The sequence below is a fragment of the Neobacillus paridis genome, from assembly GCF_016765675.1.
GTDB classification, from domain to species: Bacteria; Bacillota; Bacilli; order Bacillales; family Cytobacillaceae; genus Neobacillus; species Neobacillus paridis.
On the sequence record NZ_JAESWB010000005.1, the window covers coordinates 1 to 56,696 of the forward strand.

Annotated in this window: 63 protein-coding genes, 1 tRNA gene and 1 riboswitch (1 of these 65 running past the window's edge); of the genes, 42 read left to right on the forward strand and 22 right to left on the reverse strand. The window is 42.1% G+C overall.

Features of this window, described 5'->3' with window-relative positions; all coding sequences use genetic code 11:
- Positions 1-135: 135 nt before the first annotated feature.
- The 7 genes from JK635_RS00020 to JK635_RS00050 form a co-directional block, all read right to left on the reverse strand.
- Positions 136-209: transfer RNA gene (locus JK635_RS00020), tRNA-Pro, on the reverse strand.
- Between the two features lie 219 nt (positions 210-428).
- A complete protein-coding gene (locus JK635_RS00025; protein ID WP_202651169.1) occupies positions 429-1,514 on the reverse strand; it encodes a potassium channel family protein in 1,086 nt (361 codons plus the stop codon).
- 299 nt (positions 1,515-1,813) lie between these two features.
- On the reverse strand, positions 1,814-2,431 hold the full coding sequence (locus JK635_RS00030) for an RraA family protein (RefSeq protein WP_202651171.1): 618 nt from the start codon (positions 2,429-2,431) through the stop codon (positions 1,814-1,816).
- A 108-nt stretch (positions 2,432-2,539) separates the two neighbouring features.
- Complete coding sequence (locus JK635_RS00035) at positions 2,540-2,776, reverse strand: hypothetical protein (RefSeq protein WP_202651173.1); 237 nt, start codon at positions 2,774-2,776, stop codon at positions 2,540-2,542.
- Between the two features lie 21 nt (positions 2,777-2,797).
- On the reverse strand, positions 2,798-3,016 hold the full coding sequence (locus JK635_RS00040; protein WP_202651676.1) for a hypothetical protein: 219 nt from the start codon (positions 3,014-3,016) through the stop codon (positions 2,798-2,800).
- Positions 3,017-3,027: 11 nt separating this feature from the next.
- Positions 3,028-3,288, reverse strand: a complete 261-nt coding sequence (locus JK635_RS00045) for a hypothetical protein (protein ID WP_202651175.1) — start codon at positions 3,286-3,288, stop codon at positions 3,028-3,030.
- 308 nt (positions 3,289-3,596) lie between these two features.
- Entirely contained in the window at positions 3,597-4,286 is a 690-nt protein-coding gene (locus JK635_RS00050; RefSeq protein WP_202651177.1) for an SOS response-associated peptidase, read from the reverse strand.
- A gap of 274 nt (positions 4,287-4,560) precedes the next feature.
- On the opposite strand from JK635_RS00050, the gene JK635_RS00055 reads away from it, so the two are divergent.
- Positions 4,561-5,277, forward strand: coding sequence for a TerC family protein (locus JK635_RS00055; protein WP_374049151.1), 717 nt, complete (start codon positions 4,561-4,563; stop codon positions 5,275-5,277).
- A gap of 124 nt (positions 5,278-5,401) precedes the next feature.
- Here the strand turns inward: JK635_RS00055 and pdxR are convergent, their stop codons facing one another.
- A complete protein-coding gene (pdxR, locus tag JK635_RS00060; protein ID WP_202651180.1) occupies positions 5,402-6,787 on the reverse strand; it encodes a MocR-like pyridoxine biosynthesis transcription factor PdxR in 1,386 nt (461 codons plus the stop codon).
- Between the two features lie 114 nt (positions 6,788-6,901).
- Here pdxR and JK635_RS00065 point away from each other — a divergent pair, with 114 nt between their 5' ends.
- The 8 genes from JK635_RS00065 (at position 6,902) to JK635_RS00100 (ending at position 13,284) form a co-directional block, all read left to right on the forward strand.
- On the forward strand, positions 6,902-7,531 hold the full coding sequence (locus tag JK635_RS00065) for an FMN-binding negative transcriptional regulator (RefSeq protein WP_202651182.1): 630 nt from the start codon (positions 6,902-6,904) through the stop codon (positions 7,529-7,531).
- A gap of 116 nt (positions 7,532-7,647) precedes the next feature.
- Positions 7,648-8,352: a B3/B4 domain-containing protein gene (locus tag JK635_RS00070; RefSeq protein WP_202651184.1), complete on the forward strand. Its 705-nt coding sequence runs from the start codon at positions 7,648-7,650 to the stop codon at positions 8,350-8,352.
- Positions 8,353-8,600: 248 nt separating this feature from the next.
- Positions 8,601-9,011, forward strand: coding sequence for a VOC family protein (locus JK635_RS00075; RefSeq protein WP_202651186.1), 411 nt, complete (start codon positions 8,601-8,603; stop codon positions 9,009-9,011).
- Between the two features lie 163 nt (positions 9,012-9,174).
- Complete coding sequence (locus JK635_RS00080; RefSeq protein WP_202651187.1) at positions 9,175-9,543, forward strand: DUF2500 domain-containing protein; 369 nt, start codon at positions 9,175-9,177, stop codon at positions 9,541-9,543.
- 261 nt (positions 9,544-9,804) lie between these two features.
- A complete protein-coding gene (locus JK635_RS00085; protein ID WP_202651195.1) occupies positions 9,805-10,881 on the forward strand; it encodes an NAD(P)H-dependent flavin oxidoreductase in 1,077 nt (358 codons plus the stop codon).
- A gap of 105 nt (positions 10,882-10,986) precedes the next feature.
- Positions 10,987-11,595 (forward strand): phosphatase PAP2 family protein, encoded by a 609-nt coding sequence (locus tag JK635_RS00090; protein WP_438803815.1) that lies wholly within the window; start codon positions 10,987-10,989, stop codon positions 11,593-11,595.
- 219 nt (positions 11,596-11,814) lie between these two features.
- Positions 11,815-12,567 (forward strand): ABC transporter substrate-binding protein, encoded by a 753-nt coding sequence (locus JK635_RS00095; protein ID WP_202651678.1) that lies wholly within the window; start codon positions 11,815-11,817, stop codon positions 12,565-12,567.
- Positions 12,568-12,624: 57 nt separating this feature from the next.
- A complete protein-coding gene (locus tag JK635_RS00100) occupies positions 12,625-13,284 on the forward strand; it encodes an amino acid ABC transporter permease (protein ID WP_202651199.1) in 660 nt (219 codons plus the stop codon).
- Between the two features lie 16 nt (positions 13,285-13,300).
- Here JK635_RS00100 and dsdA read toward each other — a convergent pair whose 3' ends face one another.
- From dsdA to JK635_RS00115, 3 genes are all read right to left on the reverse strand, one after another.
- Positions 13,301-14,656: a D-serine ammonia-lyase gene (gene dsdA, locus JK635_RS00105; protein ID WP_202651201.1), complete on the reverse strand. Its 1,356-nt coding sequence runs from the start codon at positions 14,654-14,656 to the stop codon at positions 13,301-13,303.
- Between the two features lie 118 nt (positions 14,657-14,774).
- Complete coding sequence (locus tag JK635_RS00110; RefSeq protein WP_202651209.1) at positions 14,775-14,888, reverse strand: YjcZ family sporulation protein; 114 nt, start codon at positions 14,886-14,888, stop codon at positions 14,775-14,777.
- Positions 14,889-14,981: 93 nt separating this feature from the next.
- The gene (locus JK635_RS00115; RefSeq protein WP_202651211.1) at positions 14,982-15,278 is read right to left on the reverse strand and encodes a DUF2642 domain-containing protein; all 297 of its coding nucleotides are present in this window, start codon (positions 15,276-15,278) and stop codon (positions 14,982-14,984) included.
- A 314-nt stretch (positions 15,279-15,592) separates the two neighbouring features.
- On the opposite strand from JK635_RS00115, the gene JK635_RS00120 reads away from it, so the two are divergent.
- The 10 genes from JK635_RS00120 to JK635_RS00165 all read left to right on the forward strand — a co-directional run bounded on the left by JK635_RS00120 (position 15,593) and on the right by JK635_RS00165 (position 24,134).
- Positions 15,593-15,760 (forward strand): hypothetical protein, encoded by a 168-nt coding sequence (locus JK635_RS00120; RefSeq protein WP_202651212.1) that lies wholly within the window; start codon positions 15,593-15,595, stop codon positions 15,758-15,760.
- A gap of 86 nt (positions 15,761-15,846) precedes the next feature.
- Positions 15,847-16,080, forward strand: coding sequence for a transcriptional regulator SplA domain-containing protein (locus tag JK635_RS00125; RefSeq protein ID WP_235887807.1), 234 nt, complete (start codon positions 15,847-15,849; stop codon positions 16,078-16,080).
- Between the two features lie 15 nt (positions 16,081-16,095).
- Complete coding sequence (gene splB / locus JK635_RS00130) at positions 16,096-17,124, forward strand: spore photoproduct lyase (RefSeq protein WP_202651216.1); 1,029 nt, start codon at positions 16,096-16,098, stop codon at positions 17,122-17,124.
- A gap of 180 nt (positions 17,125-17,304) precedes the next feature.
- Positions 17,305-18,963, forward strand: a complete 1,659-nt coding sequence (locus JK635_RS00135; RefSeq protein WP_202651218.1) for a CoA-disulfide reductase — start codon at positions 17,305-17,307, stop codon at positions 18,961-18,963.
- A gap of 89 nt (positions 18,964-19,052) precedes the next feature.
- Positions 19,053-19,316: a metal-sensitive transcriptional regulator gene (locus JK635_RS00140; protein WP_202651220.1), complete on the forward strand. Its 264-nt coding sequence runs from the start codon at positions 19,053-19,055 to the stop codon at positions 19,314-19,316.
- A gap of 93 nt (positions 19,317-19,409) precedes the next feature.
- Positions 19,410-19,706: a rhodanese-like domain-containing protein gene (locus tag JK635_RS00145; RefSeq protein WP_202651221.1), complete on the forward strand. Its 297-nt coding sequence runs from the start codon at positions 19,410-19,412 to the stop codon at positions 19,704-19,706.
- 491 nt (positions 19,707-20,197) lie between these two features.
- The gene (locus JK635_RS00150; RefSeq protein ID WP_202651223.1) at positions 20,198-20,560 is read left to right on the forward strand and encodes a rhodanese-like domain-containing protein; all 363 of its coding nucleotides are present in this window, start codon (positions 20,198-20,200) and stop codon (positions 20,558-20,560) included.
- Positions 20,561-20,694: 134 nt separating this feature from the next.
- On the forward strand, positions 20,695-21,363 hold the full coding sequence (locus JK635_RS00155) for a hypothetical protein (protein WP_202651225.1): 669 nt from the start codon (positions 20,695-20,697) through the stop codon (positions 21,361-21,363).
- A gap of 35 nt (positions 21,364-21,398) precedes the next feature.
- Positions 21,399-21,965, forward strand: a complete 567-nt coding sequence (locus JK635_RS00160; RefSeq protein ID WP_202651227.1) for a peroxiredoxin family protein — start codon at positions 21,399-21,401, stop codon at positions 21,963-21,965.
- Positions 21,966-22,067: 102 nt separating this feature from the next.
- The gene (locus tag JK635_RS00165; RefSeq protein WP_202651229.1) at positions 22,068-24,134 is read left to right on the forward strand and encodes a thioredoxin domain-containing protein; all 2,067 of its coding nucleotides are present in this window, start codon (positions 22,068-22,070) and stop codon (positions 24,132-24,134) included.
- A gap of 24 nt (positions 24,135-24,158) precedes the next feature.
- On the opposite strand, the gene JK635_RS00170 is transcribed toward JK635_RS00165, so the two are convergent.
- The 3 genes from JK635_RS00170 to JK635_RS00180 all read right to left on the reverse strand — a co-directional run bounded on the left by JK635_RS00170 (position 24,159) and on the right by JK635_RS00180 (position 27,506).
- On the reverse strand, positions 24,159-24,503 hold the full coding sequence (locus JK635_RS00170; protein ID WP_202651231.1) for a hypothetical protein: 345 nt from the start codon (positions 24,501-24,503) through the stop codon (positions 24,159-24,161).
- A 61-nt stretch (positions 24,504-24,564) separates the two neighbouring features.
- The gene (locus tag JK635_RS00175) at positions 24,565-25,722 is read right to left on the reverse strand and encodes an MFS transporter (protein ID WP_202651233.1); all 1,158 of its coding nucleotides are present in this window, start codon (positions 25,720-25,722) and stop codon (positions 24,565-24,567) included.
- A 230-nt stretch (positions 25,723-25,952) separates the two neighbouring features.
- Positions 25,953-27,506 (reverse strand): ABC-F family ATP-binding cassette domain-containing protein, encoded by a 1,554-nt coding sequence (locus JK635_RS00180; RefSeq protein WP_202651235.1) that lies wholly within the window; start codon positions 27,504-27,506, stop codon positions 25,953-25,955.
- A 293-nt stretch (positions 27,507-27,799) separates the two neighbouring features.
- Between JK635_RS00180 and JK635_RS24035 the strand changes: the two genes are divergently transcribed.
- Positions 27,800-27,985: a spore germination protein gene (locus JK635_RS24035; RefSeq protein WP_202651237.1), complete on the forward strand. Its 186-nt coding sequence runs from the start codon at positions 27,800-27,802 to the stop codon at positions 27,983-27,985.
- Positions 27,986-28,035: 50 nt separating this feature from the next.
- On the opposite strand, the gene JK635_RS00190 is transcribed toward JK635_RS24035, so the two are convergent.
- Positions 28,036-29,337, reverse strand: coding sequence for a nucleobase:cation symporter-2 family protein (locus JK635_RS00190; protein ID WP_202651239.1), 1,302 nt, complete (start codon positions 29,335-29,337; stop codon positions 28,036-28,038).
- Entirely contained in the window at positions 29,334-29,930 is a 597-nt protein-coding gene (locus tag JK635_RS00195) for a xanthine phosphoribosyltransferase (protein ID WP_202651246.1), read from the reverse strand. The genes JK635_RS00190 and JK635_RS00195 overlap by 4 nt, the downstream gene beginning before the upstream one ends.
- Before the next feature lie 183 nt (positions 29,931-30,113).
- Positions 30,114-30,215: riboswitch (purine riboswitch) on the reverse strand.
- 214 nt (positions 30,216-30,429) lie between these two features.
- On the opposite strand from JK635_RS00195, the gene JK635_RS00200 reads away from it, so the two are divergent.
- From JK635_RS00200 to JK635_RS00210, 3 genes are all read left to right on the forward strand, one after another.
- Complete coding sequence (locus tag JK635_RS00200) at positions 30,430-31,437, forward strand: NAD(P)H-dependent flavin oxidoreductase (protein WP_368857054.1); 1,008 nt, start codon at positions 30,430-30,432, stop codon at positions 31,435-31,437.
- A gap of 364 nt (positions 31,438-31,801) precedes the next feature.
- Positions 31,802-32,992, forward strand: a complete 1,191-nt coding sequence (locus JK635_RS00205) for a glycine C-acetyltransferase (protein WP_202651248.1) — start codon at positions 31,802-31,804, stop codon at positions 32,990-32,992.
- Between the two features lie 31 nt (positions 32,993-33,023).
- Positions 33,024-33,986, forward strand: coding sequence for an L-threonine 3-dehydrogenase (locus tag JK635_RS00210; RefSeq protein WP_202651249.1), 963 nt, complete (start codon positions 33,024-33,026; stop codon positions 33,984-33,986).
- A 30-nt stretch (positions 33,987-34,016) separates the two neighbouring features.
- Here JK635_RS00210 and selD read toward each other — a convergent pair whose 3' ends face one another.
- Positions 34,017-35,069 carry a selenide, water dikinase SelD gene (gene selD / locus JK635_RS00215; protein WP_202651251.1) on the reverse strand — a complete coding sequence of 351 codons (1,053 nt, stop codon included), beginning with the start codon at positions 35,067-35,069 and terminating at the stop codon, positions 34,017-34,019.
- Between the two features lie 126 nt (positions 35,070-35,195).
- Here selD and JK635_RS24865 point away from each other — a divergent pair, with 126 nt between their 5' ends.
- The 4 genes from JK635_RS24865 (at position 35,196) to copZ (ending at position 38,674) form a co-directional block, all read left to right on the forward strand.
- Positions 35,196-35,450, forward strand: a complete 255-nt coding sequence (locus JK635_RS24865) for an Rdx family protein (RefSeq protein WP_438803816.1) — start codon at positions 35,196-35,198, stop codon at positions 35,448-35,450.
- 213 nt (positions 35,451-35,663) lie between these two features.
- Positions 35,664-35,966 carry a metal-sensing transcriptional repressor gene (locus JK635_RS00225; protein WP_202651259.1) on the forward strand — a complete coding sequence of 101 codons (303 nt, stop codon included), beginning with the start codon at positions 35,664-35,666 and terminating at the stop codon, positions 35,964-35,966.
- Between the two features lie 9 nt (positions 35,967-35,975).
- Entirely contained in the window at positions 35,976-38,366 is a 2,391-nt protein-coding gene (locus JK635_RS00230) for a heavy metal translocating P-type ATPase (protein WP_202651261.1), read from the forward strand.
- Between the two features lie 98 nt (positions 38,367-38,464).
- Positions 38,465-38,674 carry a copper chaperone CopZ gene (copZ, locus tag JK635_RS00235; protein ID WP_202651263.1) on the forward strand — a complete coding sequence of 70 codons (210 nt, stop codon included), beginning with the start codon at positions 38,465-38,467 and terminating at the stop codon, positions 38,672-38,674.
- A gap of 218 nt (positions 38,675-38,892) precedes the next feature.
- Here copZ and JK635_RS00240 read toward each other — a convergent pair whose 3' ends face one another.
- Positions 38,893-39,297, reverse strand: a complete 405-nt coding sequence (locus tag JK635_RS00240) for an Hsp20/alpha crystallin family protein (RefSeq protein WP_202651265.1) — start codon at positions 39,295-39,297, stop codon at positions 38,893-38,895.
- A 100-nt stretch (positions 39,298-39,397) separates the two neighbouring features.
- Between JK635_RS00240 and selA the strand changes: the two genes are divergently transcribed.
- A complete protein-coding gene (gene selA / locus JK635_RS00245) occupies positions 39,398-40,813 on the forward strand; it encodes an L-seryl-tRNA(Sec) selenium transferase (protein WP_202651267.1) in 1,416 nt (471 codons plus the stop codon).
- 24 nt (positions 40,814-40,837) lie between these two features.
- Here the strand turns inward: selA and JK635_RS00250 are convergent, their stop codons facing one another.
- Positions 40,838-40,978, reverse strand: a complete 141-nt coding sequence (locus JK635_RS00250) for a small acid-soluble spore protein P (protein ID WP_202651269.1) — start codon at positions 40,976-40,978, stop codon at positions 40,838-40,840.
- Positions 40,979-41,090: 112 nt separating this feature from the next.
- Between JK635_RS00250 and JK635_RS00255 the strand changes: the two genes are divergently transcribed.
- Positions 41,091-41,363: a hypothetical protein gene (locus JK635_RS00255; protein WP_202651271.1), complete on the forward strand. Its 273-nt coding sequence runs from the start codon at positions 41,091-41,093 to the stop codon at positions 41,361-41,363.
- A gap of 55 nt (positions 41,364-41,418) precedes the next feature.
- Here the strand turns inward: JK635_RS00255 and sspO are convergent, their stop codons facing one another.
- Positions 41,419-41,568 carry a small acid-soluble spore protein SspO gene (sspO, locus tag JK635_RS00260; protein ID WP_202651273.1) on the reverse strand — a complete coding sequence of 50 codons (150 nt, stop codon included), beginning with the start codon at positions 41,566-41,568 and terminating at the stop codon, positions 41,419-41,421.
- Between the two features lie 317 nt (positions 41,569-41,885).
- Here sspO and acnA point away from each other — a divergent pair, with 317 nt between their 5' ends.
- The 6 genes from acnA to JK635_RS00290 all read left to right on the forward strand — a co-directional run bounded on the left by acnA (position 41,886) and on the right by JK635_RS00290 (position 46,778).
- Positions 41,886-44,591, forward strand: a complete 2,706-nt coding sequence (gene acnA, locus JK635_RS00265) for an aconitate hydratase AcnA (protein ID WP_202651275.1) — start codon at positions 41,886-41,888, stop codon at positions 44,589-44,591.
- A gap of 157 nt (positions 44,592-44,748) precedes the next feature.
- A complete protein-coding gene (locus JK635_RS00270; protein ID WP_202651276.1) occupies positions 44,749-45,288 on the forward strand; it encodes a redoxin domain-containing protein in 540 nt (179 codons plus the stop codon).
- Between the two features lie 202 nt (positions 45,289-45,490).
- Complete coding sequence (locus tag JK635_RS00275; protein ID WP_202651277.1) at positions 45,491-45,622, forward strand: FbpB family small basic protein; 132 nt, start codon at positions 45,491-45,493, stop codon at positions 45,620-45,622.
- A gap of 68 nt (positions 45,623-45,690) precedes the next feature.
- Complete coding sequence (locus JK635_RS00280) at positions 45,691-45,831, forward strand: acid-soluble spore protein N (RefSeq protein WP_202651278.1); 141 nt, start codon at positions 45,691-45,693, stop codon at positions 45,829-45,831.
- Positions 45,832-45,900: 69 nt separating this feature from the next.
- A complete protein-coding gene (gene tlp, locus JK635_RS00285) occupies positions 45,901-46,137 on the forward strand; it encodes a small acid-soluble spore protein Tlp (protein WP_202651279.1) in 237 nt (78 codons plus the stop codon).
- Positions 46,138-46,322: 185 nt separating this feature from the next.
- Positions 46,323-46,778, forward strand: coding sequence for an acyl-CoA thioesterase (locus tag JK635_RS00290; RefSeq protein ID WP_202651280.1), 456 nt, complete (start codon positions 46,323-46,325; stop codon positions 46,776-46,778).
- Between the two features lie 28 nt (positions 46,779-46,806).
- Here JK635_RS00290 and JK635_RS00295 read toward each other — a convergent pair whose 3' ends face one another.
- Positions 46,807-46,974, reverse strand: a complete 168-nt coding sequence (locus JK635_RS00295; RefSeq protein ID WP_202651281.1) for a hypothetical protein — start codon at positions 46,972-46,974, stop codon at positions 46,807-46,809.
- 109 nt (positions 46,975-47,083) lie between these two features.
- Entirely contained in the window at positions 47,084-47,683 is a 600-nt protein-coding gene (gene plsY / locus JK635_RS00300) for a glycerol-3-phosphate 1-O-acyltransferase PlsY (protein WP_202651282.1), read from the reverse strand.
- Positions 47,684-47,982: 299 nt separating this feature from the next.
- Here plsY and JK635_RS00305 point away from each other — a divergent pair, with 299 nt between their 5' ends.
- From JK635_RS00305 to JK635_RS00335, 7 genes are all read left to right on the forward strand, one after another.
- Positions 47,983-48,798, forward strand: coding sequence for a sensor histidine kinase (locus JK635_RS00305; RefSeq protein WP_202651283.1), 816 nt, complete (start codon positions 47,983-47,985; stop codon positions 48,796-48,798).
- 85 nt (positions 48,799-48,883) lie between these two features.
- Positions 48,884-49,300 carry a CoA-binding protein gene (locus tag JK635_RS00310; protein WP_202651284.1) on the forward strand — a complete coding sequence of 139 codons (417 nt, stop codon included), beginning with the start codon at positions 48,884-48,886 and terminating at the stop codon, positions 49,298-49,300.
- 227 nt (positions 49,301-49,527) lie between these two features.
- Positions 49,528-51,507 (forward strand): DNA topoisomerase IV subunit B, encoded by a 1,980-nt coding sequence (gene parE, locus JK635_RS00315; protein ID WP_202651286.1) that lies wholly within the window; start codon positions 49,528-49,530, stop codon positions 51,505-51,507.
- Positions 51,504-53,963, forward strand: coding sequence for a DNA topoisomerase IV subunit A (gene parC / locus JK635_RS00320; RefSeq protein ID WP_202651288.1), 2,460 nt, complete (start codon positions 51,504-51,506; stop codon positions 53,961-53,963). The genes parE and parC overlap by 4 nt, the downstream gene beginning before the upstream one ends.
- Positions 53,964-54,081: 118 nt before the next feature.
- The gene (locus JK635_RS00325; RefSeq protein WP_202651290.1) at positions 54,082-54,831 is read left to right on the forward strand and encodes a YybI family spore inner coat protein; all 750 of its coding nucleotides are present in this window, start codon (positions 54,082-54,084) and stop codon (positions 54,829-54,831) included.
- A gap of 139 nt (positions 54,832-54,970) precedes the next feature.
- On the forward strand, positions 54,971-55,420 hold the full coding sequence (locus JK635_RS00330) for a MarR family winged helix-turn-helix transcriptional regulator (protein WP_235887791.1): 450 nt from the start codon (positions 54,971-54,973) through the stop codon (positions 55,418-55,420).
- A 16-nt stretch (positions 55,421-55,436) separates the two neighbouring features.
- Positions 55,437-56,696, forward strand: the 5' portion of a protein-coding gene (locus JK635_RS00335; protein WP_202651292.1) for an ABC transporter ATP-binding protein. It continues 468 nt past the right edge of the window; the window shows 1,260 of its 1,728 coding nt (coding positions 1-1,260); the start codon lies at positions 55,437-55,439; its stop codon lies off the right edge, out of view.

Here is a 56,696-nt window from a genome sequence, read left to right on the forward strand (position 1 = left end):
TAAATTGTTGGTTTGGTTACTTACAATTTTACAAGAAATGACGATTTTTTTGTGCAATTTTTTAGAAAAAAAATAATGAGGACTGTCCTCAAAAGTCATTTTTCAATGACTTTTTGGACAGCCCCTTTTGAGTAATCGGAAAGACAGGACTTGAACCTGCGACCCCCAGTACCCCATACTGGTGCTCTACCAAGCTGAGCTACTTCCCGAATGAAGCTTTATTACTCTTTATTATAGAAAAATTATCTGTCAGTTTCAAGATATTTTACAGCAAAAAAAAGGATGAGCCGGTTACTGCCCGAAATGGGTGGCAGCAAGGCATTCGGTCAACTATCCGGGTTCTAGCTGCCCCAAATGGGTGGGCAGCAAAGATTCGGTCAGGCAGGATGGCTGTAACCGTCCGAAGTCCAAAAAACTTCCATAATTAATTATGACTGTTTTGCCTTAGGGTTAAGTTGTTCAAAGGTTTGTTTATCACAAATGACAAATAATTGGGCATCTTCCGGTATGAGATAATCCAATTTTTGATTGATGTGCATATCGCCACCGTCGGCAACTAAGGTGGCACCTTTGTCAAGCAAATCGATAAAGGCATCGCGGTATGTCCGCCATTCTGCCTGTTTCTCGATCTCATACATCGAATCCCCGTACTGAGTACTCATTAATTCTGTATACATGTGAGTCACACCGTGGGAAAATAACGAGCGCACGGCCGCATGAGAGATCATTTCCTGTGTTGGAATGAACTCGTCGACCTTCACTTGTTCGAATAGGGGGATATGCTGCTGATTGATAACCTCCGCGGTAATATGGATATCTTTATTAAATTTTTTTTCAATTAAAGTAATCGCCGTGGCTATCAATAGTGTTTTTCCGTCTACAAGCAGCGGGTCTTTTCCGGCAAACTGATCCTGAGTAGCTTGGTCGGCAAAAATGATCACCCCTTTTGCTTTTGGTAAATTGGCATCCAGCAGTGTTTTTTCATCCGTCGCATTGCCGCGAATATAGAACAACCGCTCCTCCAGCATGGGTGCTTTTTCCAAATCGTCGATTATCACGATATCGGTTTTTATATCTGATTTAAATATTTCCTGAATCGCTAACTGCGATTTCGTGCTCCAGCCGATTAGGATAATATGATCTTTCCCGGTATATTTCATCTTTCCTCCAACCTTTAATTTATCAATCAGATAAACATATTTGAAAACTCTCCCTAAAAATACACTAAGCAGGCCGATCCCGGTGATGTACAGGACAATCGTGTAGGCTTTCCCCGCTTCCGTGACAGGAGCGTAATCGCCAAAGCCTACGGTTGCCAGCGTTGTGAATACCCAGTAAATCGCGGTCAGAAAGGAAGGAAATGTTTGCGGCTCGATAAGATAGATGCCCAAACCAGCTAGCAATATGTAGATGATGACAAACGGGAAAAAGATAATATTCCGAAGTTTGATTAAATAATAGAGCCATTTTTTAAAAAACATCCCCACAACCGTCATCCTACCCTTATGATTCATTGTTAAGCCTTATCTTTCCAAATTCCTCCTGAAAGTATGTTTGCGAATTAGAAAAGCGCAAGCGCCTTGGCCAGCGGCGTATGGCCTCCTTGAAAAAGCTATCGCTTTTCCTTCGTGCGATGCAAATGCTGTCGAAGCCTTCCTTGTGGAGCTAGACAATTCTCAAAGTCGAAAATTTATGCTTTCTTATCCTATAAATGAAAACTCGCCGACTGGTGCATCCTTATGGACGATTCATGAGGCGCAGTTGGAATTTATGCGACAAAAAAAATCCCCCTGAGCAGAAGGGGGATTGGGCATTATTTGGAGAGAAGCTTGTCCAAATGTGTAATGATCGCTTCACGATTTCCGGAAATTTGTTCTTCACGGATTTGATCTTTTTTTAGTTTGGCTAAGGCTTTTTCTAAGACGGCCTGTTCGATTTCCTGTGGAACAACAACGACACCATCGGCATCACCAATGATGATGTCACCCGGCTTCACAGCCATACCGCCGCAGGATATTGGCACGTTCACCTCGCCCACACCAGCCTTTCCGCTGGCAGCGACTGTTGTTCCCTTGCTGAAAACAGGGAAGTTCAGTGCCTTTATTCCGGCAATATCGCGAATCACTCCATCCACGACAAGACCAGCAATTCCCATTGTCTGCATCATCCCGACAACGAAATCGCCAGCAATCGCGCGGTATTCGTCGCCCTTGGCATCGACAACTAAAACATCTCCTGGTTTTGCCTCACGGATCGCTTTTAAAACAGCAAGATTATCACCGACAGGAATTTTAACCGTGAAGGCCCTGCCCACAACCTTATATTCCTCCTTTAACGGTTTGATCGAAGGGTGGAGGTTATTTAATCCATCCGTCGCATCCGAAACGCATGTGGTCGGAATGTTCACAAAGTCTAGTACAAGCTGATCCATTAAAAAATCTCCTCTCTATATGAAAACTACTTTTTTATTATAACGAATTTTTATAAAATTAGGAGATTTCAGAGACGAAAAATAGCTGGAGGAATTTTTCCAGCTATTTTAGAAGATAGAATTATTTTTTCCTGTCCAGCTGTCACTAACATCTGAATCAAAAATATAGCCGATCGGAATCAAGTAGGGAACGAAGTCGCCATTTTGTTCGCCATAGGCCTGATTTCGTTTATAAGAAACATACTGGTCCATTAACTGATTTGGTCCCATAACTAATAGAGAGGCATGATCAAAAACATTGACTTTGAGGTTACCAAAGTTTACCACCATTGGTGCGAAGATCAACCTATACACTCCTTTATCACGTTATACTATGCTATTTTTCGCCGTGTTGCTATCAGTTACATCAGTGTCACCGATCCATGAAATGGGAATGTTCACTGGAGAGATGTCACCGTTCTGTTCGCCAACGCCTTGATTACGCTTATAGGAAACAAATTGATCGATAAATTGATTGGGCCCCAAATTCAGGAACGCGCCATTATCCAAGGAATTTACCTTAAAACCTAAAAAATTAAAGGCCATTGGTGCGATATTCAATATTCACCACTCCTATGCGTTGTTGACACCCTTTTACTGTTAAACGAGGGCAAATCAATGATGTCATCATCCAATACTATGCCAAGCGGGATAAGAGTAGAAGAAATATCAGCAAATTGTTGGCCATAGGCCTGATTTTTCTTGCCCGCTACATGGATGTTTACTTGCATTGTTGAACCAAAATTAATCGTGCTGCGATTGTCGGGAGTATTCACTTTAACATCGCCAATGTTCAGTTTAGTTGGAATAAAAAACATCTAGAAGGCTCCTTTCTTTTAAAAAAGACCTCGAAACTCGATGTTTTATTATGTATATTCGGAGCAGTCTTCCAACAGACCAGGGAAACGAGGAAACTCTTCGCCTGAAACAGGTCGTATATTTATAGATTGACGAGCCTTTAAAGTGAAGACAGAGGCGTAGTTACACTTATGCCTGATGGGAAAGTTTTTCCTATCGACCAAAAAAAAAGTGGCCAAAAAGCCACTTTAAAAGAAGGAAAAATTAAATGGGTTACTTTAATCTATGTGAGAGCTTGTACGTGAATGTAGTGCTCTTGTCCAATTTTTTAAAATGTGCTCCAACCTATTTTTTGAATCAGCTCGATCGAATTGTTTTTCGGTGAATTGACTAATGGAGATACCTCATAAGCTTCCATCAGTTCGTCGTCATATGGCACCAGGAATTGCTGCAAAAAATTGATATCGGAAATGTCAGGGGACAACCATGTTTTTTCATCCTCTTGTTTTAAAATAACAGGCATCCGGTCATGTATTTCCTTCATCAGCGGATTAGCTGCAGTCGTTATGACGGAGCAGCTGAAGACAGATTTTCCCTCCGGTGATTTCCATTGTTCCCAAATACCGGCCATTGCAAATAGCTCATTTGACTTTAGCTTTATCCTCATTGGTGTTTTTGTTTGACCTCCATGTCGCTTCCATTCGTAAAAACTATCAGCGATGATTAAACATCGCTTCTTTTGGAAAGCCTTGCGAAAACTTGGTTTTTCAGCAAGCGTTTCCGCCCGGGCGTTAATCAACTTGTTGCCGATGGAAGGATCCTTTGCCCATGGGGGAATGAGTCCCCATTTTAGAAATCCCATACGGTTTGACTTTCCGTCATTGATGACAGCTAAAACCATCTGAGAAGGTGCAATGTTATAACTGGGAGAAAAATTTTTAGCATCCAGGAACGCTTGGATTTCGAAGCGATCTATTATTTGCTCAATGGAAGCAGTTAATGTAAACCGGCCACACATACATATTCACCTCCATCCTATTGTAACAGACCTGTTGAAAAAACTCATCGAATTACCTGAAAGTGGATATGTCGAAAATTATATCATTTTCCTACTGGATATAATTTTACCTTTTATATAAACATTTGGTAAAATGAGAATGGTTCTCTATAATTGAATTTTAAAAATATTACATTAGCTTATTTTCATCTGCCGGTTTGGTAAAGAAAGGAGTATTTGATTGGAAATTATAAATGAAATCTTAGCAACCTACGCCTCTTTTTTTGAATGGGATATGTGGGTTGAAGTTCTGACCGATCCTGTTTCCTGGGGTTACATAGGCACACTGGTGATTCTTGAGGGGCTGCTTTCGGCAGATAACGCTTTAGTGCTGGCCGTAATGGTGAAGCATTTACCGCCGAAACAGCGAAAAAAAGCGTTGACATATGGGTTATTTGGGGCCTATTTTTTCCGATTTGTGTTTATTGGGCTGGGAATGCTGTTGATCAAGTTCTGGTGGGTGAAGGTTCTCGGCGCTGCTTACCTGGCCTGGCTTGTGATCAAGCATTTCTGGTTGGGCGAACAAGAAGAAGAAGTGGAGGGAATGAAAAAGGAAGGCTGGCTTGTCCGTACTTTTGGCGTCTTCTGGGGAACGGTTATTTCTGTTGAACTGATGGACATTGCTTTCTCAGCGGACAGTATTTTAGCTGCCTTCGCCGTTTCCGAAAAAGTTTGGGTGCTTTTGATTGGCGGAATGCTGGGAATCTTGATGATGCGGACGGTGGCCAAGTTTTTCTTGGTGTTAATTGATCGAATTCCGGAACTGGAAAATACGGCATTCATTTTAATCGCTATTATTGCAGCAAAGATGTTTGCCAGTGTTCTCGGATTTGAATTGCACCACTTCGTCTTTTTTGGTATTCTGGTTCTTGCTTTTGTGGCAACCTTTATTGTTCATAATATAAATAAGAAAAAGTCAGCTGCTGAAATAGCTGCAACCAAGGAAAAATAACAATTGAAAATAGCTCAATCCGCTAATTCTTTCTAATTGGCGGATTTTTTTTGGAGAGTTACAACCATGAAAAAACCGGTTCCACCACGAAAAGATGGAACCGGAGCTGTTTCTGATCCCTGTTTCACTGCTCAATCCAAGCCCTTTTTAAGAGCTCGACCCCACGTCCAATCTCATCACAAGAAAGATGACTAAATCCAAGTTTAATGATTGGGTCATCGGCTTTATTGTTAACAAAATACAGCGAGGTGGGACACACTTTTACACCAAATGAAGCAGCGCGTTCGATGAACCATTCTTCGGAATGGTTCAGCTGTAATTTGATTAATAAGTATAAACCTGACTGCTCGCCAATAATAGAAATATTATCGCCGAATTGTTTTCTTAGTTCAGATACCAGGTGTTGCATTTTTCGTTTATAAACAAGCCGCATTCGTTTCACATGGCGGTTCCATTCTCCCAATTCCATAAATTTTGCCATTGTGAGTTGGCTGAAAAGCGATGCGGGACTCTCAAACTGAGAAAAATAGTTTTTATATTGATTCAAAACTGGCTCTGGCAGGACCATATAAGCTAAACGGATTCCTGGAAGGAATGATTTTGAAAAATTCCCTAAATAAATGACTCTCGCTGAATCAATCGAGGCCAGGGCAGGGAATGGTTTTTGAGTATAGCGGAATTCACTATCATAATCGTCTTCGATAATATATCCCTGTACCTTGTTTACCCAATGAATCAGCATTTGCCGCTGTTGTATCGACATGCTTACGCCAAGTGGACTTTGGTGGGAAGGGGTAACATAGATCAACCGAGATTTCATTACGTCTAAATGTGAAAGATCAGCACCTGTTTCATAAACCGGCAACGCTTCTAACCTAAATTGGTGGAACAGAAAAGCTTCCCTGGCACCGTCGTAACCAGGGTCTTCCACGATAATGCTCTGGAATTCCTCCTTAAGTATATGCCCTAGGTATACAAGCATTTGCTGGGTGCTACTCCCGATTATGATGGCATCAGGATTTGTTTTCACGCCGCGTGATTGAAGTAAGTATGTGGAAATTTGCTCGCGCAAGGCTTCCTCCCCAAATGGTTCTCCGTACCGAAAGCTATCCTGTAAGGTTAGTACTTGATTGGCCACTCTCCGCCAAATTTTCAGCGGGAAATGCGTTTGATCAACGGCATCAGCCCTGAAAGTAACGACCGGAGATTTCTTGGACCCTGTTTGTTTTTTGTTTTCGGAGATGCTGTCCTTCTGAACTATTAGCGGTTCCAACTCATTTGCAAAGTAGCCTTTTCGGCCCTCACCACGAATATACCCTTCAGCAACCAGTTGTTCATAGGCCAATAACGTTGTATTGCGGCTTACATGTAAGGAATCGGCAAGCTGCCGAATGGAGGGTAATTGTTCATTCGCTAAAATAGTTCCCTGTTCAATATATGTTTTAAATTTCTCGTAGATTTGTTTGTATTTTGGAGAGTCATCTGTAAAAGTAAAAATGGTATTATTCATCTGCATTCCTTCTGACATGTATATTTGTTTATTATTGTACCTTTTTTTATGTCAGTTTGTATAATATTATTTTTTTATTAGAATATTCAATAACTGGTCGAAAGGAGGATTTTTGTGTACATTCCTAAGCAATATCGAATGGATCATGATGAGGCCGTTCAATTTATGAAGTCTAACCCGTTTGCCTTATTAGTGACGGTCGACGAACAACAACGTCCCCTGGCAACGCATATTCCTGTGGAAATTCGCGAAGCAGAAGGGAAAATCTATGGGACTGGGCACATTGCCTATGGTAACAAGCAGAAAAGAACTTTAGACAATCATAGCGATGTGTTACTAATTTTTCAAGGGCCGCACGCTTATATTTCATCAAGTTGGTATCAGGTCGAAGAGGTTCCTACTTGGGACTATCTAGCTGTACATGCCTATGGAACAGCACGTATCATTACGGAAGATGAACTGAAATCGGCTTTGGCTACAATGCTTGCACATTATGAGTCCGACCGCGAAAATGGCCGGCTCTGGGATACATTTGATCCTGAGCTGCTTAAGCGTGAACTGAAAGGAATAGTTGGCTTTGAAATTGAAATGACATCTATTCAAGCAGCAGCTAAAATGAGCCAAAATCGTCATGATATTGATTACAAATCGATTGTGACAGAGCTTGAAAAATCAAAGGATCAAGATGAAATTCAGGTTGCCAAGTGGATGCGCGAGAAACGGAAAGAGTTGTTTGAAAAATAGGAAAAACTGCAGATATAATTGAAAAATTGCAGATATATCAGGAAAACTGCAGATAAATTAAAAAACTGCGGATATATTTAAAAAATGCTACCAAGATAGAAATGGAGAGATATTTTATGCCTAAATTTATTATTGAAGAAGATTTTTGGACGTTGTTCCCTCAAGCAAAAATAGGGATCGTTGTTTGCCAAGGGATTGATAATTCCATTAGGGACGTTGAAACCTACGAGAAGCTGCTACAGGAAGCAGAAAAGGAATCGCATAAGTTTCTCGGTCTTGAGGAATTCAGTAGTAATCCGGTCATTTCCGTCTGGCGGGAGGCTTTTAAGAAATTCAAGACAAAGAAAGGGGCAAGGTGCTCGATTGAAGCCTTATTAAAAAGAGTAAAAAATGGCAATCATATCGGAACAATCAACCCGCTTGTTGATATCTATAATTCCATTTCCTTACGCTACGGGCTTCCCTGTGGTGGAGAGGATATCGACACCTTTGTTGGCGATATTCGGCTAACACAGGCAAATGGCAACGAACCATTTCTCCCATTGGGAAGTGATGAAAATGCTTCACCATATGAGGGTGAAATTGTTTATAAAGATGATGCCGGTGCGATTTGCAGATGCTGGAATTGGCGGGAAGCTCAGAGGACGATGCTGACAGAAAATACGAAAAATGCCTTCCTCTGTATCGAATTAGTAGATGAAACCAGAAGTGATGAATTTCATATGGCGCTTAAAACATTGACGGATTTAGTGTCAGAGTATCTTGGTGGTACCGTTAAAATAGAAGTGTTAGATCTTCATAATAAGGAAATGACAATCTAAGAAGAGGATGGTTTGAAGGAACCTTTTTCTTTACTGCTTTAATCTATTGAAATATTTTTCTAAAACTGATAAAATAAGGACTGTTTAAATTCTTCTGAATTTAGACCTCCTAAAGTGGGATTTTGGCGTATATGCAGGATCCCAATTAACCTTTGAACTTGTTCAAAGGTTCTTTTTTGCTAAATGATTGGTTTTATTAAGGATAGATTGGTAAATAATATATTTTGAAAATGAAAGGAGCTTTTTATATGAAAGGACAAGCAACACCCTATTTGATGTTTGACGGAAATGCCAAAGAAGCGCTGGATTTTTATCAACAAGTATTTGGCGGGGAACAATCGGATTTAAGGACGTTTGCGGAAGCGGGCTATCAAACACCGCCGGAAGCCAAAGACCGATTGATTCATGGCCGGTTTAAAAAGGATGATTTATTTTTCATGGTTTCGGATTGCTTCCCCGGCTCATCCGTGGTGATCGGCAGTAATATTTCATTAGTGCTGGATTTTGAAAGCGAGGAGGAAATTCAAGCTATTTACAACGCATTATCTGAAAAAGGTACTGTTCATATGGAATTACAGGATACCTTTTGGGGAGCCAAATATGCCAAAGTGAAGGATCCGTTTGGCGTGATTTGGGATTTGAATTACCAAAAGGCCTAATAAAAAGCGGCAGCCTATTGTGAATGGCTGCTGTTTTTTAGGCTTTAAATCGCTTTTTATCTCGTCTTTTTCATTTTCAAAGGAAATAGATTGAAACAAAATGTAAAAAATATCGTATGATTATTTGAAAGAGTTTAATAGATTAAGATTAGGGGGGCAGTTAATGGATTTTGATCAAGGATTTGACATGTTTTCCATGATGGGAACGATTTTTCCGATATTTTTTATTCTTGTAGCGGGAATTATACTTTTTGTTATTTTTCGCGGGATAAAAGAATGGAGTTATAATAATCAACAGCCAAGATTGAATGTGGCGGCGGTGGTTGTTTCGAAACGGACAAACGTTAGCGGCGGCCCCGACCACCATTCCAGCACCTGGTATTATGTCACCTTTCAGGTCGAAAGCGGTGACCGAATGGAGTTCACCGTCAATGGCCGTGAATATGGGCAGCTGGCAGAAGGGGATGCGGGTGAACTTCAATTTCAAGGCACAAGGTATCTTGGATTTGTCCGCCAACAAGCACAAATCTAACAGCCATCTGCTTGATCACCCTCTGATGTCATTTTTTCCAGTCAGAGGGCTAATCGGCCAAAGCTATCTGACTTCTACATCATATTTTCGTTTTCAGAGGGCTAGTAGATCTATTCTACCCTCTGATGTTATTTTTCCCAATCATGTGGCTGTTAGAGCTTGTCTATCTACCCCCTGTATCATATTTATGGAAAATTGTTGTCAAAATAAAGGGGAATTCAATCAAACATAGAATTTAATACAGGTAGGGAGGTTGAAAATATGTTAAGCAACGAATTAACGAAGCTATTGAAAATAGATTATCCGATTATTCAGGCGCCAATGGCAGGGGGTGTAACCTCTGCTGAATTAGTGGCGGCAGTTTCCAATGCCGGCGGGCTTGGAATGATTGGGGCGGGTTATTTAAGTCCGGAACAATTAAGGGCAGAAATTCATCATGTGAGAGGGTTAACGAAGCGAAAATTTGGCGTGAATCTATTTGTCCCGAGTGAGTATTCGGTCGACGAACAAAAGATCAATCAGTCAAAAGCCTATCTTCGGCCGATGGAACAGGAATTAGGAATTGAGGATCATGCCCCGGATCTTTCAAATTACTTACAGGATGTCGAAACATTTCAAGAAATGGTTGAGATCATGCTCGAGGAACATATTCCGGTTTGTTCCTTTACTTTTGGAATTCCTTCGAAAAAAATTAGAACCAAATTAAAGGAAAATGCGTCTATTATAATGGGAACGGCGACCACTGTTCAGGAAGCCATTTTAAATCAAGAAGCCGGCATGGATGCTGTGGTTGTTCAAGGTTCGGAAGCTGGCGGGCATCGGGGAACTTTTGCCGGGGACGCGCGTCATAGTTTGATAGGACTGATGTCTTTGATACCGCAGACGGCCGACCAAATTTCGATTCCGATTATTGCCGCAGGTGGAATCATGGATGCCAGAGGTTTGCTGGCGGCGCAATGCTTAGGGGCCCAAGGCGTCCAAATGGGAACAGCATTTCTAGTTTGTAAAGAAAGCGGGGCCAATCCGCTCCATAAGAATGCGATCCTTGAAGCGGCAGAGGACCAAGTGGTTCTCACTAAGGCATTCTCTGGAAAAATGGCGCAGGGGATAAATAATCGTTTTATTGAAAAACTTCAGCATGTCGAAGCGGAGCTGCCCGATTATCCGCTGCAAAATGACTTAACAAAAGCGATTAGAAAAGCCGCGGCAGCTAGCGAAAATCGCGAATATATCTCGCTTTGGTCGGGGCAGAGTCCAAGATTAGCAAAGGGACAAACCGTTAACGAGCTTATCAGAAACATTATAAGCGAGATAGAGAAAGCGAAAATTGGAATATAATAATGTTCGACAAAATTCGGGTAAGCTAGTAATATTATATTGATTTTATATTGGGGAGGGGAGAGTTTGAAGTTTTTTTTAAAAAAGGCCCCCTATTTGTTGTTGATGTCAGTCATACCATTACTTGGATTAGTATATCGATTATTAAATGCCAATGCGCAAAATGCAACGGATTTAATCACACCAATTGATAAAATGATCCCGTATATGCCAATTTTTATCATTCCATATATCCTTTGGTATGCCTATCTTGCTGGTTTTTTAGTCTATTTTTGCTTTAAGGATACCAAGGTCTATTTGAAAACATTATTATTGCTGAGTCTTGGGGAACTGGCTTGCTTCGTCATTTATTTCTTCTTTCAGACGACGGTGCCAAGACCTTCTGTTGAAGGAAATGATTTTCTGACAATTCTGGTGAAATGGATTTACACCATTGACCAGCCGTACAATTGCTTCCCGAGCATTCATGTTCAAACGACTTTTTCAATCATGCTGGCCTCGCTGCATATTAAAAATAAGCATGTGATCAACCATATTCTGCTTCATATCGGCGGCGGTCTGATTATTGTTTCGACGCTATTTGTCAAGCAGCATGTGATTTTTGACATGGTTGGCTCGATGTTTCTGGTAGCCTTTATCTATGGATTTACGTTTGAATTATTCTCACTTCGTGTTCCAAGTAAATCGAAAGCCGTATATGTGAAAAACAAATAAAATGGGCAAACAATTTTTGTCCGGGCATTAAGGCACAAGCTCTACAGCATGTGCCTTTTTGCTGTCCAGGAAACGGTAAAATACCGGGCTTTAATCGGGAACCTAATCAAAGATGCGAATAAAACAGAATTTTGTTTAATACGATTTAGTAGGTGGAGATGACAAGGGAGTGGTAGTTTGAAAAAATTATGGAAGTCAGGATTATTCCTAATCGTGCTGATGGTGATCCTGGTGGTTAGTGCCTGTGGACAGGATAAGGCGAAGGAAAAGGATTCAGGAAAAGGGAGGGAGCAAAAGGAATTTTATTACGCGATGAGCGGCTTATACAAACCGTTTAATTTCAAAGAGGATGGAAAATTACTGGGATTCGATGTCGAAATTGGCGAAGCGCTGGCGAAAAAAATGGGAATGAAGCCGGTTGCCGTTACCAATCCTTGGGAAACTTTAATCCAGGGCTTACAGGCGAAAAAATATGATGCGATTATAGGCAGTATGACGATTACCGAGGAGCGGCTCAAGTCGGTTAATTTCACCGATCCATATTACCGCTCTGGTGCACAGGTATTTGTTGCTGAAAACAACCAAGACATTTCCGGACCAGCAGATTTAAAAGGTAAGAAAATCGGTGTCGTGAAGGCAAGCACATATAAGGAACTGGCCTTAAAATATACCGAAAAAAAGAAGATTGTTGAATATGACAGCGATATTACCGCATTAATGGATTTGCCGACAGGAAGACTCGATGCGGTGATCACCGACCAAATGGTTGGACTGCCGATTATAAAGGAAGGTGCCATCAAGATTAAAGATGTCGGTGAAACCATGACCCAGGATGACCAAGGGATTGCCGTCCGTAAAGAAGATCAAGAGTTGTTGGATAAGTTGAATAAAGCACTTGCGGAAATTATAAAAGACGGAACCTATGAAGACATCAGTAAAAAGTGGTTCGGCCGTAATATTTTAGGAGAGTAAGAGTTTCAAAGGGTGTTGCTTCCAGCGGACAGGCACCCTTTGATTCAAAAGAAGGTGATGATAATCTTTGATATTTTTCTTAACACGTTAGATGTGTTCCCCCGCGCTGCTTTGTTGACCTTGCAATTAACGGTCACATCGTTAATCCTAGGCTGCATAATTGGACTTATTTTCGCGTTTTTTAGAATTTCCAGCAGTAAGCTGTTAAACTATCTTGCAACAATCTACATTGGTCTGATCCGCGGTACCCCGTTAATCGTGCAAATTGCCATCCTATATTTCGGAATGGCCTCGATTGTGACATTTTCACAGTTTTGGGCTGGAGCTTTGGCACTGGCTGTGCATAATGGTGCCTATATTGCTGAAATCTTCCGTGGAGCGATTCAATCGATTGACAAAGGACAAATGGAAGCAGCTCGTTCGCTGGGGATGAGTTATTCGCTGGCCATGCACAAGATCATTTTGCCACAGGCTTTTAAATTCTCGATCCCACCTCTTGGCAATCAATTTATCATCGGACTTAAGGATTCATCTTTAGTAGCTTATGTCGGGATGGCGGAGCTTTGGGGATCAGGTTTAAGCGAAGCCGCCTCTAATTTCCGCCAGCTGGAATCCTATATCGTTGTCGGTATTTATTACTTAGCACTTGTGATGCTGTTTTCCTTCCTGTTAAAGCAGTTGGAGAAAAGGATGAGCTTAGATTCCAAAACAGTCTAAAAAGGACGGAGCCGTTTCAATCGCTCTGTCCTTTTTCATTTGATCCTTTGCGGTAATATTGTTCCATCTCTTGTTTCGGGACCATGCTGCCGCCGGTGCCCCAGACAATATGGGCGGCCTGATTGATTTTAGTCGATAAATCGTGGTTTTCAAGATAATGCTGCCCTTCTGCCGCTAGTTTTACCGGTCCAATCATTCCGGCAAGGGCGGACGGTTCCAAATAAATCCCCTCAGTATCGGCGAGATCTTTTAGCAGCTTGAGCATCTGTTGGTCACTGATCGTATAGCTGCCGCTTAAGAAGGGTTCAATTACCCTGCCGACAAATCCTGAAGGTCTTCCAACCGCAAGGCCATCTGCGGCTGTTTGGTTATCAATCCCGATATCCTGAACGGCAATTTTGTCATGAAGTCCACTGATAAGTCCAAGTAGCATGCAAGGGGAGTGGGTGGGTTCGGCAAAGAAACAGTGAACATGGTCCTGAAATATAAGCTTTAGCCCAAAGGCGACGCCGCCGGGACCGCCGCCCACTCCGCATGGTAAATAGACAAATAAAGGATGATTCTCATCAACAGTGATTCCCGCAAGCTCCAGTTGTTTTTGTAAGCGGAGGGCGGCTACCGCATAGCCTAAAAATAAGTCACGGGAATTTTCATCATCAATAAAATGGCATGTTGGATCAGCTTCGGCCAACCGCCTTCCTTCCTCGACAGCTTTACTATAATCTGCGGCATATTCGATCACCTTAACGTTTTTACTACGTAAAAGGTCTTTCTTCCATTGCTTGGCATCTGCCGACATATGGACAGTGACGGAAAAACCTAATTTGGCACTCATGATGCCAATGCTTAGGCCTAAATTACCGGTGGAACCGACGGCGATGGAATATTTCGAGAAGAAGGAGCGGAACTTGTCGCTAGCCAAGATGGAGTAATCATCCTCTATGGATAACATCCCCTTACTTATGGCCAAATCCTCGGCAATCTTAAGCACTTCATAAATCCCGCCTCTAGCTTTAATCGATCCTGAGATAGGCAAGTGACTATCACATTTCAAATATAAATCCCCAAAAATCTGCTGCCCGTAATCATCTTCCAGTTTTGCCTGCATCTGCGGTATTTTTACCAGAGGAGATTCGATGATCCCATTTGTCGTCTGTGTTTCCGGAAACACCTTTGCGAGATAAGGGGCAAAGCGGCTTAATCTTTTCTCGGCTTCCAGCACATCGCTGAAGGAAAGCGGACATTTTTCGATACCAGCTTGGAACGCTTCAAGCTTGGGATTAAACCAAATGACTTCTTCTAAGGAAATGAGTTTCTGAATGAATGGATTTGTGTGGTTTTGCAGCCATGCTCGGCTATTGATTCGTTTCATTTTAGACCTCCTTGCATCAAATGATAAAACAAGTGTACCACATCAAAAAAGGAGGAAAAGAGAAAACAGTCATGTTTTTATCCATGACTGTTTTCAATAAACACCTTATGGTTATTTCTTAATAATAGAAACCATAGCCGCCCATGAAGCTTGCGCCCACGATGATCAGCAGAATAAAGAGTACAACAATAAGAGCAAATCCTGCTCCGCCTGAATATCCGCCGCCACTCATATCCTTCACCTCCAACACGTTTACTACAGCGTATGTTGGATTTGAAAGGGCGTATAGACAAACATGCAGTTTTTTCTGCTATTTTTTTCGGCTCTAATTACTTTCGTGTATTTCGTGTTTTTCGCTGGATTCCCCAAACTCCTCACCCATCGGCATAAACCCGAATGGACCCATTGGAGGTCTGCGTTCTGCCCGATAAATTGCCACTACTTCTTCAATCCGAATGAATAGTTTGACAGGGCGTCCTCCCATTTGGCGTGATTCCAGGACGATTACATCGTTCCCAACACTAAGAAGCTTTCCTTCAAAATTACCTTGTCTGGTAATGACAATGACTTCATGATGTAGAAGCTCACCGGCAACTTGATGGAATGTTTTCTCGCTCATCATTTAACCAACTCCTCCTCTCAGAAATAGTAAATGCAAAACCAATAAAAATGGGATTGTCTTAATCGGATTTTTATGAAAAATTTCCTAATAAAAAAGCAAGAGCGTTTTTTCTTCTGTTCTTGTTAACAGGGTTCAACGATTTCATTATGAAATGACAAATAATTGAAGATAATACCTATATTGGACAAAATTCATTTTTTGAAATGGTGCTAGAACTCAGAAAAAATAGCCAAGACTGGAATAACTTCATGCTTGAACAGCTGAATAACTGCATACCGATTACAAACTCTAATGGTAACAGGGGGTGATGTTTCATGAAGCAAAATAATCACAGCAACCATAAGGGAATGACAGCTACTCAACAAAATTCAGGCTCGCAATACCACGAAGAGCATGCCGGCCATGTAACTGGCTATGGGGAAATGGACCCAGTTGCTGAGGGGGGAAGCAATATGTCGAACCAGCCTAATTCAACGTCATAAATGAACGCCTCACCGCGGCGTTTTTTCTTTGCAGCATTTGATTTTTCTAAATATCCGCTAGGAAGGTGAACAATGTGGAAGTAACTATGGATAATCAAGCCTATAATCCAGGAGATCTCGTCTATGTATTTTATCGAAATCCTCATACACAGGATGTCGCCAACGTCCAAGCAGCGGCAGTTGTAAATCATCCCGACAATCCCGACCAATTGGCATTATTTCTTTATGAAACCTATTATCCGTTAACGAATGAAATAGCGGTTTATCGAAGTGAAGCGGAAGCGATTCAAGCCTATAAGCAGTATTTCGGAGATTTTTAAACTGGAGGTCCTAGCATGATCAAACCATTTACGCCTCATCTCGTCTACTTTGAACCGAAAGCATTGGAATACCCGCTTGGGGCACAGCTAAAAGAAAAATTTGAAAAGATGAATATCGAGATCCGCTATACAACCTCCCATAACCAAGTCAGAAACCTTCCGGGTGACAACGATTTTCAAAGGTACCGAATCGCAAAATCAACGCTTGTTGTGGGGATTCGCAAGACTCTTAAGTTTGATACATCAAAGCCCTCAGCAGAATACGCGATTCCGTTTGCCACCGGCTGTATGGGGCATTGTCATTACTGTTATTTACAAACGACAATGGGAACGAAGCCGTACATCCGCACTTATGTGAATGTTGATGAGATTTTAGATGCGGCTGATCAGTACATGGAGGAACGGGCTCCCGAAATTACCAGATTTGAAGCTTCCTGTACATCGGATATTGTTGGAATCGATCATTTAACTCATACATTAAAACGGGCGATTGAACATTTTGGTCAACGAGATCTGGGCAAACTGCGGTTTGTGACGAAATTTCATCATGTCGATCATTTGCTTGATGCAAAACATAATGGAAAAACACGGTTCCGCTTTAGTGTGAATGCCGATTATGTGATTAAAAATTTCGAGCCGGGGACCTCACCATTGGCCAAACGAATTGAAGCAGCCGGAAAAGTTGCGAGAGCCGGTTATCCGCTTGGATTTATCATCGCACCGATTTACCTGCATGAAGGCTGGGAGGAAGGCTACCATCATTTGTTCGAGCGGCTCGATGCCGAGCTGCCAATGGATGCAAGGGATGATATCACCTTTGAATTTATTCAACACCGATTTACCAAACCGGCCAAGCGGATTATTGAAAAGAACTACCCAATGACTAAATTAGAATTGGATGAAGCGGCACGAAGATATAAATGGGGCAAATACGGGATTGGCAAGTATGTCTATCAAAAGGAACAAGAAGAAGATATTAAAAGTCATCTTTATTCCTACATGGAGAAATTTTTCCCCAAGGCGAAATTGGAATACTTTACTTAAAATGATTTGCATGAAGCACACGATTTTTCAATTCGAAACATTGTGTGTTTTTTATAATTGCAGATTTTGAAGAAATATTGAATAGTGAGTAAAAACTCTTTACAAAATTTTTTTGTGAGTTATAATACCCATATAGGTATAAACCCCATGGGGTATTTTTAATAAACGGAGGGTTTTGAAATGACCAAAAAAATTATTATTATTGGCGGGGTGGCCGGCGGTGCAACCGCTGCTGCTCGGTTAAGAAGATTAAGTGAAGATACTGAAATTATTCTAATTGAACGCGGGGAGCATATTTCCTTCGCAAATTGCGGGCTGCCTTATTACATTGGTGAAACCATTAAAGAACGCAATAAATTGCTGGTACAAACGGTCAAAGGAATGTCAGACCGCTTCAACTTGGACATTCGTACATTAAGTGAAGCGGTAAGCATCCATCCGGAAAATAAAACGGTCTCAATTAAGAATTTACAAACAGGTGAAATATACGAAGAAACATACGACAAATTACTATTATCTCCCGGAGCCAGACCGATTGTTCCGCCTATTCCTGGGTTACAAGAGAATCAATCTTTATTCACCTTGAGAAATATTCCAGACACTGATAACATTAAACATTATGTCGATACTGCCCAGCCGAAACAGGCGGTTATTATCGGCGGGGGATTCATTGGCATCGAAATGGCTGAAAACCTTGCCGCTAGAGGAATTGAGGTAACCATAATCGAACGTGGCAATCAGATTATGGCTCCACTTGATTTAGAAATGGCCAGTATTTTGCACACTCATTTAACAGAAAAAGGGGTCAAGTTAATTCTTGAAAACGGCGTTGAAGCCTTTTCCGATGCTGGAAAGAAAGTGATTTTGACAGATGGCACAGAAATTGAAACAGAGTTAACGATTCTTGCGATCGGCGTCAGACCGGAAAATGAATTAGCGAAAAATGCCGGTCTTGAATTAGGAGAGCGGGGAGGAATTGTTGTTAACGAATACCTGCAAACCTCAAACGCTGACATTTATGCTGTAGGCGATGCCATCGAGGTCGTCGATTATATAAACGAAACAAAGGTGATGATTCCGCTTGCCGGACCGGCAAACCGTCAAGGTCGGATTGCCGCCAATAATATCATGGGTAAAGCCGAGAAGTATCAAGGCACGATGGGTACTTCGATTGCGAAAGTGTTTGATCTGGCCGTTGCGACTACGGGGAATAACGAAAAAACATTAAAACGTTTAGGTGTTTCTTATGAAGTGGTCCATATTCACCCAAGCTCCCATGCCGGTTATTATCCTGGAGCGGCGCCAATTGCCTTAAAGCTGATTTTTGATAAGGAAACGGGCAAAATCTATGGTGCCCAAGCAGTTGGAGCGGATGGGGTCGATAAACGGATGGACGTCATTGCCACGGCGATTAAAGGCGGGTTGACAGTGGAGGATTTAACCAACCTGGAATTATCGTACGCACCTCCATTTTCTTCTGCAAAGGATCCGGTAAATATGGCCGGCTATGTGGCAACAAATATCATGGATGGCGAATTGGAGCATATTCAATGGCATGAAGTCGATCAAATTGTTGCGAATGGCGGACTGTTAATTGACGTGCGCGAACCTAAGGAACGGGAAGCTGGTTATATTAAGGGTTCCATCAATATTTCATTAAATGATTTGCGGAAGCGGTTATCAGAACTGCCAAAAGACGAGACCATTTATGTCAGCTGCCAAGTTGGCCTAAGAGGTTATTTGGCCAGCCGAATTCTAAAAAACAACGGCTTCCGGGTGAAAAATGTTGACGGTGGCTGGAAAACCTATTCAGCAGTTTATAGAAGTAATGCAAATTAATAATATTAACACTTTAGAAATGTTGACAATATACCCTCATACGTATAATATTTTGCTTATTAGTAAGTCCCATCGAAGGGAGGGGCATCATGGAATATAATGATCAAATAAAAAATCGCGTCAAGCGGATTGAAGGACAATTAAGAGGAATCTTAAAAATGATGGAAGAAAATAAAGATTGTAAAGAAGTCATTACACAGCTATCCGCCTCCAGAACGGCGATTGATCGCGCCATTGGGGTGATAGTCAGCTCCAATTTGGTTGATTGTGTAAAAAAAGCCAACGATCAAGGAGAGCAAAATATGGAAGATTTAGTAAAAGAAGCGGTGAATTTATTGGTTAGAAGTCGATAAAAAGGGTGAATACCCTTTTTATTTAGCAATCCAGTATACTCATATGGGTAAAAAATGCTATAGAGGTATCAAAAGGAAAGGGGAAAATGTTAAATGAAACAAATCACGGCAAAAGAAGTTGAGGCCTTACTGAACCAAAATAAACAATTAAATATCATCGATGTTCGTGAAGTAAGTGAAGTAGCGACAGGCAAAATTCCAGGTGCAGTGAACATCCCACTAGGACTGTTAGAATTTCGCATGCAAGAATTGGACAAATCAAAGGAATATATCATTGTTTGCCATTCAGGGGGGAGGAGCTTCCGAGCGGCCCAATTCCTTGAAAGCTATGGATATAATGTCACTAACATGAATGGTGGAATGCTTGCCTGGACTGGCCGAGTAGAATAAACCATAGGTAAAATCTAGATCAAATACGTTTTTCAGAACCGGGAAAACTGATTCTATCTTAAATGAAAATGGAGGAAAAACATCATGCTAAAAGTCACGCCTGCTGCCATCACAGCGATTACCAAAGAGGTTCAAGATGTAATTGATGAAGGGAAAAAGCCGCTAATCCGCTTATCTATGGGAATTGGCTGAGGGGGTCCGCAGCTTCGTCTGACTCTGGAAGAGTCAGCTTTAGATAGTGATGAAATCACGGAACAGGACGGCATTCAATTTTTGGTCAATGAAAGAGACCAAGTATATTTTAATCAAACAAAACTGGATTATGTTAAATCTTTATTTGGAGAAGGAGAATTTAAGCTGCTCCGGGTATAAGGAAAGGCAGCGGTTTAAGCTGCCTTCTTTTCTGAAAATCCTGTAAAGAATGAATTCTAAACTTTGATGAATCTAATTTTATATTTTTCAATACCCATACCGGTATAGGAGGTTGCAAAATGCAATATCTAAATTATATTATTATTGCCTTACTTATTTTTCTGATCGTTAAGCGGTTCTTGCCTGTAAAAGGGATTACCAATATTTCTACTGCTGAATTAAAAACCATTCTAAATGACAAGAACAAACAATTTGTCGATGTCCGTACACCTGGGGAATATAAAGGAAATCACATAAGAGGGTTCAAAAATATCCCGCTCCAGCAGCTTGGACAAAAGGCAGCAAAAGAACTGTCCAAGGAAAAAGAAGTAGTCGTCATTTGTCAAAGCGGAATGAGAAGCAAACAGGCCAGTAAATTGTTAAAAAAACTAGGATACTCAAATGTCATTAATGTAAAAGGCGGCATGAGTGCCTGGTACTAAACAAAATGAGAATCTAATTTTTATCATATCATCTATTATAATGTTAAAATTACGTATTGGATATTCTTTACCTGTTATACTCCCTATAAGGTATAACAGGTAAAGAGCTATGCCATCTTAATTAGGGGGACCAGATGCAGGTTATCCAAATGGGTTCAATCGCTGTTTTGCTTAAATGGCTGCTGCTTGGGGCGGCACTATTTATTGGGCTGGCGATTTTGAAGCTGTGGTTGAGGCGAACACAAGAAAAAATACTACATAAACAAGTTATCGATTTATTTTTTAATAGCTTATTTTTCGGTTTTATTTGCTGGAAAGGGAGTTTATTTATTATTGATCCAGTACTAGTAATTAAAAGCCCCTTGTCATTATTATATTTTACCGGGGGAACGACAGGGCTCGTTCTCGCCGTTGTCGGCTCGATCATTTTCTATTTTTTTAAAGCAAATAAATCCAACATAACAGATAGGCTTATTTTACAATCCGGATTCTTATACAGTTTCGCTGTGATAGGCGTTTATCACCTCTTGGCCACGCTTTTGCTTGAGGAGCAGAAGTTGAATCATATTATTTCAGGTTTATACACATTTGCAATCGTTATTTTCGCATTTTGGAAACATCAGATGGTTACCCAACAGCGAATTTTTTCCAGTCTCATCCTATTTTCGTTTCTTAGCCTTAGCCTATCGTTCATACAGCTGAGCGTTGAACGGAAAATATGGTTATTTTCAGCACAACAGTGGTTTTTCGTTGTCCTCATAATTGTTTCATTAATTTTTTGGGATAAAAAGTCGAAATCTTAATTTATATATATTTTTCCGTCAGAAGGAGTGACATCATGTTAAAAAAAATCATTGCCGTCATTTTTTTGCTTGGACTGGTTGGCTGGGCAATTTATGATCATACCTCAAAACCAACAGAAGCTGAAAAAACGGTGCAGGAAGCTCAGCCATCCGGGCAAAAATCAGCAAAAATTGGCTTTCAAGAAGGAAACAGAGCGCCTAATTTTGAATTGCAGACTCTAGACGGAAAACAAATAAGCCTCTCTGATATGAAAGGGAAGAGGCTGATTCTCAATTTCTGGGCGACCTGGTGCCCGCCATGTAAAGCGGAAATGCCGCATATGCAGAAATTTTATCAGGAACAGAAAGGCAACAATATCGAAATCCTGGCCGTTAATTTAACAACAGGAGAGAAAAATCCAAAAGATGTTGCGAAATTTGTCAAAGATTACGGTTTGACCTTTCCAATCTTACTCGACAGCTCAGGAGAAATAGGTGAGGCTTATCAAGCCTTCACGATTCCGACCAGCTATATTATTGATTCCCATGGAATCATCAAAAAGAAAATAGTCGGGCCAATGGATAAGGAAATGATGACTGAGCTTATCAAGAGCATTGACTAGTTTTTACAACAAGACTTTAGGCTGTTAGTAATTTGGAAGTATTTCTATTTTTAGGGTAAACTTAGGAAAGCGTAGTGATTTTTAAAAAAAGCAGGTGAATTCATGGCAATAAATAAAAAGCCGAATCGCTTAATTACCGAGAAATCTCCCTATTTGCTGCAGCATGCTTATAATCCGGTAGATTGGTTTCCTTGGGGACCTGAAGCTTTTGAAAAAGCAAAGCAGGAGAACAAGCCAGTTTTCGTCAGTATTGGTTATTCGACTTGCCACTGGTGTCATGTGATGGAGCGTGAAAGCTTTGAGGACGAAGAGGTCGCAAGGCTTTTAAATGAACGGTTTGTTTCCATTAAAGTCGACCGCGAGGAACGTCCTGATATCGATTCCATTTATATGAACGTCTGTCAAATGATGACCGGACATGGCGGCTGGCCGATGAGTATATTTATGACGCCGGATAAAGTTCCGTTTTATGCGGGCACTTATTTTCCAAAAGAAGCCCGTTACGGTTATCCCGGGTTTAAAGAGATCATCGCGGGCTTATCCACGAAATACCAAAAAGATCCCGACCATATAAACGAGGTTGCCGGCAGCGTGTTAGAAGCCTTACAGCCCGGTAAAAGCAAAGCCACCGCCCCAATAACGAAACAGCTGATTGAAGCGGGATACAAGCAGTTTGTCAGAACATTTGACGGGAAGTATGGAGGTTTTGGGCAGGCCCCCAAATTCCCGATGCCGCACTCGTTGACATTTCTGCTGCGCTATTATCAATACAGCGGTGAGCGCCATGCCCTGGACATGGTTGTCAAGACTTTGAAGGGCCTGGCCAAGGGCGGTATTTATGATCACATTGGCTACGGTTTTTCCCGCTATTCGGTAGACGATCAATTTTTGGTTCCCCATTTTGAAAAAATGCTCTATGATAATGCCTTGCTTGCCATCGCCTATACTGAAACCTACCAAGTTACGCAGGAGGGGCTTTTTAAAACAATAGCCGAGCAGATTCTCACCTATGTCCTCCGTGACATGCAGCACACACAAGGGGGATTTTATTCTGCTGAGGATGCTGATTCCGAAGGGGAAGAAGGCAAATTTTACGTATGGACTCCTGAAGAAATCATTAAGGTCCTTGGCGAGGAAACGGGAGCATTATTTTGCCATGTTTATGATATTACAACCCAGGGGAATTTCGAGGGGAAAAGCATTCCGAATCTAATTCACCAGGATGTACAGCAATTTGCGTCGCAAAATGGGCTTGAATATGAAAAGCTGCTTGGCCAATTGGAAGCGGCGCGGGAAAAGCTATTTAAAGTTCGTAATCAAAGGGTTCATCCTCACAAAGATGACAAAATACTCACGTCATGGAATGGACTGATGATTGCGGCGCTCGCAAAGGCCGGCCGGGTTTTTAACCAGAAGGAGTTTATTTTGGCCGGGGAAAAAGCAATCCGCTTTATTGAAACAAACCTTGTTTTGAAAAATCGCTTAATGGTCCGTTATCGTGACGGAGAAGTAAAACAGAAGGGCTTTATTGATGATTATGCTTTCATGGTATGGGCCTATATAGAAATGTATGAAAGTACATTAGAACTGCGCTATTTACAAAGGGCAGTTCAAGTAACCGAGCAAATGTTAGAACTGTTTTGGGATGATGAGGCGGGTGGATTTTTCTTTTATGGCAACGATAACGAGGAATTGTTAGTCCGGCAAAAGGAGGCCTATGATGGAGCTATTCCTTCGGGAAATAGTGTCGCGGCGATGCAAATGATCCGTTTGGCGCGTCTTACAGGCAATTTTCAATTAGAGGAAAAAGTGCAGCAGTTGTTTAACACCTTTAGCGTTGAATTAACACAATATCCAGCAGGGCAAACATTCCTGTTGCAAAGCTATTTGTTGACACAGATGGGAATGAAAGAGGTCATTGTACTGGAGCGTGATGAACGATCGTCGACACTAGTCAAAGAACTGCAGCAGGGATTCCATCCTGAAATTACCTATTTGATCAGTTCCGACCGTGGTAAATTAGCAGAAATCGCTCCGTTCACGAAGGAATATCAAACGATCAATGAGCAGACGACCATCTATGTTTGCGAAAATTTCGTTTGCAACAAACCTACAACCGATATCAATGAAGCAATAAAAATGATTGCCACAGCAAAAAATGACGTGTAAAAGATACACGTCATTTTTTCAAGGTTATTGCTCAATTGCATGAGAGGCTTCACTGTAATCCCAGTATTTTAATGTATCTGTTCTGGAGGTAGGAATTTCTTCTTTAATATTGCCCTCTTTATCCTTATAAATTTCATATTCCTGATACGTTTCCACAATATAGCCGCCATCTTTTTCGGATTTTTCCAGTTTTTCTACCAGCTCCGGTTCATCTTTGGAAGGCTGGATGGCTGCCGGTTTAGCGACTACCGGCTGATCGGCTGTATAGGTATAGTTAATATTTAAGAATGAGTACGGTGAATCCAAATAGGCGGCGGCCCCTAACGTCAGTAAAAGGCCTAATGCACTTATGAAAGTGGTTAATTTCATGGTTCCGGCTCCTTTTCCATTGAATCTTCGTACTCATTCTATGCTCGTCCGCGCCCAAAGATTACACGTTTGAGGCACTTACTTTTGGCCGGAAAACGAGAAATAGCCCAAAAGCTAAGATGGTAATGATCACGCCGGAAATATACGGTAGTCCCATTGCAATAGAATACAGCCAGCCGCCAAGAGTCGGTCCAATAATCCGCCCTAATGAATCAAATGAAGACAAAAGCCCTGTCGAACTCCCGTGCCCGGAAGCGGAGGTTTTCGTCAGCAGTGCCGAGACACTGGGGCGGATCACACCGTTTCCGAGCCCGAAGATCGTTAAATAAATGGCCGCAGTGGCAAAATTGTTCACCAGCAAAATCAACCCAAAGCCGATCGCCGAGACAATCATCCCGCCTTGAATGACGACGTTTTCTCCGTATTTTCGCGTCCATCTTCCGACTAATCCACCTTGAACCATGGCACTGCCAAAGCCCATAATCATGAAAATATAGCCCAGTTGCACCGTACCCAACCCTGCTTTTTTTGCTGCAAAGTAAGCAAACGTAGCTTCCAGTCCGGAAAGAGATAAGGAAACAAATAATTGCACAATGAATAAAACCGTTACATGACTATTAAAGGCACTCAAGAATGACGGTTTTTCAGGTTCCGATTCATGGTTCTTCTGTTTTGATTCCTTTAATAGGATGAGAACAAGAAATAAGGTAATCAACGATGAACCACAGGCAATATAAAACGGCATACTTAAGCTGATTTTTGAAAAAATTCCGCCAATCGCCGGCCCGAAAACGAAGCCTAATCCGGTTGCCGCCCCGACAATTCCCATGCCTTTGCCGCGGTTTTCTTCCGTGGTGATGTCAGCAACATAGGCCATCGCTGTTGGCATGTTCGCTGCTGAGAGGATCCCGCCCAAAATTCGGGCCACAAATAGCATCCACAGTGCAGTGGAGATCGCTTGGATAAAGAAAGACAGGGCCAGTCCGGCAATTCCGATCATCATCACCGGTTTGCGGCCAATGCGGTCGGAAACATGTCCCCACAACGGGGCGAATATAAACTGCATCAGCGAATAGACGGACATCAGCAGTCCCAGTTCCGTAGGGTTTGCGCCAATTTCTTGAGCATAAAACGGCAGGACTGGGATAATGATGCCAAATCCCACCATGACCAAAAACATCACGATAAACAGAATCGGTAAAGCAGACTTTGTTTGCAAAGGATACTCACTCCTTTAAAACTCCAAATTAATGTTGATATTATATAAGAACACTTACAATTATCACTCAGCAAGGGATGACAATGCAACCTGATATGAAAATTTTAAACGATGCGGGTAGTTTACGGATAGATTTTTGCCTGAGGGTAAACTAAACCGCTTCAATAATAATCTTACATTCGGCGTATTTATCGAAAATGAGAAAAGACTCCCGGTGGGGGGAGCCTTGATTAACTTGATTGTTGTGCCCATTCTTCGACATTCCATACTTTTGTAACCCAATCTGTATAAAAGTCCGGTTCGTGGCAGACCAAAACCACCGTTCCCTTATAGGCCTTTAGTGCCCGTTTCAATTCCGCTTTGGCATCGACATCGAGATGGTTGGTTGGCTCGTCGAATAAAATCCAGTTGCTTTCCGTCATCATCAATTTACAGAGACGAACCTTTGCCTGCTCACCGCCGCTCAACTGATTTAACGGACGGGAGATGTGTTCATTTTTCAAGCCGCAGCGGGCAAGGGCAGCGCGGACCTGATGCTGGTCCATGTGCGGGAACGCGTTCCAGACATCTTCAATCGGAGTTACATGGCCGGCTTTGACTTCCTGTTCAAAATAAGAAGGGAAGAGGAAGTCACCGCGTTCTATTTTGCCGCCAAGAGGATCAATTTTTCCAAGCATGGTCTTTAACAACGTCGATTTACCGACACCGTTGCAGCCGATGATGGCCACTTTTTCACCACGCTCCAAGGATAGATCCATTTTTGGCAGCAGTGGGTGAGAATAGCCAATTTCTAGGCTTTCCGCCTCAAAAACAAACCGGCCGCTGCTGCGGGATTCCTTGAATTCAAACGTCGGTTTCACCGCAGTCTCCGGACGGTCAATCCGCTCCAACCGCTCCAATTGTTTTTGCCGGCTCTTGGCCCGTCCGGTGGTTGAATAACGAGCTTTATTCCTGGCGATGAAATCCTCTTGCTTTTTAATAAATTCCTGTTGCTTTTCGTACGCATTTATATGTTGATTTTTTGTGATTTCCGCAAGTTCGAGGAATTTTTCATAGCTTGCCGTATAACGTGTCAGCTTGGAAAACTCCAAGTGAAAAATAACATTGGAGACTTGATTCATAAACTCGGTATCATGGGAAATTAAAATAAAGGCATACGGGTAATCCTTCAAATAAGAAGCAAGCCACTGGATATGCTCCACATCAAGATAGTTGGTCGGCTCGTCAAGCAGCAGAACTTTTGGCTGCTCCAACAGCAGCTTGGCTAACAGCACCTTGGTGCGCTGTCCGCCGCTTAGGGTGGCGACATCACGCTCCAGCCCAATAACATCCAATCCTAATCCTCTTGCTGCCTCTTCGATTTTAATATCCAATGAATAAAAACCACTGGCATCAAGTACGTCTTGAATTTCTCCCATTTTTTCCAACAAAGCCTCGAGTTCCTCCGGTGAGGCCTCGGCCATTTTCATCGTTACTTCGGTTAATTCTTTTTCTTTTTCAAACAGGGGTAGGAAGGCATCGCGGAGCACATTGCGCATCGTTTTTCCCGGTGTCAATACCGTGTGCTGGTCCAGGTAGCCGTATTGAATTCCTGGTGTCCATTCGACCCGCCCGCTGTCATGAATTAATTGGCCGGTTATAATGTTCATTAATGTCGATTTGCCGACGCCGTTTGCCCCGACAAGACCGATATGATCCTCGGCTAACAAGCGGAAAGAAACATTTTTAAATAATGTTCGATCCCCAAATGTATGTGATAAATTTTCTACATTTAATAAACTCATTTTTGCTTTTTAATCCTCGCTTTGTTCATAAAATCAATCATTCTTTCATCATACTAAAATTTCCAACATACGACCAGATTTTTCAGCGGAAATTTCTCATTTTTATGCTGTTTTTTTATCCAAAATAGGTGTTATTAAGCCTATTTTGTTCCTAATCTTACTATCGCTGGATTTTCCGCTTAGAGAAAACGGCCCGTTTAACGAAAACTTAAAACCACCTGTGTTGTTATCATTAGCGGACTGGAGAGCTTGTACATAGGATAATAAAGAAAAGAGGGGGGAGGAAAATCGAGGTGACGAAAAACCCATTTGGGGCTAACATTGGTACGGTTTCCGGCGGAATTGTCAATTTTGGCGGTGCCGTCACGATTGCACCGATTTCGGTTACCAGAACAATCTCAGGTGCCGGTGGAGGAAATACTGGTTCGATTATTACTACGAATACCGGTTTTAGTATTTCTACTGGGACAAGGCCATAGATTTAAATAGACGGAGCAAAATGAGACTCCGTCTAATTTACTTGGTTTGGTTAAGATACCTTTAACCTTTTCATTTGTTTTTGTTTCAATGGTTTCGCCGTATTAAAGATCATATTCAATCCAATCGCTGTTAAACTGCCAGCGACGATCCCACTGTTGGTTAAAATTTTTATGCCTTCCGGAAGGGCATCAAATAAATTCGGTACCGTTGTAACTCCTAGGCCAACGCCAACTGAGCAAGCAATGATTAACAGGTTTTCTTGCGATGAAAAATCCACTTTACTAAGCATCTTAATCCCTGAGGCAATGACCATGCCAAACATCGCTACCATTGCTCCTCCTAAAACAGAGGTTGGCACCACTGTCGTTAAGGCGGCCACTTTAGGCAAAAAGCCTAAAAATACGAGAATACCGCCCATAAGATAAATGACGTTTTTACTTTTTACTCCGGAAAATTGGACAAGGCCGACATTTTGCGAGTAGGTTGTGTAGGGAAAGGAATTGAAAAAGGCCCCGATCACGCTTGCCAATCCCTCGGCCCGATATCCTTTTACTAAATCGGCTTCTGTTAATTTCCGGCCGGTAATATCAGCCAGAGCGAAGTAAACGCCGGATGATTCCACGAGACTGACGATTGCAACAAGAGTCATCGTAATGATTGGTGCCACTTCAAAAGTCGGAGCAGCAAAATGCAGTGGTGTAATCATATGAAACCATGAAGCGTCACTAACGGCTGAGAAATTAACTTTTCCCATCAGTGCTGCAGCAATGGTACCGGCGATTAACCCTAACAGGATGGAAATCGCGCGAACAAACCCATGAAAGAAGCGATATAGGAAAATAATAAATAACAGCGTCCCAAAAGCCAGAGCTATATTAGATGCGGAACCAAAGTCCGGACTTCCTTGACCACCGGCAACATTATTCATCGCGACAGGTATCAGTGTCGTTCCGATGATCGTTACAACCGAACCCGTAACGACAGGAGGAAAAAAGCGAATTAACTTACCGAAATACTTGGCGATGACGATGACAATGAGACCGGAAACTAAAATGGCTCCGTAGATAGACGAGAGTCCATACTTGCTGCCAATTGAAATAATCGGGGTGACCGCCGTAAACGTGCATCCAAGTACGATCGGGAGTCCGATACCGAAGAAACGATTTTGCCACACCTGCAAAATCGTTGCAATGCCGCTTGTTAATATATCAAGTGAAACTAAATAGGCCAATTGCTCCGTTGAAAAATGAAGGGCATTCCCAATAATCAAGGGAACAATAACAGCCCCGGCGTACATCGCCAAAACGTGTTGAATTCCAAGCGAGACGGTTTGAAAGGGATGTTGTTTCATTTTACAAGTTCCTCCGTTTCTTGATTCAAAAATGTTACTTCCCCATTGGCAAGAGCAGCAATTTGGGCTAGTGATTCCACCCGTATCCCAAGCTGCTTCAGTTTTGCGGCCCCATCCTGGAAGGATTTTTCGATCACAATCCCAATTCCCGCGACTTCAGCGCCGCTTTGTTGGACAATATGTAGCAAACCAAGGGCCGCTTCCCCATTGGCAAGAAAATCATCGATGATTAATACCCGATCATGTTCATTCACGTATTTTTTGGAAATGGATATTTCATTTGTTTCTTTTTTGGTAAAAGAATAAACGGAAGCCGTCAGTAAATCTTCTGACAGTGTAAGAGATTTCCGCTTCCTGGCAAACACAACGGGAACATGTAAATAGAGTCCGGCCATTATCGCCGGAGCAATCCCCGATGATTCAATCGTTACGATTTTGGTTATGCCATCAGCCGCAAATCGTTGAGCAAATTCCCTGCCAATCTCCTGCATTAAACCCGGGTCGATTTGATGATTTAAAAATGAATCAACCTTTAATACATGGTCTGATAATACCTGTCCATCTTGTTTAATTCTTTCTTCCAGCAGTTTCATATGAACCTCCCAAAGTGTCATTCTATTCGTTCTTGCAATTGTATTGAAACTTCTTGCCATTCTCTCATTTGCAAAATAAAAAACTCAAAGGCCAATGCTTCACATCAAAAAATGAGTGAGGCAATGGCCTTTGAGTTTTATCATAAAGGTTAGGAAGGAAGTCCGCAAAAAAATCATGCGGAAATAATCTCATTACCCACTCATAGTCGGATCGTTTACGGCAATCCGGTAGAAACTTGCGGGCCCTATCCCCGCGATTATATGAGTGAAACAATATTAAATTGAATAATGACATTATAAACAGAAGAAATCGTTAAATCAATCATTTTTTTGTAAAAACCGAATACTGACTTAAAAATTATCGTTTTCGTTCGGGATTTGGAAGCCTTTTCATTCATTCAATTCAACAGTTTAATGAAAGATTGAATCACCATTCATTTTAAGGTAAGATTAATCTGTATGTATGTTCTGAAAATTCCAAACTTAGAGGTGAATTAGTGTGGCAAAAACAATTCCTGAAACATGGTGGAACAAATTAAGGTTGCCGGTAATTTCGGCGCCAATGTTTTTGGTGTCAGGCACCAAATTGGTTAAAAACTGCTGTCTTAATGGAGTAATCGGTTCTTTTCCGGCTCCGAATGCACGCCCGATTGAGGTGCTCGATCAATGGATGGGAACGTTGAATGAAGAATTGAAGCTGGAGCAAGAAAAAGACCCGGAACGTAAAATTGCACCTTGGGCGATGAATATGGTCGTACATAGCTCCTACAGCCGCTTACAGGACGAACTGGCCCTAGTCAAGAAGCATAAGCCGCAATTGGTCATTACCTCATTAGGCAGCCCAAAGCAAGTGGTCGAGATTGTCCATGAATATGGCGGGCTGGTATTTTCTGATGTCAGTGATGTGAAGTTTGCCCGGAAAGCAGCAGAAGCAGGAGTCGACGGCTTGATCCTCGTTGCCAGCGGGGCTGGTGGTCATGCCGGGCAAATTAATAGCTTCGCTTTTGTTGATATGGTTCGTTCCTTCTGGGATGGTATTATTGTGCTCGCAGGTTCAATTTCAACCGGGAAAGGAATTTTGGCGGCACAAGCGGCTGGGGCCGACTTGGCTTATATGGGAACGCGGTTTATTGTTGCAACAGAGAGTATGGCTAATGACGAATACCGGCAAATGCTGGTTGAATCGACACAGGAAGATATTATTTTGACAGATGCTTTTTCCGGGGTCCATGCAAATATGCTTAAGCCAAGTATCGAAAAGGCAGGACTTGACCCTGAGAAGCTGGTACGAAAAGATAGGGTCGATTTTGATGATATGCAAAAAGAATCGGCGGTGAAGAATGTTAAGGCGTGGCGCGATATTTGGTCGGCAGGACACGGGGTAGGCGCAATTGACCGGATCGAATCGGTCGCGGAGATTATTCAGCGGCTGGAGATTGAGTATAATGAGGCTCTTAAAAGAATAAATGCAAGTGCCGCGATTTTCACCGGTATTCCTGCGAAATAAGTAATTGTGAAAGCAGTCTAAGAGATTAGGCTGCTTTTTTAATGCGTTCTAAACTGACCGGATGGTGGAGACGGGTAAAGTTAAATTTTTGACGGGTAAATCTTCCGTTCAGACGGGTAAACTCAAAATTTAGGCGGGTAAATCCTCAAAATAGATCAGATTCAAATTGGGCACGCTAAATCGAAAAGAAAATAGGCAAATTTGTCCTCTTGACACGAACATTTTTCGAATAATATGATAAAGTATAAGTAGAAAATCCTTTTATAATGCGGTATAGACTAATTTACACTGTCCACTCCAGATGGACAAATGTATTTTCTATAACGACAATGGCAGCTATTTTGATAAAAAGGAGGGTTTGACGATGTCAAGCCATATTTTGGAGAAATTTTTAAATGAAAACCTTGAGGATTTAAAAAGAAAAGGCCTGTATAACGTGATTGATCCACTTGAAAGCCCGAATGGTCCCGTGATCACCATTAACGGCAAAGAACTGATCAACCTTTCATCGAATAACTATCTCGGTTTAGCTACCGATGAACGCTTGAAAAAAGCAGCAGCTGAAGCGCTGCAAAAATTTGGGGTTGGTGCTGGCGCCGTACGCACCATTAACGGCACGCTAAAAATCCACCTCGAACTTGAAGAAAAATTGGCCGAGTTTAAACATACCGAGGCAGCCATCGCCTATCAATCTGGATTTAACTGTAATATGGCAGCGATTTCAGCCGTCATGGACCAAAACGATGCGATTTTATCCGATGAATTAAACCATGCCTCCATTATCGACGGTTGCCGGCTTTCCAAAGCGAAAATCATCCGCTTTAACCACTCCGATATGGAAGATCTTCGTGCTAAGGCAAAGGAAGCCAAGGAGTCAGGGCAGTACAACAAACTGATGGTCATTACTGATGGTGTTTTTTCGATGGACGGAGACATTGCCCATTTGCCGGAAATTGTTAAAATTGCCGAGGAATTTGACCTGATTACATATGTCGACGATGCCCATGGCTCTGGTGTTCTTGGCGATGGAGCGGGGACGGTCAAACATTTCGGCCTTTCCGACAAAATCGATTTTCAAATTGGAACACTCTCAAAAGCTATTGGTGTCGTCGGCGGTTATGTAGCCGGTAAGAAGAATTTGATTGATTGGTTAAAAGTACGCAGTCGTCCCTTCCTATTTTCTACCTCTTTAACACCGGCTGATGTCGCTGCAAGTAAACGGGCGATTGAAATCCTGATGGAAAGTACAGAGCTCAATCAAAAACTATGGGAAAACGGTGATTATTTGAAGAAGGGACTTAAGCAGCTTGGATTTAACATTGGCAATAGTGAAACCCCAATTACACCATGCATTATTGGCGAAGAAAAGATGGCCCAGCAATTCAGTCAACGCTTAATTGAAGAAGGGGTATATGCAAAAGCCATCGTTTTCCCAACAGTTCCTAAAGGAACAGGCCGTGTTCGCAACATGCCGACTGCTGCCCATACAAAAGCAATGCTCGACAAAGCGATTTCTATTTACGAAAAGGTCGGCAAGGAAATGAACATTATTTAAACAGAAATTCAGATAAGGACGGGGAACATCGATGAAGCGTATATTAATCACCGGGGCTTTGGGCCAAATTGGCTCGGAGCTGACCTTAAAGCTTAGAGAGCTATACGGCATTGACAATGTCATTGCCACCGATATTAAAAAAAATGACAGTGAAGCAGCCTTAGGCGGTCCGTTTGAAACTTTAGACGTAACTGATGGCAAAAAAATGGTGGAGATCGCCAAAAAATATCGGGTTGATACGATTATGCATCTGGCGGCGCTTTTATCGGCTACGGCTGAAGCCAAGCCGGTGTTTGCCTGGAATTTAAACATGGGCGGGTTATTAAATGCTCTTGAAACCGCCCGAGAGGTAAAGGCCCAATTTTTCACACCAAGCTCGATTGGGGCATTTGGCCCATCGACACCAAAAGACAGGACACCGCAGGATACGATCATGCGTCCGACAACGATGTATGGGGTAAACAAAGTAGCCGGTGAGCTGTTGGCTGATTATTACTATCATAAATTTGCTGTCGACACGAGAGGCGTCCGTTTTCCCGGATTAATTTCTTATGTTGCCCTGCCAGGGGGCGGAACAACCGATTATGCAGTCGAAATATATTATGAAGCAGTAAAACATCGCCGCTATACTTGTTATATTGATAAAGGTACCTACATGGACATGATGTACATGCCTGATGCCTTAAATGCCATTGTTGACCTAATGGAAGCTGACCCAGCCAAGTTGATTCATCGTAATTCCTTTAATGTCAGCGCGATGAGTTTTGATCCTGAGGAAATTGCCTCTAGTATCGCCAAGTATATTCCTGGATTTAAGATTTCCTATGATGTCGACCCGGCACGGCAGAAAATCGCCGAAAGCTGGCCTAATTCCCTTGATACCACTGCTGCTAAAGAAGAATGGGGATTTCATTACGAGTATGATTTAGATAAAATGACTGAGGATATGATTGATAAACTGCGCCAGAAATTCCACTATCGAATATCGGGCTAAAAAAACAGCGAAGCAACTGACGCTTCGCTGTTATCTTTTAACATAGATCCATTTATCTTGTTTTTCCAAAACGCGCCCGACAATAGCCGCTTGGGCAATTCCCTTTGACCGAAGTTGCTGCACATATTGTTCAGCTTCTGCTTCCAGAAGCGAAACCAGCAGCCCGCCTGATGTAACGGCGTCACATAAGACTAATTGCTCCTCAGGCAAAATGTCCTCATAAACGATATCATTTTGGAGCCATTTGTGATTGGATTTCGAACCGCCCGGAACAACACCATTTTTCGCTAATTCCACCGTACCGTTAAGGAGCGGTACCTGAGAGAATGAAATTTCGAAACTAACATCACTCCCGCGGGCCATTTCGCTGCCATGACCGAGCAGGCCAAATCCGGTTACATCGGTAACAGCATGCGGCTGGAAGGCTGATAAGGTTTCGGCAGCTATTTTATTGAGCATCGCCATCGTTTCGGTAACGAGTTGCTCCTGCTCGGCTGTAACCGCACCTCGCTTTATTCCGGTAGTCAAGATGCCGACTCCAATCGGCTTTGTTAACACAAGAGCATCACCTGGTTTGGCACCAACATTTTTCCATACTTTTTCCGGATGAACAATACCTGTGACGGAGAGGCCAAACTTTGGTTCCTGGTCGTCGACTGAATGTCCGCCGACCGTCACGGCTCCTGCTTCTTTGACTTTATCAGCAGCCCCGCGTAATATTTCCACCAGCATGTCTGGACCGAGCTTTTGAATCGGATATCCGACAATGTTGAGAACAGTTTTTGGCTCACCGCCCATGGCATATACATCACTCAAGGCATTGGCAGCCGCAATTTGTCCAAACATATAGGGATCATCCACCACTGGTGTAAAATAATCAACCGTTTGGATGAGAGCAATGTCATCAGTTAATTGGTATACCCCGGCGTCATCACTTGTCTCGTTGCCAACAAGCAATTCCGGAACTGGATCTTGTTTTGGTAACTGACGCAAAACTTGCGTCAAGTCCTCAGGACCAATTTTGCAGCCTCAACCGGCTTTTGTTGATAATGAGGTTAGGCGGATTTTCTCTTGTTCACTCATTTTGTACACCTCCAATACTTAGTAGTATACCTTTTTCAGTTTAAAACCGCACGAGTCAAGCAAAGGATTTGCAAACCAAGATTGGCTGAGATAGAATATTTTAAACCAAATAGATATTGTTTTAAAATGGAGGTCTTTATCTTGAAAAAGTATCAGGTCATCATTGAATTTTGCATGATGTGAAATTACGCGCCTAAAGCCGCGAGTTTCGCGGAAGAGTTAATTACCCATTTTAGAAGAGGCATTGAAAAAGTAGAATTAATTCCCAGTTCCGGCGGGGTTTTCGAAGTAACGGTCAACGGAGAAAAAATATATTCAAAGGATGAAACAGGTCTTTTCCCAGACACCGAGGAAATAATTAAAATAATGGAAGCAGAATAACGGAGGGATCCAATGTTCAGCAGGCTCCGAAACTTAGCAGATTGAGAACAAAACTTCTTGATCTGCTTTTTTTGACTAAATATAATTTAAAAGTTACAATTTTAGATTTTTTCCCGGTTCTAATTAAAGATGAATTTTGAGGATATTTTTTTGTTGACTAAATATAGGATAGGGGGGTATAGTAATAGTACAAACAAAAGGGAAGTGATTTTAATGGAGAAATTCTTACACGATCACCCGAGTACCCCTAGGAGCAAAGACGAAAAGCAAGCGATTATCAACCGTTTAAAACGAATAGAGGGTCAAGTTCGCGGCATACAAAAAATGGTCGAGGACGATCGATATTGTATCGATATTTTAGTCCAAATCAGCTCGATTCAATCAGCATTAAAACAAGTAGGTTTCTCAATTACCGAACGGCACATCAAACATTGTGTCAGCGATGCGATCAAAGCTGGTGAGGGGAATGAAACAATTGAAGAATTAATGACTGTCATGAAGCAATTTTCTAAGTAAGGGGTGGTTATGGTGAGTGAATTAAAGCATGCAACACTTGGAGTTACAGGAATGACCTGTGCCGCCTGCTCTAACCGGATAGAAAAAACATTAAATAAAATGGCCGGTGTGGAAGCACAAGTGAATTTTACAACAGAAAAGGCATCTGTTCATTACGATCCGGAAAAAACCTCGATCGCCGAGATTACCGATAAAATTGAAAATATCGGTTATGGTGTTCTGACGGAAAAAGCGGAATTCGATGTCTTCGGGATGACGTGTGCCGCTTGTTCCAGCCGGATTGAAAAAGTACTCAACAAACAAGCTGGCGTTAAGCAGGCAACGGTAAACCTAACAACGGAAAGTGCAACCATTGAATATACACCTGGATTAATAGATGAAAAAACCTTAATTGAAAAAATCCAACATATCGGCTATGACGCCAAACCAAAGGCAGAGGCAGAAGAAAAACAAACGTATAAAGAGAAAGAGCTGCAGCATAAGAAAACAAAGTTAATGATTTCCGCAGTTCTATCTGCACCATTATTAATCACCATGCTCGTTCATTTATTCGGCATGACGCTGCCAGAAATTTTCATGAATCCATGGTTCCAATTTGCTTTGGCGACCCCGGTTCAATTTATTATTGGCTGGCAATTCTATGAAGGTGCTTATAAGAACCTAAAGAATGGCGGCGCAAATATGGATGTGCTGGTCGCATTAGGAACAAGCGCTGCCTATTTCTATAGTTTATATGAAGCATTAAAGACGATTGGCGATCCTGCTTACATGCCGCATTTATACTATGAAACAAGTGCGGTTTTAATCACCTTGATTTTATTTGGCAAATATTTAGAGGCAAGAGCGAAGAGCCAAACAACCAATGCGATCTCCGAATTGCTTAATTTACAAGCTAAAGAAGCCCGTGTGATTAGAGATGGGAAAGAAGTGATGATTCCTGTCGAAGCTGTAGTCGTTGGCGATCATTTAATCGTCAAACCAGGAGAAAAAATACCCGTAGACGGTATGGTTATTAAAGGAAGAACATCCGTCGATGAATCGATGTTGACCGGCGAATCGATTCCAATTGAAAAAGAACCCGGGGCGAATTTAATCGGGTCGACCATCAATAAAAATGGTTCAATTGAAATGGAGGCCAAGAAAGTTGGGAAAGATACCGCACTTGCCTCGATTATCAAAGTAGTCGAGGAAGCTCAAGGATCGAAAGCGCCGATCCAACGGTTGGCCGATGTAATTTCCGGTTATTTCGTTCCAATTGTCATTGGGATAGCTGTCCTAACCTTTATCATTTGGATTTCTTTTGTTCAACCTGGACAATTTGAACCGTCATTAGTCGCGGCCATTGCCGTCCTTGTTATTGCTTGTCCATGTGCACTGGGGCTGGCAACTCCTACTTCAATAATGGTAGGTACCGGAAGAGCTGCTGAAAGCGGAATTTTATTTAAAGGCGGCGAACACTTAGAACGAACTCATGAAATTAATGCGATTGTTTTGGATAAGACGGGAACCATTACAAAGGGAAAACCAGAGGTAACTGATTTTTCAGGTGATGCAGAAACATTGCAATTATTAGCTAGTGCCGAAAAAGGTTCTGAACACCCGCTTGCGGAAGCGATCGTGGCCTATGCAGCAGAGAAAAATATTCATTTCTTGGAAGTGGATCATTTTGCGGCGATACCCGGTCACGGGATCGAAGCAGAGATTTCTGGACAGCAGATTCTTGTCGGAAATCGAAAATTAATGAACGATCACCAAATTGACATCGAAAGTGCGACTGAAGAGAAATTAATTGAATTTGAAACCGGTGGTAAAACAGCGATGCTGATTGCCATTGAGGGAGAGTATCGCGGCATCATTGCGGTGGCTGATACAATTAAAGACACCGCTCCAGAAGCGATCAAGCAATTAAAAGAAATGGGCATTGAAGTGATCATGTTAACGGGTGATAACGAGCGGACAGCCCAAGCCATTGCCAAACAAGCCGGCATCGATCAAGTGATTGCTCAAGTGCTGCCTGAGGAAAAAGCAGATAAAGTAAAAGAAATACAGCAACAGGGTAAAAAAGTGGCCATGGTGGGTGATGGCGTGAATGATGCACCAGCATTAGTAACCGCTGATATTGGGATTGCGATTGGAACTGGAACAGAAGTAGCCATTGAAGCCGCTGACGTGACGATTCTCGGCGGTGAGCTATTGCTGATTCCAAAAGCGATTAAAATCAGCAAAGCAACCATTCGCAATATCCGCCAAAATCTTTTCTGGGCTTTCGGATACAACACAGCGGGCATTCCAATTGCCGCGCTTGGCCTGCTGGCACCATGGATCGCCGGTGCTGCCATGGCCTTAAGTTCGGTAAGTGTTGTCTCTAACTCACTCCGCTTAAAACGGGTGAAACTCTAGAGGGGAACTTCCATCAGCGGGGATTCCACAACCAATTGGGGGGATCAAACTGCCCGTTAAGGCCAGATCAAAGATCCCTTTAAAGGAGGTGAAAAGGAATGGAAAAGAAAACATTAGATGTTCAAGGCATGTCATGCGGCCACTGCAAAGCTGCCGTAGAAGGCGCTTTGAAAAAATTAGCTGGCGTATCAGCAGCTGAAGCTCATTTAGAAACAGGTAAAGTTGATGTTACCTTTGACGAAGGAAAAGTTACAGTTGCGGCGATGAAAGAAGCAATTGAAGAACAAGGCTATGATGTTATTGCCTAAATGAAACACTAAAAAGCTGGTTTTCTAAGGGAAAATCAGCTTTTTTCATCCTTTTTCGATAAACTGAAACTTCCATCAGTGGGGTTTTTTTCATTCCCCACTGATGGTTAGTTGAACCAATCGGACCTTTACGGGCAGTTGATCCCCCACCTAGATTCCTTGTAGACTTGAATTCTCGAGGTGGGGGTCTTACTGCCCGTTAAGGCGGGATAACATCTTCATGGCAAGGGAATATAACGATTTTTTCCTGAGCCATTTTCTGCTTTGGTGATGAAAATCTCTAACAGTCCATTTTGGAAAACGGCCGTTACACCATGTCGGATAATCACAAAGGGAAAATCAATGATCCGTTCTTTTTTGGGAAATGATGTTAGCGGGGAATGGTTCTGTTTTTGTGCGGAAATGATTAATTTGCTATTTTCGACTTTCACTTTTATTTCTGAGCTTGCATAATCTTGCAGGACCACCTCGACAATCCAATGATCATCGGTTTCATATATATCTATTTTAAAAATCGCATTATCTTCATATTCAGTATGAGGGTCAAGAAAAAAATCCCTTAACCACTGTTCCATCCAGTCGGGATCAGGAGATTGATGTTCGGTTGATTTTTTCTTATTCAAAGCCAGCTCCCCCTTGCTCGTTTCATTCTATTCAAACAGGTGGAAAACGTGAAAGATGGTATAATAGGTCAAAAGAAGGATTTGTAAAGGAGTTTTAGTTGTGAAAGAAACTTTACAGATGATCCCGCCTGTCCATGAACTGCAGCACCATCCACAATTTGCAGATATTGTTAAACAGACGAGACTCGACACGGTCCAGCTGACGAAGCAATTAAAAATAGTAATAGAAGAAATACGAAAAGCGATTCTTCAAGGTAATTGGAATGGGCCGCTTCCTGGAACGGCTGGCTTCATCGAGGAACTTTTTCAATTGCTGCTAAAGTCAGCCACAAAGGAATTTTCTTTTACTTTAAAAAGAGTGATCAATGCAACCGGGACGATTTTACATACCAATTTGGGCAGAGCCCGTTTAAGCAAGACTGCAATTAGCCATGTGGTTGAGACCGCAGAAAATTATTCCAATCTTGAGTATCGGCTGGATCAAGGGGAAAGAGGTTCCCGTCACAGTCACATTGAAGCTCTATTGACAAAAATTACCGGTGCAGAAGCTGCGATGGTCGTGAACAATAATGCCGCTGCTGTGTACCTAGTCTTGCGGGCGCTGGCTGAAAATAAAGAAGTGGTCGTTTCAAGGGGCCAGCTTGTCGAGATTGGCGGTTCATTCCGCATTTCTTCTATTATGAAGGAAAGCGGCGCCAGACTAGTGGAAATTGGGACAACCAATAAAACGCATCTATATGATTACGAAAACGCGATCACGCCAGACACAGCGATGATCATGAAGGTCCACACCAGCAATTTTAAGGTGATTGGTTTTGCCGAAACGGTACCCACAGCGGAACTTGTTCAGTTTACCAAAACGCTTGATGATGTGATCTATTACGAAGATTTGGGCAGTGGGGCCTTATTTGACTTTAGACAGCATGGTATTGGTGAGGAGCCGGTGGTTAAAGAGGTCATTGCTATGGGGACGGATATTGTAACCTTTAGCGGCGATAAATTGCTGGGAGGGCCTCAGGCAGGAATTATTGCCGGGAAAAAGACATTTATTGATCGGTTGAAAAAACATCAATTGGCAAGAGTAGTCCGGGTCGATAAGATGACCCTTGCGGCGCTTGAAGGTACATTATTAGATTATGCCCGCGGTGAAAAAGCGATTCGCAATATTCCAACCATTCGTGATTTATTGCGGTCAGTTAATGAAATAGACGAACGATCACACGCTTTTGTTACAAAACTATTACAAAAAACTACCATTTTTGAAGCGAATATTTTTCCTGATGTCAGTCAAGTAGGCGGTGGAACAATGCCTGAAGTTCAGCTGCCAACCATGGTGATTGCTTTAAGACATCAGTCCTTGACTGCCGAACAGCTGAGCAGAAAATTACGCATCGAGGCCAAACCAGCGATTATCGGCCGGATCCAAAAGGATGAATTTCTCCTTGATCTACGAACGGTTTCCAAAGAAGAAGAGGAGCTGATTCTTGAAGCCTTAGCGAATATTGAGACACATTAAAGAAATCGGCTGATTGCCGATTTCTTACATATCATGACTGGAATTATGCTTGGCTCGAGTGTGGTTGCGATTTTTTACTTTTTTTGAACCGCTTAACGGTTCCGGCTGTCCGGATATTTTTGGAGCGTTTCGCCGCATGTCTTTGCCATCATTTTTATTGGTCATTTTTAATCCCTCCTCATTAAGTTAGGATGCAAGGAAACATCCTTTTTATGCTGAATATTTTTCAATTGTTTGTGCAGTTTAAAGGGTAAACGAAAATGAAGGAGGGAAAAGCGTGACCCAAAGAAATCCTTATAATAAGAATAAACAAGAGGCGTTTCAAGCGGCCCAGCAGGGATTTGAAAATGCCCAAGGCCTGTTTGAAACGATTGTCAATGATTCCGCCAGCTACGGTCATCAATTAAAGCATTTAAAAAATGAAGTGAATGAAGCGTACCAGCAAATTGAAAATGCCTTGGAAGTAGCTTCTGAAAAACAACGCGAACAATTAGAGCGATTCCAGCGTGATTTACAACAAATGGTGACAGAAGTCAATCAAGCAGATTAATAGTAGAAAAGCGAAGAACGGACCTTGTCAGGTACGAGTCTTCGCTATTTTTTCCTCACTGATTTTTCTTTCGCTTCTTATTATTTCGTTTCTCCATTTCCGTTAACGGCTCATTGGCCATTTCCTCATGAAATCCTGCACCATTTCCTTGCGCTTTTGCCGCATTCATCCCCGGAATTACATGATTCGCCTTGTTTTTTGCCATCCCAATCACCTCCTATTACCGTTACTATTTCCAGAGAATCAAAATAAATGACAAATAAAAGTTTTTTTGCCATAATGATAGTGGTTTTCCGTTCAGTTTTTTTAAAAAATGACCCAAGTAGAGGCAAGAATTTTTAAATTTTCTGAACAATTTACATAAAAATTGATAAGAAAAACTTATCAAACTCAATAACTTTCTTGTTATTTACTTATGTAATCGCTTGTATTAAGATAGGGTTGAAGCTGGATGGAAAAATTATAACTTTTTAGTATTTGTTATTGGATGTTTTTTTATGTCGAAAAAGGGGGTTTTTTGAAATGGTGAAAAACGATGTATTTAACGCGCGTTCTTCTTTTGATGTAAACGGCAAAAGCTATCATTTTTACCGTTTAAGCGCATTAGAAGAGGCTGGAATTGGCAATGTATCAAAGCTGCCATATTCCGTGAAAGTATTACTTGAATCAGTGCTGCGTCAGTACGATGGCCGGGTAATTACGAAAGAGCATGTTGAAAATTTAGCAAAATGGGGTACGGATGAGCTGAAGGAAGTGGATGTTCCCTTTAAGCCATCCCGTGTTATTCTACAAGACTTTACAGGGGTTCCGGCAGTTGTTGACCTTGCATCTTTAAGAAAAGCAATGGCTGATCTTGGCGGCGATCCTGATAAAATTAATCCGGAGAAACAAGTCGATCTTGTCATTGACCACTCAGTGCAAGTCGATGCTTACGGTTCTCAGGATTCGTTAAAAATTAATATGGATTTTGAATTCGAACGTAATGCTGAGCGTTATCAGTTCTTAAGCTGGGCACAAAAAGCATTTAATAACTATCGTGCTGTACCGCCTGCAACTGGTATTGTACACCAAGTTAACCTTGAGTATTTAGCAGATGTTGTTCATGTTGCCGAAGTTGACGGTACTTTAGAAACATATCCTGATACATTAGTAGGTACTGACTCTCATACCACGATGATCAATGGCCTTGGCGTTCTTGGCTGGGGCGTTGGCGGTATTGAAGCAGAAGCAGGCATGCTTGGCCAGCCTTCATACTTCCCGGTTCCTGAAGTTGTCGGGGTTAAATTAATTGGTGAGCTGCCAAACGGGGCAACTGCTACCGACCTGGCATTGAAAGTAACCCAAGTTCTTCGTAAACATGGGGTAGTGGGCAAATTTGTGGAATATTTCGGACCTGGAGTATCTACACTGCCGCTTGCAGACCGGGCAACCATTGCCAACATGGCTCCTGAATACGGGGCAACTTGCGGCTTCTTCCCAATTGACGAAGAATCGCTTGCTTACCTGCGTTTAACAGGTCGCGATGAGGAGCACATCCAAGTGGTTGAACAATATTGCAAAGCCAATGGCTTATTCTTCAACCCTGCAGAAGAGCCTGTATATACAGATGTGATTGAAATTAACCTTGCTGAAATCGAAGCAAATCTTTCCGGCCCTAAGCGTCCACAAGATTTAATTCCGCTTTCAAAAATGAAGCAAGAATTTGTGAAGGCAGTATCTGCTCCACAAGGAAACCAAGGGTTCGGCCTAACCGCTGATGAATTGGAAAAATCAGCAATGGTTAAATTTAATAATGGTGACGAAGCCGAAATCAAAACTGGTGCCGTTGCGATCGCGTCGATCACAAGCTGTACGAATACTTCTAACCCTTATGTTCTTGTGGCCGCCGGCTTAGTTGCCAAAAAAGCCGTGGAGCTTGGCATGGAAGTACCAAAATTTGTGAAAACATCTTTAGCACCAGGTTCCAAGGTTGTTACCGGCTATCTTCGTGATTCCGGCCTGCTCCCATACCTTGAAAAGATCGGTTTCAATCTAGTAGGTTACGGCTGTACCACATGTATTGGAAACTCTGGTCCATTAAAAGAAGAAATTGAAAAAACAATTGCCGAAAACGATCTTTTAGTTACATCTGTGCTTTCCGGTAACCGTAACTTTGAAGGTCGGATTCATCCGCTTGTCAAAGCAAACTATCTGGCCTCACCACCGTTAGTTGTTGCTTATGCCCTGGCCGGTTCAGTAAATGTTGACTTTGCAACTGAACCAATCGGTAAAGATAAAGATGGCAATGACGTCTTCTTTAAAGACATTTGGCCATCAACTGCGGAAGTAAATGATGTGGTTAAACGCACCGTTACACCTGAACTATTCCGCAAAGAATACGAAAATGTCTTCGGTGACAACGAGCGCTGGAACGAAATCAAAACGAGCAATGAGCCATTGTACAACTGGGATGCGGATTCAACTTATATCCAAAATCCACCATTCTTCGAAGGCTTATCCAAAGAACCAGGTACTGTTGCTCCATTAACAGGACTTCGTGTTGTTGGTAAGTTCGGGGATTCAGTCACAACTGACCATATTTCACCAGCAGGAGCCATCGGCAAGACTACTCCAGCAGGTAAATATTTATTAGAAAAAGGCGTTCAACCGCGTGATTTCAACTCTTACGGTTCCCGCCGCGGTAACCATGAAGTCATGATGCGCGGAACATTCGCGAACATCCGCATCCGCAACCAAATCGCACCTGGTACAGAAGGCGGCTTCACGACTTACTGGCCTACAGGCGAAGTTATGTCCATTTACGATGCTTGCATGAAGTACAAGGAAGACGGCACTGGCTTAATGGTTGTTGCCGGCAAAGATTATGGTATGGGTTCATCCCGTGACTGGGCTGCTAAAGGAACAAACCTATTAGGCATTAAGACTGTTCTAGCTGAAAGCTTTGAGCGAATCCACCGTTCAAACCTTGTGTTAATGGGTGTTCTACCGCTTCAATTTAAAGCAGGTGAAAATGCCGAAACATTAGGATTAACGGGTAAAGAAACGTTTGAAGTCCAAGTAGACGAAAACGTAAAACCACATGATCTTGTGAAAGTAACTGCTACTGACGAAGACGGCAATAAGAAAGAATTCGAAGTAGTGGTCCGCTTCGATTCCGAAGTAGAAATTGACTACTATCGTCACGGTGGTATCTTACAAATGGTCCTTCGTGAAAAATTACAAGCTTAATTTGTACACCCTTTTTAAACACCATGCGTTGTTTGCGCATGGTGTTTGTTATGTTCATAAAACTGTCACATTATTGCCAAATTGAAATTTTGTTTAACCTAAGTTAATAGTGTAAAATCAGATATAGTGATGATGATTTCAAGAAGGGGGATTTGGGGTGGTCAAGAAAATCATTGCGGCAGTAATCCTAATTACCTTACTTACCGTAGCAATTGTCCAAGCAGTCGATAAAAAACCAGAAAAGCAGTCCGATACCGCAAAAGAAGCTTCAGCACAAACGAATGGATTAACAATTGGGGCAAAAGCACCTGATTTTGAGCTGAAGACACTGACCGGGGAAACGGTAAAACTTTCAGACCTAAAAGGAAAAAAAGTTATCTTAAATTTTTGGGCAACCTGGTGTGGGCCATGTAAGAAGGAAATGCCGGAAATGGAGAAATTTTTTAAACAAGCGGATAAGAATATCACAATTCTTGCAGTCAATATTGACCCGCAATTAGATGTCAAAGGATTTGCGAATGAGTACAAAATTACTTTCCCAATCCTGCTCGACAAGGATGATCAAGTAAATAAGACCTATCAAGTGATTTCGATTCCAACCACTTATTTTATTGACAGTGACGGCCTCATTCAAAATAAATTGGTTGGTTCGATGAAACTGGATGATATGGTCAATTTTACAGGAAAATTAAAATAAGCCTTTTGAGACGTTGATGATATATTCAACGTCTTTACTGTTTATTTTACCCCATTGGGATTAAAGTGAAATGCATTTATGACAACTTTGCAACATTTTCATATTTATTAAATAAACGATTTAATTTTCAAAAAGTTGTAATAATTGCAAGCGTTTTAGGACATAATAACTGCTATAATGAGTCATAAGGAAGGTGAAAAACATGAGAAGACCAAGAAAACGTTCTTTTGAGGAACTAGTTTCTGAAAATAAATCACAGCTTTTGAAAGACAGTGCTGCGTTGGAGAAAATTGAAAAACGCCTTGAACAAAAGCGATTAGGCAAGGCAGAATAGCGATAATTTTTTTCCAATCATGGTCCCTCTTCTTTTTGGACAAAATAGTGCTAAGGAGGGGATCAAAAATGGGTAAAGGGTATCAAACAAAACGTTTTCGCCCAACGCATATTGGAACACAGCCTCGGAGTTTTGGCGGAAATAAAGGAAAACAAATGCAAGATAACTCTGGAGAACACGCTCAGGTTATGCAAACAAAAGGTGAATAAATAAGAAGCGCAATCGCCTTCGGGACACACACAGTAACAAGAACATTCATTAGGAGGAATATTCAACAAATGACTTATAACAACAAACCAAAACCTGATGATCGAAGTGATAATGTTGAAAAGCTGCAGTCGATGATTCACCATACAATTGAGAATATGGAAGCGGCAGAAGAATCTTTAGAGTTTACTGACAGCGAAGCACAGCGTCAGCAGATTGCGAAAAAAAATGAGCGCAGACGCCAAGCAATTGATTCATTCCGCTCCGAAGTAAAAGATGAAGCCAACCACAACAATACTCAAGGCTAATGTTACCGGGACCTTTCACTATGACAGGTCCTTTTTCTAAGCAAAAATGAAAAGCAACATCACTTTCCAATCCTGCCGTTCATTCCCCTCATTACAATCTCTCATTTTCTTATGATAAGATAGAGAAGTGAAAAGAAAAAGGAAAACATTGATAAAAGTTTATTAAAAGAGGAGAAATGGTAACGATGGAAGATTTTTTTGTTTCGACTAGAGAAATTCAGCTTTATTATGCCGACACTGATATGATGGGTGTTATTTATCACGCCAATTATTTAAAATTTTTTGAGTTAGGCCGTACAGGGTTAATAGAGGATCTTGGTTATCAGTATGTAGCCATGGAAGAGGCAGGTTTTTACGCACCTGTATACGATGTCCAGGTAACTTATAAGAAACCGCTGCGCTATGGGGACCAAGCCTTCGTTAAAACATGGGTCGACCATAATGATGGTATTAAAACGATTTATGGCTACAACATTATCAATGGGGATGAAGAGTTGTGCGCCACGGGAAAAACTACTCACATCATTGTAAAGAAAGATAATTTTAGACCCACTTCCTTTAAAAAAGCATTTCCCGAATGGTTCTTAAAATATGAAGAAATTAAAAAAATTGAATTAACGATTGATAATAAAACTACATAGGAGCATCCTTAAGATGCTCCGCTTCTTGTTATACTGTCAATTGTTCAAAAAAATCAATTAATTCATCAAAATTCCGCGTTACTTTGGGAGAGCCATTGCTTGGGTCAGCTGGGAAAAATTCAATAACAAATTCATTTCGATCCATACTTTCATTCACAAATGTTGAAAACTGATACTCTTTCAGACGATTTTGCATCTCTCCACCCTCCAATTAGTAACATCCTCATATCATTATTTTACATTAGTTCAAATGAATGGAATGGTTGAAAAATGAAAATTTTATGAAAAAAGGCTGCAGCGTAAAGCTACAGCCATTTAATTTTTGGTTCCGTTTTGCTCATTATTCGTTTTATATTCGCGCGGTGTCGGTAAACGACAAATGATGCTAACAGGATGATAACAATGAGAAGTGGGAAATCCCATTTGCTGATGATTCCGGAAATGATGACGTAAATAACCGCAACAAGTGCGGCAACCATCGATGATAGTGATACATATTTTGTGATATATAAAGAAATGAAAAAAGCGAGAATCAGCGTAGCAAATAAAAACGGCGCATAGCATAGGATGACCCCGCCTGAAGTCGCCACGGCTTTTCCGCCACGAAAGCTGGCAAAGATCGGGTAAGTATGACCAAGAACAGCTAAAACTCCTGGTATTAATGGATGTAAGTGAACCGATAAAATCAACGGTAGTGCTGTTGCAAGGGTACCTTTTAGAATATCCGCGCTGGTCACGACCAATCCTGCTTTAACTCCAAGAGTCCGAAATGTATTCGTGCCCCCCAAATTGCCACTCCCATGTTCACGAATATCAGTATTGTAGAAAACCCTTCCAATAATCAAGCCTGAAGGAATCGATCCGAGTAAATAGGCAAGAACTAAGATGGAAATAATCTGAACCATGTAAAATTACTCCTTTAGAAAAAGATCAAGCTATTTAATTTTACACCATGAAATAATGAAAATCACCATATGTTTCTATTTTTCATGATAATTTATCTAATTTTGTATGATTAGAGTCATTTTTTTTACAATTATATGGACAATTTTCAAACCATTTGTTAATTCGCCCCGTGTCATATATCTTAGGCTGTTGAAATAGGTTAAAATAATTTTAATGAAGTCGATATATAACTGGTAACTATATGTTTATAATATGGACCGATTGATCATATCAAGTTTTTTTAAAATGAGGTGAGCTTATGAGTAATAGTAATGAAACAGAGATCAACTACCGTGAATTAGCGGAAAAATATGAGGCTATTAATCGTATCCTAGAAAAACGTCTAGAGGAGGAAATTCGGAAAAACCACGAGAAAGACCAAATTATCATCCAACATTCCCGGCTGGCGGCCATGGGTGAAATGATGGCTAGTATCGGTCATCAATGGCGGCAGCCGTTAAACAGCCTATTGCTCTTGGTTCAAGATGTCAGAGATGCGTTGGAATATGGAGAAATAAATGAATCTTATATCGACCGTTTTACCCGGGAAAGCACGATCCAGATTAAGCATATGTCCCAAACGATTAGAGATTTTCGCAATTTTTATAAACCAAATAGTGAAAAAACCACTTTTTCCGTCGGAGATGCGATTGAGGACGCGCTGTCAATTTATTCGCTAAACCTACAAAATCATGGTATTAAAGTAGAATTTGAAAATAGAGGGCAACAGGTAGCCTATGGGTATCCAAATGAATTCAGTCAAATCGTGCTGAACATTTTAGCAAATGCTCGTGATGCCTTTATCCAAAAAGAAATCGCGAATCGAAAAATTATGATTAAAATTAAAGAAACGACAGATTTTATCACGGCAGAATTCACCGATAATGCCGGAGGGATCGATGCGGCTTTTCTTGAAAAGGTATTTGAACCAAATTTCACGACCAAACCACATGGTTCTGGGCTCGGATTGTACATGGCCAAGACCGTAATTGAGCGAATGGATGGCAGTGTATCCGTTGAAAACGTCGGAAACGGAGCGCAGTTTAGACTTTCCATTCCCAAACCCCAGTTTTAGGCTAAGCTTCATGAGCCATTTAGTTGTGTAATATTTACAGAATCAGATAAAATATAGTTAATTCATTGATATTGGGGTGGAATAGATGACGATTGAAAATCCTAGCCGCGAAGAAATCAAGGAGATTTTAAAAAAAGCAAAACGGATTGCTGTAGTTGGATTAAGCAATAACCCAGAAAGAACTTCTTATCAAGTTTCAGCCGCCATGCAAAAGGCCGGTTATGAAATTATTCCGGTAAATCCTACCATTGATGAGGCACTTGGTGTCAAAGCTGTCGCCTCGTTAAAGGATATCGAAGGTCATGTAGACATTGTGAATGTATTTCGCCGCTCAGAGCAGCTATTGGATGTGGCCAAGGAATTTGTCAACATTGATGCTGATGTTTTTTGGGCACAGCAAGGCCTCGTAAATGAACAAGCCTATCAGTTCCTGAAGGAAAAGGGTTATACTGTTATTATGGATCGCTGTATAAAAGTGGAACATGCCCTAACGAAGGCGTAAGGAATTTTCGCTGCCAGACATCTGGCAGCTATTTTTTTCCCTAAAAAACGACTAAAAATACCATATAAAATAGACGATGATACATATAACTATTTGCTAAATCAAAATAAATCGCTAAAATAAGGCATAGACTCTTGGATTTGTTATGATAAAATGAACTTAGCGCAAACATTAGTTCTTAATGTAAAATGGAATAGTGGTCTTGTAAGTATGAAAGGGGAATTTTAGTGGCAAGAATTCAACAAGCTTTTGATTATAATGATGATGCCATCCAAGTACTTGAAGGGCTGGACGCCGTTCGCAAGCGTCCCGGGATGTACATTGGCAGCACTGATTCGCGCGGACTTCATCATCTTGTTTATGAAATTGTCGATAACTCCGTCGATGAAGTGCTTGCGGGATATGGCGATCATATTATCGTTAAAATACACAAAGATAACTCAATCAGCGTCGTCGATAAAGGGCGCGGCATGCCGGTGGGAATGCATAAAATGGGAAAACCAACGACGGAAGTCATCCTCACCATTCTTCATGCCGGCGGAAAATTTGGTCAAGGCGGCTATAAGACAAGCGGTGGTTTGCATGGTGTCGGTGCTTCCGTCGTCAATGCGTTATCTGAATGGCTGACTGTTACGATTAAACGAGACGGGTTTATTTATCAACAGCGCTTTGAGCATGGCGGAAAGCCAGTCACGACGCTCGAAAAAATCGGGAAAACAAACCAAACGGGAACGACGATTCACTTTAAACCGGACCCGACGATTTTTTCAACTATCACGTTTAATTTTGAAATCCTATGTGAGCGTCTCCGCGAATCCGCTTTCCTGTTAAAAGGCTTAAAGATTGAAATTTTTGATGAACGCAATGATTTGCATGAGGTTTTCCATTATGAAAATGGCATCGAGGCGTTTGTCAAATATTTGAATGAGGAAAAAGATGTCCTTCATCCTGTTGTCAGCTTTGAAGGCATTCAAAATCATATCGAGGTGGAGTTTGCTTTTCAATTTAATGATGGTTATTCAGAAAACATCCTCTCGTTTGTAAACAATGTCCGGACAAAGGACGGAGGGACACATGAGGTCGGGGCGAAAACCGCATTGACTAGGTCGTTTAACGATTATGCCCGTAAGGTTGGCCTGTTAAAAGAAAAGGATAAAAACCTGGAAGGATCTGATATCCGTGAAGGGTTATCGGCGATTATTTCCGTTCGCATTCCTGAGGAACTGCTGCAGTTCGAAGGACAAACGAAGGGGAAATTGGGCACAAGCGAAGCACGATCAGCAGTAGACGCAGTTTGTTCCGAGCATTTATCCTACTTCTTAGAGGAAAATCCCGATATCAGTTCCCTCTTAATTAAAAAGTCCATTAAAGCATCGCAGGCGCGGGAGGCAGCAAGAAAGGCCCGGGAAGATGCCCGGAGCGGCAAGAAACGCAAACGCTCGGAAACCTCTCTTTCAGGCAAGCTGACGCCAGCGCAATCGCGCAACCCGCAAAAAAATGAACTTTACCTGGTTGAGGGTGACTCTGCGGGAGGATCGGCGAAACAAGGTCGTGACCGGCGTTTCCAAGCGGTCCTGCCGCTTCGCGGTAAAGTCATTAACACGGAAAAGGCCAAGCTGTCCGATATCTTTAAGAATGAAGAAATCAACACGATTATCTATACGATCGGTGCCGGGGTCGGCTCCGACTTTACGATTGAAGATATCAATTATGACAAAATTATTATCATGACCGATGCGGATACGGATGGGGCCCATATTCAAGTATTGCTATTAACCTTCTTCTACCGCTATATGAAGCCGCTCGTGGAAGCCGGCAGGGTCTATATTGCCCTTCCGCCACTTTACAAGGTTAGCCGCGGGGCTGGTAAAAAAGAAGTGATAGAGTACGCCTGGAATGAAGAAGAATTGCAGGCTGCCATCAAAAAGATCGGCAGAGGCTATATCATCCAGCGCTACAAAGGGCTTGGCGAAATGAATGCCGACCAGCTCTGGGAAACAACGATGAATCCGGAAACAAGGACACTGATCCGCGTGAAAATCGATGATGCTGCCCGGGCGGAGCGGCGAATCACAACGCTAATGGGTGATAAAGTTGAACCGCGCCGCAAGTGGATTGAAAATAACGTTTCTTTCGGCTTGGAAGATGACGATACAATTTTAGAAAATGAAAATATTATGGTTTCCGAAGGGGGCTACGAAGGATGAGCACGCCAGAAAAATTCCGTGTCCTCCCTTTAGAAGAGGTTCTCGGCGACCGCTTCGGACGGTACAGTAAATATATTATTCAAGAACGGGCCCTGCCGGATGTCCGTGACGGGTTGAAACCGGTGCAGCGCAGAATTTTGTATGCGATGCATGTGGAAGGAAACACCCATGAAAAAGGGTTCCGAAAAGCAGCCAAAACGGTTGGTAACGTGATTGGTAACTATCATCCTCATGGCGATACATCTGTGTATGAAGCGATGGTGCGGATGAGCCAGGACTGGAAGGTTCGAAATGTATTAATTGAAATGCATGGTAATAACGGCAGCGTCGATGGCGACCCGCCAGCAGCGATGCGTTATACCGAGGCCAGATTGTCAGCGATTGCAGCTGAATTAATGCGTGACATTGAAAAACAAACCGTCGACTTTATTCCAAACTTTGACGATACGGCAAAGGAACCGACGGTAATGCCGGCCTTGTTTCCGAACTTGCTGGTAAATGGTTCGACTGGTATTTCAGCTGGCTATGCAACCGATATCCCGCCGCATAACCTTGGTGAGATTATTGACGGTGTGATTATGAAAATGGAAAAGCCGGATGTATCCGTTGATGAACTAATGACGGTTATTAAAGGTCCAGATTTTCCGACAGCTGGCATCATTCAAGGAATCGAAGGGATTAAAAAGGCCTATGAAACTGGTAAAGGAAAAATCATTGTCCGTAGCAAGGCAGAGATTGAAGATATGCGCGGCGGTAAGCAGCAGATTGTGATCAGTGAAATCCCATACGAAGTGAATAAAGCAAATCTCGTCAAAAAAATGGATGAATTTCGCCTTGATCGTAAAGTCGAGGGGATTTCCGAGGTTCGCGATGAAACAGACCGTACCGGCCTCCGTATCGTCGTTGAGTTGAAAAAAGATGCCGATGCCGCCGGGGTTTTGAATTATTTATATAAAAACAGCGATCTTCAGGTTACCTATAACTTTAATATGGTGGCAATTTACAACAAACGTCCGAAGCTAATGGGCTTGCGCGAGCTGCTTCAAGCATATATTGAACATCAAAAGGATGTCGTCACCAGAAGAACGAAATTTGATCTGCAAAAAGCACAGGAACGACAGCATATTGTTGAAGGCTTGATGAAGGCTTTATCAATTCTTGATGAAGTGATTGCGACGATTCGGGCATCAAAGGATAAGCGCGATGCCAAGGATCATTTAATCGCCAAATTTGCTTTTTCCGAAGCCCAGGTCGAAGCTATCGTTTCCTTACAATTGTATCGTTTGACCAATACAGACATCACCGCACTTAGAAACGAAGCGACCGAACTGGAGAAGAAAATTGCCGAATTGACAAGCATTTTAGAAAGTGAGAAAAAGCTTCTATCCGTCATCAAAAAGGAATTAAAGGATGTCAAAAAACGCTTTGCTGATCCACGCCGTTCGAAAATCGAGGCGGAAATTGAAGAGATTAAAATTAACCTGAAAGTCTTGGTTCCTAGTGAGGACGTTATCGTGACGGTCACAAAAGAAGGCTATGTAAAACGAACAAGCCAGCGTTCTTTTGCTGCTTCGAACGGCCAGGATTTCGCCATGAAGGAAACGGACAGACTGTTAGCTCAGCTTGATATGAATACACAGGACGTCTTGCTGCTATTCACTAATAAGGGCAATTATTTACACTGTCCGGTTCATGAACTTCCGGATATTCGTTGGAAAGACCTTGGACAGCACATTGCCAATATCATTCCGATTGACCGTGATGAGGTAATTATCAAAGCGATTCCGGTTAAGGATTTTGACACGGAGGACTTCCTGCTGTTTGTCACGAAAAATGGCATGGTCAAGAAAACGGAATTAAAGCAGTATAAAGCACAGCGTTACTCCAAGCCGCTTGTTGCCATTCATCTCAAGGAGGATGACCAGGTGATCAATGTCCATCAAACCGATGGAGCGAAACAGCTGTTCTTGATCTCTCATCTCGGCTATGCCTTGTGGTTCGACGAGGAAGAAGTTAGTAATATCGGTGTCCGGGCAGCCGGGGTAAAGGGAATGAACTTAAAGGACGGCGACTATATCGTCGATGGCCAGCTCATTTCTCCTGACAGCAGTGATGCTGAATCGATTGTCGTTGTAACACAGCGCGGTGCGGTAAAACGGATGAAATTATCCGAGTTTGAAAAAGCTACCCGGGCTAAGCGCGGCCTTGTCATCCTCCGAGAATTAAAAGCGCACCCGCATCGGATTACCGGCTTTACGGTCGCCCGTGAACAGGATGAGATCTTCATCCAAACAGAAAAAGGGTATATCGAAATGTTAAAAACCGGAGAAATTCGTTTTAGTGACCGCTATTCCAATGGTTCGTTTATCCTGGATGAGACCGAAAACGGCAAGGTGGTCGACCTTTGGAAGGTGGAAGCGGCGCTGACTCCAAGTGAAGCAGATCGCACAGATTGATATTTTTGCTGTTAGCAACAGCTTAAAAAAGATTCTCTAGAAATTAGAGAGTCTTTTTTTCATCTTTTTCCCAAAGTTGGGCATAATAGCATGTATCGATGGAACGGGAGGCAAAAAGATGAAAAAAGAAACATTTTTAGCTTTTGTCGCGCTTTTTCTACTGACACTGACCAGTGTTGTCTATGCCTTGGAAGAAACGACAAAAACGGTAACCATTGCGGAGCAGAAAGCAGATATAACAGGGGATCGGGAATTGGATACGATTCTGTTAAAGGGTGTTCCATACCAGGATGAAACTGATTATTTAAAGCAAATTTTTCTTGAAGTTTCAGCGTCTAATGGAACAGCGTACACCATTCCTTTGGAAAGCGGCGCAAAAGCGTCATTCCAATTGGTTGATATGAACGATGATGGTGTAAAAGATCTGTTTTCAAGTGTACAAACAGGCGGAAGCGGCGGAATAGTCTTAAGCTATTTACATTCCTTAAAGGATAACGTTCTTGTCGATTTACCTGTGCCTGATCCAGTTGAGATCGATAGTCACTTTTTGAATGGTTATCAGGCTGAAATTAAAATCAAACAGACGGGAAAAACCTACCGCTTCCTTTTAAAGGATCGGAAATCATACTATAAAAAGCTGGGACTATATTATAAAGGGAAATTAAACGAACCAACCGAGTTGATGGTAAATTCCTATCACAGCCTCAAACCTATTACCTTGAAAGATGGCAAACTGGGACTTAAAGGGGTGCAGAGAGTAGCAGGAATCGCCAATGCTGATACGATTGCTTATGTCGAGTCAACCTGGGCCTATCTGAATGGGAAGTGGAAATTGGATAACGTTAAGGTATTGGAAAAAGACCAGTAGGTGAACAACACAGGGAGATCCTGTGTTGTTTTTTTCTATAAAATTGACAGCCCGTTTTTTTCGCCATATAATTAAGCATGCTAATTAATAAGTAACTTAACTATTAGTAAACTTAACTATTTACAGTGAGGTGACAATCATGGCAACGATGGAGAGTCAAACCGCCCAGAAATTACTGCAGTCGTTTATGCAATTTCGGAAAACCGCTCGTTATATGAGTCATATAGCCGGCTATAAGCCCAGTGAATTTAAGGTTTTGGCAACGATTGAACGTGGCGCTAACAACCAACAGACAGAAATGAAAGTATCAGAGATTAGCCAGCAATTACAGGTCACTCCGCCGACCGTTACTCAAATCATTAATTCGCTGGAAAAAGCCGGATTAGTTGAGCGAACGGTAGACCCGGAAGATCGGCGGGCGGTAAAAATCAAATTAACCTCTGCTGGAGTAGAAACAACCAAAAGAATAAGGGAGGCATTCACGGAAATTCTCCTCAACCTAATCGATTATCTTGGTGAGGAAGAAAGTGAACAATTAGCCGAATTACTTTCCAAAGTACATCATTATTTTCAAGAATTAAACCGTTAATGGAGTGGTATGATCAATGAATAAATTGATTAAATATTTGAAACCCTTTCAACTGCCGATTTACTTGGGCCTCGGCCTGGTTCTTCTGCAGTCTTTAGCCGAATTATATTTACCGACGTTAATGTCTGATATTGTGGATAAGGGAGTCGTTACCGGCGATACCCAATACATTTGGAAAATAGGCGGCTTGATGCTGATTGTAGCTGCCGGCGGGATGATTTGCTCTGTCATGGCCAGCTTTTTTTCGGCAAAAGCCGCCTCGGGATTCGGAAAATCATTGCGAAGCAAGCTTTTTTCCCACGTTGGTGATTTTTCGTTACAAGAGTTTGATCAATTCGGTACGGCTTCGCTCATTACCAGAACAACGAATGATATCACCCAAATCCAGCAGGTGCTAATCATGATGTTGCGGATGATGGCAATGGCCCCAATGATGTGTATTGGCGGTATTATCATGGCTTTGTCCAAAGATACAAAATTAACGCTAGTCCTTGCCGTGGCGATTCCGATCCTGTTGTTGATTATTTTAATCGTCCAGAAAAAAGCGATTCCGCTGTTTAAAGCGATGCAGGTGAAACTCGATAAACTGAACCGCGTCCTTAGGGAAAATTTAACGGGAATCCGGGTCATTCGTTCTTTCAACCGAATTGACCATGAGAAAAAGCGGTTTGATCAGGCGAACTGGGATTTAACGGCAACGGCCATCAAGGTAAATAAAATCATGGCGGCGATGATGCCGACGATGATGATTATATTGAACCTCACCACCGTCGCTATCATTTGGTTCGGCGGCATCCGCATCGACCACGGGCATATGGAAGTTGGCGATATGATGGCTTTTATCCAATATGCGATGCAAATCATGTTTTCTTTCTTAATGCTGGCGATGATGTTTGTGATGATTCCACGGGCATCCGTATCCGCCGGGAGGATAGTCGAGGTGCTTGATACTGCGGCTGATATCAAAGACCCGGTCAATCCAATTGCACCAAAGCAAGAGCGAGGTGTAGTAGAATTTCAAAATGTCAGCTTCAGCTATCCAGGCGCGGAAATGCCGGCCATTTCTAATATTTCTTTTAAAATGAATCCAGGCGAGGTGACCGCGATTATTGGCGGAACCGGATCAGGCAAATCGACGCTGATTAATTTGATCCCCCGCTTTTATGATGTCGATTCCGGCAAGGTTCTTATTGATGGCACCGATGTCCGCGAAATGACCCAGGAAAGCCTGCGGCAAAAGATAGGCTTTGTCCCGCAGCAGGCCGTGCTGTTTTCC

Bases quoted from the DNA above. Each gene is read 5' to 3' on its own strand.
- JK635_RS00025 (WP_202651169.1), bottom strand. From the start codon at position 1,514: ATGAATCATAAGGGTAGGATGACGGTTGTGGGGATGTTTTTTAAAAAA.
- JK635_RS00030 (WP_202651171.1), bottom strand. From the start codon at position 2,431: ATGGATCAGCTTGTACTAGACTTTGTGAACATTCCGACCACATGCGTT.
- JK635_RS00040 (WP_202651676.1), bottom strand. From the start codon at position 3,016: ATGGCCTTTAATTTTTTAGGTTTTAAGGTAAATTCCTTGGATAATGGC.
- JK635_RS00045 (WP_202651175.1), bottom strand. From the start codon at position 3,288: ATGTTTTTTATTCCAACTAAACTGAACATTGGCGATGTTAAAGTGAAT.
- JK635_RS00050 (WP_202651177.1), bottom strand. From the start codon at position 4,286: ATGTGTGGCCGGTTTACATTAACTGCTTCCATTGAGCAAATAATAGAT.
- JK635_RS00055 (WP_374049151.1), top strand. From the start codon at position 4,561: ATGTGGGTTGAAGTTCTGACCGATCCTGTTTCCTGGGGTTACATAGGC.
- pdxR (WP_202651180.1), bottom strand. From the start codon at position 6,787: ATGAATAATACCATTTTTACTTTTACAGATGACTCTCCAAAATACAAA.
- JK635_RS00070 (WP_202651184.1), top strand. From the start codon at position 7,648: ATGCCTAAATTTATTATTGAAGAAGATTTTTGGACGTTGTTCCCTCAA.
- JK635_RS00075 (WP_202651186.1), top strand. From the start codon at position 8,601: ATGAAAGGACAAGCAACACCCTATTTGATGTTTGACGGAAATGCCAAA.
- JK635_RS00080 (WP_202651187.1), top strand. From the start codon at position 9,175: ATGGATTTTGATCAAGGATTTGACATGTTTTCCATGATGGGAACGATT.
- JK635_RS00085 (WP_202651195.1), top strand. From the start codon at position 9,805: ATGTTAAGCAACGAATTAACGAAGCTATTGAAAATAGATTATCCGATT.
- JK635_RS00090 (WP_438803815.1), top strand. From the start codon at position 10,987: ATGTCAGTCATACCATTACTTGGATTAGTATATCGATTATTAAATGCC.
- JK635_RS00095 (WP_202651678.1), top strand. From the start codon at position 11,815: ATGGTGATCCTGGTGGTTAGTGCCTGTGGACAGGATAAGGCGAAGGAA.
- JK635_RS00100 (WP_202651199.1), top strand. From the start codon at position 12,625: ATGATAATCTTTGATATTTTTCTTAACACGTTAGATGTGTTCCCCCGC.
- dsdA (WP_202651201.1), bottom strand. From the start codon at position 14,656: ATGAAACGAATCAATAGCCGAGCATGGCTGCAAAACCACACAAATCCA.
- JK635_RS00110 (WP_202651209.1), bottom strand. From the start codon at position 14,888: ATGAGTGGCGGCGGATATTCAGGCGGAGCAGGATTTGCTCTTATTGTT.
- JK635_RS00115 (WP_202651211.1), bottom strand. From the start codon at position 15,278: ATGATGAGCGAGAAAACATTCCATCAAGTTGCCGGTGAGCTTCTACAT.
- JK635_RS00120 (WP_202651212.1), top strand. From the start codon at position 15,593: ATGAAGCAAAATAATCACAGCAACCATAAGGGAATGACAGCTACTCAA.
- JK635_RS00125 (WP_235887807.1), top strand. From the start codon at position 15,847: ATGGATAATCAAGCCTATAATCCAGGAGATCTCGTCTATGTATTTTAT.
- splB (WP_202651216.1), top strand. From the start codon at position 16,096: ATGATCAAACCATTTACGCCTCATCTCGTCTACTTTGAACCGAAAGCA.
- JK635_RS00135 (WP_202651218.1), top strand. From the start codon at position 17,305: ATGACCAAAAAAATTATTATTATTGGCGGGGTGGCCGGCGGTGCAACC.
- JK635_RS00140 (WP_202651220.1), top strand. From the start codon at position 19,053: ATGGAATATAATGATCAAATAAAAAATCGCGTCAAGCGGATTGAAGGA.
- JK635_RS00145 (WP_202651221.1), top strand. From the start codon at position 19,410: ATGAAACAAATCACGGCAAAAGAAGTTGAGGCCTTACTGAACCAAAAT.
- JK635_RS00150 (WP_202651223.1), top strand. From the start codon at position 20,198: ATGCAATATCTAAATTATATTATTATTGCCTTACTTATTTTTCTGATC.
- JK635_RS00155 (WP_202651225.1), top strand. From the start codon at position 20,695: ATGCAGGTTATCCAAATGGGTTCAATCGCTGTTTTGCTTAAATGGCTG.
- JK635_RS00160 (WP_202651227.1), top strand. From the start codon at position 21,399: ATGTTAAAAAAAATCATTGCCGTCATTTTTTTGCTTGGACTGGTTGGC.
- JK635_RS00165 (WP_202651229.1), top strand. From the start codon at position 22,068: ATGGCAATAAATAAAAAGCCGAATCGCTTAATTACCGAGAAATCTCCC.
- JK635_RS00170 (WP_202651231.1), bottom strand. From the start codon at position 24,503: ATGAAATTAACCACTTTCATAAGTGCATTAGGCCTTTTACTGACGTTA.
- JK635_RS00180 (WP_202651235.1), bottom strand. From the start codon at position 27,506: ATGAGTTTATTAAATGTAGAAAATTTATCACATACATTTGGGGATCGA.
- JK635_RS00190 (WP_202651239.1), bottom strand. From the start codon at position 29,337: ATGAAACAACATCCCTTTCAAACCGTCTCGCTTGGAATTCAACACGTT.
- JK635_RS00195 (WP_202651246.1), bottom strand. From the start codon at position 29,930: ATGAAACTGCTGGAAGAAAGAATTAAACAAGATGGACAGGTATTATCA.
- JK635_RS00205 (WP_202651248.1), top strand. From the start codon at position 31,802: ATGTCAAGCCATATTTTGGAGAAATTTTTAAATGAAAACCTTGAGGAT.
- JK635_RS00210 (WP_202651249.1), top strand. From the start codon at position 33,024: ATGAAGCGTATATTAATCACCGGGGCTTTGGGCCAAATTGGCTCGGAG.
- JK635_RS00225 (WP_202651259.1), top strand. From the start codon at position 35,664: ATGGAGAAATTCTTACACGATCACCCGAGTACCCCTAGGAGCAAAGAC.
- JK635_RS00230 (WP_202651261.1), top strand. From the start codon at position 35,976: ATGGTGAGTGAATTAAAGCATGCAACACTTGGAGTTACAGGAATGACC.
- copZ (WP_202651263.1), top strand. From the start codon at position 38,465: ATGGAAAAGAAAACATTAGATGTTCAAGGCATGTCATGCGGCCACTGC.
- JK635_RS00250 (WP_202651269.1), bottom strand. From the start codon at position 40,978: ATGACCAATAAAAATGATGGCAAAGACATGCGGCGAAACGCTCCAAAA.
- sspO (WP_202651273.1), bottom strand. From the start codon at position 41,568: ATGGCAAAAAACAAGGCGAATCATGTAATTCCGGGGATGAATGCGGCA.
- acnA (WP_202651275.1), top strand. From the start codon at position 41,886: ATGGTGAAAAACGATGTATTTAACGCGCGTTCTTCTTTTGATGTAAAC.
- JK635_RS00275 (WP_202651277.1), top strand. From the start codon at position 45,491: ATGAGAAGACCAAGAAAACGTTCTTTTGAGGAACTAGTTTCTGAAAAT.
- JK635_RS00280 (WP_202651278.1), top strand. From the start codon at position 45,691: ATGGGTAAAGGGTATCAAACAAAACGTTTTCGCCCAACGCATATTGGA.
- tlp (WP_202651279.1), top strand. From the start codon at position 45,901: ATGACTTATAACAACAAACCAAAACCTGATGATCGAAGTGATAATGTT.
- JK635_RS00290 (WP_202651280.1), top strand. From the start codon at position 46,323: ATGGAAGATTTTTTTGTTTCGACTAGAGAAATTCAGCTTTATTATGCC.
- JK635_RS00295 (WP_202651281.1), bottom strand. From the start codon at position 46,974: ATGCAAAATCGTCTGAAAGAGTATCAGTTTTCAACATTTGTGAATGAA.
- plsY (WP_202651282.1), bottom strand. From the start codon at position 47,683: ATGGTTCAGATTATTTCCATCTTAGTTCTTGCCTATTTACTCGGATCG.
- JK635_RS00305 (WP_202651283.1), top strand. From the start codon at position 47,983: ATGAGTAATAGTAATGAAACAGAGATCAACTACCGTGAATTAGCGGAA.
- JK635_RS00310 (WP_202651284.1), top strand. From the start codon at position 48,884: ATGACGATTGAAAATCCTAGCCGCGAAGAAATCAAGGAGATTTTAAAA.
- parC (WP_202651288.1), top strand. From the start codon at position 51,504: ATGAGCACGCCAGAAAAATTCCGTGTCCTCCCTTTAGAAGAGGTTCTC.
- JK635_RS00325 (WP_202651290.1), top strand. From the start codon at position 54,082: ATGAAAAAAGAAACATTTTTAGCTTTTGTCGCGCTTTTTCTACTGACA.
- JK635_RS00330 (WP_235887791.1), top strand. From the start codon at position 54,971: ATGGCAACGATGGAGAGTCAAACCGCCCAGAAATTACTGCAGTCGTTT.